48 protein-coding genes (1 of these 48 running past the window's edge) are annotated in these 57,671 nt (G+C 66.0%); 22 read left to right on the top strand and 26 right to left on the bottom strand.

Annotated features, from left to right (window positions below; translation table 11 throughout):
* A protein-coding gene (locus tag QNN98_RS08770) for an ABC transporter permease (protein WP_227911336.1) crosses the window boundary here: on the top strand, positions 1-491 show its 3' portion. Its footprint begins 253 nt before the window's first position; the window shows 491 of its 744 coding nt (coding positions 254-744); its start codon lies beyond the left edge, outside the window; the stop codon is at positions 489-491.
* A gap of 5 nt (positions 492-496) precedes the next feature.
* Positions 497-1,486, top strand: coding sequence for a COX15/CtaA family protein (locus QNN98_RS08765; protein WP_283996840.1), 990 nt, complete (start codon positions 497-499; stop codon positions 1,484-1,486).
* 589 nt (positions 1,487-2,075) lie between these two features.
* Here the strand turns inward: QNN98_RS08765 and QNN98_RS08760 are convergent.
* On the bottom strand, positions 2,076-2,972 hold the full coding sequence (locus QNN98_RS08760) for a heme o synthase (RefSeq protein ID WP_227911582.1): 897 nt from the start codon (positions 2,970-2,972) through the stop codon (positions 2,076-2,078).
* A gap of 562 nt (positions 2,973-3,534) precedes the next feature.
* Between QNN98_RS08760 and tkt the strand changes: the two genes are divergently transcribed.
* Genes tkt through pgl form a run of 6 tightly spaced genes read left to right on the top strand, consistent with a single transcriptional unit; the run spans position 3,535 to position 11,803 of the window.
* Complete coding sequence (gene tkt, locus QNN98_RS08755) at positions 3,535-5,724, top strand: transketolase (RefSeq protein WP_283996839.1); 2,190 nt, start codon at positions 3,535-3,537, stop codon at positions 5,722-5,724.
* Positions 5,725-5,746: 22 nt separating this feature from the next.
* Positions 5,747-6,862, top strand: a complete 1,116-nt coding sequence (gene tal, locus QNN98_RS08750) for a transaldolase (RefSeq protein WP_229959147.1) — start codon at positions 5,747-5,749, stop codon at positions 6,860-6,862.
* Positions 6,863-6,867: 5 nt separating this feature from the next.
* A complete protein-coding gene (locus QNN98_RS08745; protein WP_283996838.1) occupies positions 6,868-8,496 on the top strand; it encodes a phosphoglucose isomerase-related protein in 1,629 nt (542 codons plus the stop codon).
* Positions 8,497-10,041, top strand: a complete 1,545-nt coding sequence (zwf, locus tag QNN98_RS08740) for a glucose-6-phosphate dehydrogenase (protein WP_283996837.1) — start codon at positions 8,497-8,499, stop codon at positions 10,039-10,041.
* Positions 10,038-10,973, top strand: a complete 936-nt coding sequence (locus QNN98_RS08735) for a glucose-6-phosphate dehydrogenase assembly protein OpcA (RefSeq protein WP_227911330.1) — start codon at positions 10,038-10,040, stop codon at positions 10,971-10,973. Before zwf ends, QNN98_RS08735 begins: the two co-directional genes overlap by 4 nt.
* On the top strand, positions 10,970-11,803 hold the full coding sequence (gene pgl / locus QNN98_RS08730; protein WP_227926319.1) for a 6-phosphogluconolactonase: 834 nt from the start codon (positions 10,970-10,972) through the stop codon (positions 11,801-11,803). The genes QNN98_RS08735 and pgl overlap by 4 nt, the downstream gene beginning before the upstream one ends.
* Positions 11,804-11,886: 83 nt before the next feature.
* On the opposite strand, the gene secG is transcribed toward pgl, so the two are convergent.
* The 15 genes from secG to QNN98_RS08655 all read right to left on the bottom strand — a co-directional run bounded on the left by secG (position 11,887) and on the right by QNN98_RS08655 (position 30,071).
* Positions 11,887-12,138 (bottom strand): preprotein translocase subunit SecG, encoded by a 252-nt coding sequence (gene secG, locus QNN98_RS08725; protein ID WP_227911328.1) that lies wholly within the window; start codon positions 12,136-12,138, stop codon positions 11,887-11,889.
* A gap of 61 nt (positions 12,139-12,199) precedes the next feature.
* Complete coding sequence (gene tpiA, locus QNN98_RS08720; RefSeq protein ID WP_227911327.1) at positions 12,200-13,015, bottom strand: triose-phosphate isomerase; 816 nt, start codon at positions 13,013-13,015, stop codon at positions 12,200-12,202.
* A gap of 92 nt (positions 13,016-13,107) precedes the next feature.
* Positions 13,108-14,334, bottom strand: a complete 1,227-nt coding sequence (locus QNN98_RS08715; RefSeq protein ID WP_227911326.1) for a phosphoglycerate kinase — start codon at positions 14,332-14,334, stop codon at positions 13,108-13,110.
* A 24-nt stretch (positions 14,335-14,358) separates the two neighbouring features.
* A complete protein-coding gene (gap, locus tag QNN98_RS08710) occupies positions 14,359-15,363 on the bottom strand; it encodes a type I glyceraldehyde-3-phosphate dehydrogenase (RefSeq protein ID WP_227926321.1) in 1,005 nt (334 codons plus the stop codon).
* Positions 15,364-15,604: 241 nt separating this feature from the next.
* A complete protein-coding gene (locus QNN98_RS08705) occupies positions 15,605-16,231 on the bottom strand; it encodes a superoxide dismutase (RefSeq protein WP_227911324.1) in 627 nt (208 codons plus the stop codon).
* Between the two features lie 148 nt (positions 16,232-16,379).
* A complete protein-coding gene (gene whiA / locus QNN98_RS08700; protein ID WP_227911323.1) occupies positions 16,380-17,360 on the bottom strand; it encodes a DNA-binding protein WhiA in 981 nt (326 codons plus the stop codon).
* Between the two features lie 10 nt (positions 17,361-17,370).
* The gene (locus QNN98_RS08695) at positions 17,371-18,393 is read right to left on the bottom strand and encodes a gluconeogenesis factor YvcK family protein (protein ID WP_227911322.1); all 1,023 of its coding nucleotides are present in this window, start codon (positions 18,391-18,393) and stop codon (positions 17,371-17,373) included.
* A complete protein-coding gene (gene rapZ / locus QNN98_RS08690; protein WP_227926322.1) occupies positions 18,393-19,292 on the bottom strand; it encodes an RNase adapter RapZ in 900 nt (299 codons plus the stop codon). Before rapZ ends, QNN98_RS08695 begins: the two co-directional genes overlap by 1 nt.
* A gap of 119 nt (positions 19,293-19,411) precedes the next feature.
* A complete protein-coding gene (gene uvrC, locus QNN98_RS08685) occupies positions 19,412-21,424 on the bottom strand; it encodes an excinuclease ABC subunit UvrC (RefSeq protein ID WP_227911320.1) in 2,013 nt (670 codons plus the stop codon).
* A gap of 95 nt (positions 21,425-21,519) precedes the next feature.
* The gene (locus QNN98_RS08680; protein ID WP_227911319.1) at positions 21,520-22,188 is read right to left on the bottom strand and encodes a lysophospholipid acyltransferase family protein; all 669 of its coding nucleotides are present in this window, start codon (positions 22,186-22,188) and stop codon (positions 21,520-21,522) included.
* Positions 22,175-22,873, bottom strand: a complete 699-nt coding sequence (locus tag QNN98_RS08675) for an HAD hydrolase-like protein (protein ID WP_227926323.1) — start codon at positions 22,871-22,873, stop codon at positions 22,175-22,177. Before QNN98_RS08675 ends, QNN98_RS08680 begins: the two co-directional genes overlap by 14 nt.
* Positions 22,874-22,978: 105 nt before the next feature.
* The gene (uvrA, locus tag QNN98_RS08670; RefSeq protein ID WP_283996836.1) at positions 22,979-25,882 is read right to left on the bottom strand and encodes an excinuclease ABC subunit UvrA; all 2,904 of its coding nucleotides are present in this window, start codon (positions 25,880-25,882) and stop codon (positions 22,979-22,981) included.
* Between the two features lie 80 nt (positions 25,883-25,962).
* Positions 25,963-26,373, bottom strand: coding sequence for a GntR family transcriptional regulator (locus tag QNN98_RS08665; RefSeq protein WP_283996835.1), 411 nt, complete (start codon positions 26,371-26,373; stop codon positions 25,963-25,965).
* A gap of 9 nt (positions 26,374-26,382) precedes the next feature.
* Positions 26,383-28,329 carry an ABC transporter ATP-binding protein gene (locus QNN98_RS08660; RefSeq protein WP_227926593.1) on the bottom strand — a complete coding sequence of 649 codons (1,947 nt, stop codon included), beginning with the start codon at positions 28,327-28,329 and terminating at the stop codon, positions 26,383-26,385.
* Between the two features lie 8 nt (positions 28,330-28,337).
* Positions 28,338-30,071: an ABC transporter ATP-binding protein gene (locus tag QNN98_RS08655; protein WP_283996834.1), complete on the bottom strand. Its 1,734-nt coding sequence runs from the start codon at positions 30,069-30,071 to the stop codon at positions 28,338-28,340.
* Between the two features lie 85 nt (positions 30,072-30,156).
* Here QNN98_RS08655 and QNN98_RS08650 point away from each other — a divergent pair, with 85 nt between their 5' ends.
* The gene (locus QNN98_RS08650; RefSeq protein WP_227926326.1) at positions 30,157-30,795 is read left to right on the top strand and encodes an MBL fold metallo-hydrolase; all 639 of its coding nucleotides are present in this window, start codon (positions 30,157-30,159) and stop codon (positions 30,793-30,795) included.
* 6 nt (positions 30,796-30,801) lie between these two features.
* Here the strand turns inward: QNN98_RS08650 and QNN98_RS08645 are convergent, their stop codons facing one another.
* A complete protein-coding gene (locus tag QNN98_RS08645; protein ID WP_229959162.1) occupies positions 30,802-31,614 on the bottom strand; it encodes a trans-aconitate 2-methyltransferase in 813 nt (270 codons plus the stop codon).
* 68 nt (positions 31,615-31,682) lie between these two features.
* On the opposite strand from QNN98_RS08645, the gene QNN98_RS08640 reads away from it, so the two are divergent.
* From QNN98_RS08640 to QNN98_RS08630, 3 genes are read left to right on the top strand one after another with little or no spacing between them, the layout of a single operon-like run.
* The gene (locus QNN98_RS08640; protein WP_227926594.1) at positions 31,683-34,223 is read left to right on the top strand and encodes a DEAD/DEAH box helicase; all 2,541 of its coding nucleotides are present in this window, start codon (positions 31,683-31,685) and stop codon (positions 34,221-34,223) included.
* A 10-nt stretch (positions 34,224-34,233) separates the two neighbouring features.
* Positions 34,234-34,710 (top strand): GNAT family N-acetyltransferase, encoded by a 477-nt coding sequence (locus tag QNN98_RS08635; protein ID WP_227926328.1) that lies wholly within the window; start codon positions 34,234-34,236, stop codon positions 34,708-34,710.
* Positions 34,707-36,014 (top strand): alpha/beta fold hydrolase, encoded by a 1,308-nt coding sequence (locus QNN98_RS08630; protein ID WP_283996833.1) that lies wholly within the window; start codon positions 34,707-34,709, stop codon positions 36,012-36,014. Before QNN98_RS08635 ends, QNN98_RS08630 begins: the two co-directional genes overlap by 4 nt.
* 34 nt (positions 36,015-36,048) lie before the next feature.
* Here QNN98_RS08630 and QNN98_RS08625 read toward each other — a convergent pair whose 3' ends face one another.
* Together QNN98_RS08625 and QNN98_RS08620 are read right to left on the bottom strand one after the other, a co-directional pair.
* Positions 36,049-36,240 carry a hypothetical protein gene (locus QNN98_RS08625; protein WP_227911310.1) on the bottom strand — a complete coding sequence of 64 codons (192 nt, stop codon included), beginning with the start codon at positions 36,238-36,240 and terminating at the stop codon, positions 36,049-36,051.
* On the bottom strand, positions 36,209-36,661 hold the full coding sequence (locus QNN98_RS08620; protein ID WP_227926330.1) for a hypothetical protein: 453 nt from the start codon (positions 36,659-36,661) through the stop codon (positions 36,209-36,211). The genes QNN98_RS08625 and QNN98_RS08620 overlap by 32 nt, the downstream gene beginning before the upstream one ends.
* A 25-nt stretch (positions 36,662-36,686) precedes the next feature.
* Here QNN98_RS08620 and QNN98_RS08615 point away from each other — a divergent pair, with 25 nt between their 5' ends.
* Positions 36,687-37,859, top strand: coding sequence for a polysaccharide pyruvyl transferase family protein (locus QNN98_RS08615; protein WP_227926331.1), 1,173 nt, complete (start codon positions 36,687-36,689; stop codon positions 37,857-37,859).
* An 8-nt stretch (positions 37,860-37,867) separates the two neighbouring features.
* On the opposite strand, the gene uvrB is transcribed toward QNN98_RS08615, so the two are convergent.
* Together uvrB and coaE are read right to left on the bottom strand one after the other, a co-directional pair.
* Positions 37,868-39,946, bottom strand: a complete 2,079-nt coding sequence (gene uvrB, locus QNN98_RS08610) for an excinuclease ABC subunit UvrB (protein ID WP_227911307.1) — start codon at positions 39,944-39,946, stop codon at positions 37,868-37,870.
* Positions 39,947-40,005: 59 nt separating this feature from the next.
* Positions 40,006-40,638: a dephospho-CoA kinase gene (coaE, locus tag QNN98_RS08605; protein ID WP_331461520.1), complete on the bottom strand. Its 633-nt coding sequence runs from the start codon at positions 40,636-40,638 to the stop codon at positions 40,006-40,008.
* A gap of 92 nt (positions 40,639-40,730) precedes the next feature.
* Here coaE and QNN98_RS08600 point away from each other — a divergent pair, with 92 nt between their 5' ends.
* Both QNN98_RS08600 and QNN98_RS08595 read left to right on the top strand, forming a co-directional pair.
* A complete protein-coding gene (locus QNN98_RS08600) occupies positions 40,731-41,405 on the top strand; it encodes an IMPACT family protein (protein ID WP_283996832.1) in 675 nt (224 codons plus the stop codon).
* Positions 41,402-42,538 (top strand): class I SAM-dependent methyltransferase, encoded by a 1,137-nt coding sequence (locus QNN98_RS08595; protein ID WP_227926333.1) that lies wholly within the window; start codon positions 41,402-41,404, stop codon positions 42,536-42,538. The genes QNN98_RS08600 and QNN98_RS08595 overlap by 4 nt, the downstream gene beginning before the upstream one ends.
* 32 nt (positions 42,539-42,570) lie before the next feature.
* Here QNN98_RS08595 and QNN98_RS08590 read toward each other — a convergent pair whose 3' ends face one another.
* Positions 42,571-43,095, bottom strand: a complete 525-nt coding sequence (locus tag QNN98_RS08590) for a hypothetical protein (protein ID WP_283996831.1) — start codon at positions 43,093-43,095, stop codon at positions 42,571-42,573.
* 292 nt (positions 43,096-43,387) lie between these two features.
* On the opposite strand from QNN98_RS08590, the gene QNN98_RS08585 reads away from it, so the two are divergent.
* From QNN98_RS08585 to QNN98_RS08565, 5 genes are read left to right on the top strand one after another with little or no spacing between them, the layout of a single operon-like run.
* The gene (locus QNN98_RS08585; protein ID WP_283996830.1) at positions 43,388-44,710 is read left to right on the top strand and encodes an ABC transporter substrate-binding protein; all 1,323 of its coding nucleotides are present in this window, start codon (positions 43,388-43,390) and stop codon (positions 44,708-44,710) included.
* Between the two features lie 58 nt (positions 44,711-44,768).
* Positions 44,769-45,770, top strand: a complete 1,002-nt coding sequence (locus tag QNN98_RS08580; protein ID WP_227911302.1) for a carbohydrate ABC transporter permease — start codon at positions 44,769-44,771, stop codon at positions 45,768-45,770.
* On the top strand, positions 45,767-46,675 hold the full coding sequence (locus QNN98_RS08575; protein ID WP_283996829.1) for a carbohydrate ABC transporter permease: 909 nt from the start codon (positions 45,767-45,769) through the stop codon (positions 46,673-46,675). Before QNN98_RS08580 ends, QNN98_RS08575 begins: the two co-directional genes overlap by 4 nt.
* Positions 46,675-48,111, top strand: coding sequence for a GH1 family beta-glucosidase (locus QNN98_RS08570; protein WP_283996828.1), 1,437 nt, complete (start codon positions 46,675-46,677; stop codon positions 48,109-48,111). The genes QNN98_RS08575 and QNN98_RS08570 overlap by 1 nt, the downstream gene beginning before the upstream one ends.
* A 56-nt stretch (positions 48,112-48,167) precedes the next feature.
* Entirely contained in the window at positions 48,168-49,187 is a 1,020-nt protein-coding gene (locus tag QNN98_RS08565; RefSeq protein WP_502864662.1) for a LacI family DNA-binding transcriptional regulator, read from the top strand.
* A 99-nt stretch (positions 49,188-49,286) separates the two neighbouring features.
* Here QNN98_RS08565 and rpsA read toward each other — a convergent pair whose 3' ends face one another.
* From rpsA to polA, 3 genes are all read right to left on the bottom strand, one after another.
* Positions 49,287-50,759 (bottom strand): 30S ribosomal protein S1, encoded by a 1,473-nt coding sequence (gene rpsA, locus QNN98_RS08560; RefSeq protein WP_227911299.1) that lies wholly within the window; start codon positions 50,757-50,759, stop codon positions 49,287-49,289.
* Positions 50,760-51,036: 277 nt separating this feature from the next.
* Positions 51,037-52,392 carry a GNAT family N-acetyltransferase gene (locus QNN98_RS08555; RefSeq protein ID WP_283996827.1) on the bottom strand — a complete coding sequence of 452 codons (1,356 nt, stop codon included), beginning with the start codon at positions 52,390-52,392 and terminating at the stop codon, positions 51,037-51,039.
* A gap of 35 nt (positions 52,393-52,427) precedes the next feature.
* Positions 52,428-55,238 (bottom strand): DNA polymerase I, encoded by a 2,811-nt coding sequence (polA, locus tag QNN98_RS08550; protein WP_502864660.1) that lies wholly within the window; start codon positions 55,236-55,238, stop codon positions 52,428-52,430.
* A 19-nt stretch (positions 55,239-55,257) separates the two neighbouring features.
* Between polA and QNN98_RS08545 the strand changes: the two genes are divergently transcribed.
* Complete coding sequence (locus QNN98_RS08545; RefSeq protein WP_227926341.1) at positions 55,258-55,746, top strand: hotdog fold thioesterase; 489 nt, start codon at positions 55,258-55,260, stop codon at positions 55,744-55,746.
* Here QNN98_RS08545 and QNN98_RS08540 read toward each other — a convergent pair.
* Positions 55,743-56,321, bottom strand: a complete 579-nt coding sequence (locus tag QNN98_RS08540) for a dihydrofolate reductase family protein (protein ID WP_283996825.1) — start codon at positions 56,319-56,321, stop codon at positions 55,743-55,745. The genes QNN98_RS08545 and QNN98_RS08540 overlap by 4 nt on opposite strands.
* 166 nt (positions 56,322-56,487) lie before the next feature.
* Here QNN98_RS08540 and QNN98_RS08535 point away from each other — a divergent pair, with 166 nt between their 5' ends.
* Positions 56,488-57,564 (top strand): alkene reductase, encoded by a 1,077-nt coding sequence (locus QNN98_RS08535; protein WP_227911578.1) that lies wholly within the window; start codon positions 56,488-56,490, stop codon positions 57,562-57,564.
* Positions 57,565-57,671 lie beyond the last annotated feature (107 nt).

Here is a 57,671-nt window from a genome sequence, read left to right as displayed (position 1 = left end):
GCCGGTACGGGGTGCTGCGCTACCTCTCCACCACCCCGCTGGGCCGGGCCGGACTGATTGCGGGCAAGGTCATTGCCGTTCTCGCCGTGCTGTGCATCCAGGTGGTCCTGGTGTCCGTGGTTGCGCTGCTGCTCGGCTGGCGGCCGGAGCTGGCAGGCCTGGTGCCCGCAGCCTTGCAGCTGGCCCTGGGCGCCGTTGCCTTCACGGCTCTTGGCCTGCTGGTGGCAGGAACCGTGCGACCCGAGGCCACACTGGCCATAACCAACCTGCTGTGGATACTGCTGGCAGCCGCCGGCGGTATCATCATCCCGGTAGGCAACCTGCCCGACCTCCTGCAGCCGTTCATCGAAGTCCTGCCCTCGGCCGCCCTTGGGGACGCCCTGCGGTCCGCGCTGATCGACTCGCAGTTCAATATTTCCGCCACGCTGATCCTTCTGGCGTGGACAATACTGGGCGGCCTGGGTGCTGTCCGCTGGTTCAAATGGAGTTAGCTACCGTGTCATCAACCTCGGCCGGAGTTCCGGCCCGGCAATCCACCGGTCCCCTGCCTGCGGCAGGACGGTTGATCCGCTCCCTCGCCGTGGCCTCGCTGGTGGCCAACATCGTTATTGTGGTGACCGGCGGTGCGGTCCGCCTGACCGCCTCCGGCCTTGGCTGCCCCGAGTGGCCGCTGTGCACCGCTGACTCGCTGGTGACGACGCCGCAAATGGGCGTGCACGGCATCATCGAGTTCGGCAACCGGATGCTGACCTTCGTGCTGACCGCTGTTGCCTTTGCCACCGTGTTCTCCGTCTGGCGGGTCCGGGCCCAGCGCCGCGACCTCTGGTGGCTGTCCATCGGACTGCTCGCCGGCATCCCGGCGCAGGCCGTGGTTGGCGGCATCACCGTGCTCACCGGCCTGAACCCCTGGATTGTGGGCCTGCACTTCATCGTTTCCATGGTGCTGATTGTCGCCGCCGTGGTGTTGGTGAACCGTGCCTGGCTGTCCTCCGGAGACCTGGCCGTCCGTCACGCCCCGCTTGCCGGCAAGACCCTTCGCCCGCTGCTGGGCGCCATGGGCGTCCTTTCCGGCATCACCGTGCTGCTCGGCGTCATGGTCACCGGTTCCGGTCCGCACGCGGGAGACCACGGTGCGGCCCGCAACGGGCTCAACCCGGACCTCATTACCCGCGTCCACGTGGTGCCCGTCTATCTGCTGGTCTTCGCGCTGGCGGTTGCCCTTTACCTGGTCTTCCGCCGCACGGCCGACGCCCGGGTGCGCAATGCGGTGGTGCTGCTGGCCGTCGTCGTCCTGGCCCAGGCCGTGATCGGCTACACACAGCATTTCCTGCACCTGCCGATCGCCCTGGTGGCACTGCACATGCTCGGTGCATGCCTGCTCACTGCTGCGGCTGCGCAGGCGGTCTTTACGGGATATGCCAAGCAGGTCCCCGGCAGCGCCGGTGATGCTGCCGCTCCGGTGTCCGGTGCCCCTGCAGGGCGCTAGGCTGCACTGACTTACCGCTAACGGCCGGGTCCCCTTCGGGGCCCGGCCTTTTTGCTGTGCTGCGGGTTGCGATGGAGGTGCGGCCATCCGGTGAGCAGCTTCCGGGGCTAACGTCCGGGCATAAATCCGTTATCTGCTCGGTCGAGTGTCTGGGTGCAGCACCTGCAGCGTCGGGCCTCGGGCATGGGTACCGAGCTGACGGTGTTGGTGGGCAAGCAGAGCTGATGGGGCCTCGTGCGGGGCGGAAAGCCGCATCTAGTGAGCAGATACCGGGGCTTGCCGGACGGAAACCCACATCGAGTGAGCAGATACCGGGGGTATAGCCCGGGCATAAACCCGTTATCTGCTCAGTCGTCACCCTGCAGGATCCCCCTCCGCACAGTCTCTCCCCCACTGCCTAGGGCTGCCCAAGGCTCCCAACACACCGGTCCCCGGTAAACCCCCACAGGGAGTACGTCGGCACAAAGCGCCCCGGAACCACCACGCCCCCGGAAATCCTCACCACTGGAACAACCTCACCCTGGAATCCCCCGGAACACAGCAGTGGCCGGACCCCCGAAGGGACCCGGCCACGCAGGAACCGTAAAAGCTAGACCAGCGAGCTGCCCACAAACGGGTCCACGGCCAGGGCCAGGAACAGGATGGTGAGGTAGCTGATGGACAGGTGGAAGACCTTCATGGCCGACTTGTCGTCAAGCTCCTCGCGCTGTGCACGGGAATGCAGCTTGTGGGACTCCGCCACGAACCATGCACCGGCCAGCACTGCGGCCACCGTGTAGACCCAGCCGGCTCCACCGGCGGGAACCAGCAGCAGCGAGCAGGCCACCGTGGCGTAGGCGTACAGGACCACCTGGACCGAAACGAGCTTGGCTCCGGCAACGGCGCCGAGCATGGGCACGCTGGCGTTGCGGTAGTCCTCGCCGTACTTCATGGACAGCGGCCAGTAGTGCGGCGGCGTCCACAGGAAGATGATCATAAACAGGATGACTGCGGGCCATTCCACCTTGTTGGTGACGGCAGCCCAGGCAATCAGCACCGGCATGCAGCCGGCCATTCCGCCCCACACGATGTTCTGGGTGGTGCGGCGCTTGAGGATCAGCGTGTAGAAGACCACGTAGAGCAGGATTGCGCCGACGCCGAGCAGGCCGGTCAGCGGATTGGCGCCGAACCAGAGCAGGGCGATGGCCACGATGCCCAGCACCCAGGCGAAGACCAGCGCTTCCCGCGGGGAAACCTCGCCGGTGACCAGCGGACGGTTCTTTGTCCGCTTCATCAGCTTGTCCATGTCGCGGTCGATGTAGCAGTTGAACGCACCGGCGCTGCCGGCCGCCAACGCCCCGCCAACCATGGTGGCCAGGATAAGGCCAAGCGAGGGAAGGCCCCGCTCCGCGAAGATCATGGTGGGCAGGGTGGTTACGAGCAGAAGCTCGATGACGCGTGGTTTGGTGAGCGCCACGTAAGCCCGGGCCTTGCGGCCCGCCGTCATCTTCCCCGTGTAGATAGGGGATTCGGCATGCTGGGTAGTCACGAAGCGATCACTTTATCCAATCTGGAACGAAAAAGTCCGTCCCCATCATAACCTCTATCGGCTGTAGAAATCGAAGCATCAAACGCGCCCGGGCGTATCCGCACACAGGTGGACGGCGCAGCCCCGGCCCGCGGACCCGGGGAGCCCCGGTCCGGACCCTGCCGGAGGCCCGCCGGAGCGGCACGGGGCAGGCAGGAAGCAGCCGTAGAGGATAAGGTTGGAGCGGACCTTTCCCCCGGCAACGCTGCGGCGTGGCGGGAGTGGGCCAATACAAAGAAGCACCCGGTATTTTCGAAGCACCCGCTTTTCGAAGCGTCCGGTATTTTCAGTCTCCGCAACGCAGGTTGCGAAAGGCGGAATCAATTGCTGCCGCAGATGCGGTATCGATTTCCGCCCGCAGTTGGTTGTAGTGGTAAAGGCACCGGAGGCACCCTGTGGGTTCACGGGGACTTCCGGGCATGTCCGGCGCTGTGCGGCGCCGGTTATCTGCACAGAGAGGGGCCCGGTAAACGTGCCACATATGGAAGAGCAAGAACTGACCTGGACCGAAACGGACCGCAAGGCAGTGGACACTGTCCGCGTCCTGGCGGCCGACGCCGTGGAAAAGGTCGGCAACGGCCATCCCGGCACGGCCATGAGCCTGGCCCCTGCCGCGTACCTTCTGTTCCAGAAGGTCATGCGCCACGATCCGTCGGATCCGCACTGGATCGGCCGCGACCGGTTCGTCCTCTCCCCCGGGCACACTTCCCTGACCCTGTACATTGAGCTCTTCCTCGCCGGCTACGGCCTGGAACTCGAAGACCTGAAGTCGCTGCGCACCTGGGGCTCCAAGACCCCCGGCCACCCCGAGTACCGCCACACCGACGGCGTCGAGATCACCACGGGCCCGCTGGGCCAGGGCCTGGCTTCCTCGGTTGGTTTCGCTTTCGCCCAGCGCCGCCTGCGCGGCCTGCTGGACGCCGACGCCGCAGAAGGCACCAGCCCGTTCGACCACACTGTCTGGGTTATCGCGTCCGACGGCGACCTGCAGGAAGGCGTCACCGCCGAAGCCTCCTCGCTGGCCGGGCACCAGGAACTGGGCAACCTGGTCGTGATCTACGACGAGAACCACATCTCCATCGAAGACGACACCGACATTGCCTTCACCGAAGACGTGCTCAAGCGTTACGAAGCGTACGGCTGGCACACCCAGCGCGTGGACTGGACCAAGACCGGCGAATACGTCGAAGACGTCAACGAGCTCTACAACGCCCTGATGGCGGCCAAGGCCGAAACCGGCCGGCCGTCCATCATTTCGCTGCGCACCATCATCGGCTGGCCTGCTCCGAACAAGCAGAACACCGGCAAGATCCACGGCTCCGCCCTGGGCACCGACGAGGTAGCCGCGCTGAAGGAAACACTGGGCTTCGACCCGGCTAAGAGCTTCGACGTCGACCCCGAGGTCCTCGAGCACGCCCGTCAGGCAGTGGCCCGCGGCGCCGAGGAACACAGCAAGTGGAACGAAGGCTTCAAGGCCTGGCAGGAAGCCAACACCGAAGGTTCGGCCCTGCTGGCCCGCCTGGAGAAGGGCGAACTGCCCCAGGGCTGGGAAGCGTCCCTGCCCGTCTTCGAAGCAGGCAAGGACATGTCCACCCGCGCCGCGTCCGGCAAGGTCCTCTCCGCCATCGGCCCGGCCCTGCCCGAACTGTGGGGCGGTTCCGCTGACCTCGCGGAGTCCAACAACACCACAATCGAAGGCTCCCCGTCCTTCATTCCCGCCGGGAAGCAGACCAACGCCTGGGCCGGCAACCCCTACGGCCGGGTGCTGCACTTCGGCATCCGCGAGCATGCAGCCGCGGCGATCGTCAACGGCATCACGATGGACAGCAACACCCGTGCGTTCTCCGGTACGTTCCTGATCTTCAGCGACTACCAGCGCCCGGCCATCCGCCTTGGCGCCCTGATGGGCGTTCCGGCCATCTACGTCTGGACCCACGACTCCATCGGGCTCGGCGAAGACGGACCGACCCACCAGCCGGTGGAACAGCTCGCGTCCCTGCGCGCCATTCCCGGGCTCGACGTCGTGCGTCCGGGCGACGCCAACGAGGTGGCCGTGGCCTGGCGGACCATCCTGGAGAACACCGAGAACCCGGCCGGCATTGTGCTGACCCGGCAGAACATTCCCACCTACGCCCGGGGTGAAGGTGCGGCTACCGCCAACACGTTCGCCTCGGCAGAGGGCGCCGCCCGAGGCGGCTACGTGCTGGCCGAAGCTGTACGCGACGGCTTGGTTGTCACCCCGGACGTCATCCTGGTGGGCACCGGTTCCGAGGTCCAGCTGGCCGTCGAGGCCCGCGAAGCCCTCGCCGCCGAAGGCGTGGCGGCCCGCGTCGTCTCGATGCCCAGCATCGAATGGTTCAACAAGCAGGACCAGGACTACCGCGAGGCCGTGCTGCCCAAGGACATCCGGGCCCGCGTCTCCGTGGAAGCCGGCATCGCCCTGGGCTGGCGCGAGGTTGTCGGCGACGCCGGCCGCAGCGTTTCCCTGGAGCACTTCGGCGCTTCCGCCGACTACAAGACGCTGTACCGCGAATTCGGCATTACGGCCGACGCCGTGGCGCAGGCAGCCCGCGATTCCCTCGCAGCTGTTTCCGGCAGCGGATCCGCCCCGGCCGGCACCACCGGTGCCTCCTCCGGAGCCCAGTCCACCGAGACCGGCGACCAGCAGTAGACCCTTACTAAGGAGTAACACCATGACTTCAACTCCCACCGCCGCGCTCTCCGAAGCCGGCGTCTCCATCTGGCTGGACGACCTTTCCCGCGAACGGATTGTCTCCGGCTCCCTCAAGAAGCTCATCGACGAGAAGAACGTGGTTGGCGTAACCACCAACCCGAGCATCTTCGCGGCCGCCCTGGCCAACGGCGAGTCCTACGCCGCCCAGGTGCAGCAGCTGTCCCGTTCCGGCGCCGACGTCGACAAGTCCGTCTTCGAGATCACCACCGACGACGTCATCCAGGCCTGCGATGTCTTCGCCCCCGTAGCCGAGGCCACGCACGGCGTTGACGGCCGGGTGTCCATTGAGGTTGATCCGCGCCTGTCACGCGACACGCAGGGCACCATCAATGAGGCGAAGGAACTCTTCGACAAGGTTGGCCGCTACAACGTGCTGATCAAGATCCCCGCCACCAAAGAGGGACTGCCCGCGATCACGGCGACCCTGGCTGCCGGCATCAGCGTCAACGTGACGCTGATCTTCTCGCTGGAACGCTACCGCGAGGTCATTAACGCGTACATGCTGGGCATTGAGCAGGCCAAGGAAAACGGCCACGACCTCTCCACCATCCACTCCGTGGCCTCCTTCTTTGTTTCCCGCGTGGACGCCGAGATCGACAAGCGGCTGGACGGCATTGGCACCGACGAAGCCAAGGCACTGAAGGGCAAGGCCGGCCTGGCCAACGCCCGCCTGGCCTACCAAGTGTTCGAGGAGCAGTTCGCTTCCGAACGCTGGCAGGTCCTGTCCGCTGCCGGCGCCAACGCGCAGCGCCCGCTGTGGGCCTCCACCGGTGTCAAGGACCCGGCCCTGCCGGACACCCTGTACGTCACGGGGCTCGTGGCACCGCACACGGTGAACACCATGCCTGAGAAGACGCTGGAAGCCACTGCCGACCACGGCGAAGTCACCGGCAACACGGTATCCGGCACCTACGAAGAGTCCAACGCCGTGCTTGATTCCCTGGACGGCTTGGGCATCTCCTACAACGAGGTTGTGGAGCAGCTGGAAACCGAAGGCCTCGACAAGTTCGTGGCCAGCTGGGGAGAACTGCTGCAGACCGTTCAGACCGCACTGGATACCGCGAAAGAGGCATAGAAGAGATGACCACACTGTCCTTTGAAGCAGCCGGCGCCGCAAGCGAGGCCGTCGACGCCAAGGTTCCCGAACTCGTAGGCGACGAAGTCGCCTCCCGCCTGGTGGCGCAGGATCCCACCCTGTGGGGCCCCGACGCCGAAGCCGAGGCTTCCATCCGCCTCGGCTGGCTCAACCCCGGTGAGAGTTCCCGGCCGCTCCTGGGACAGATTGCGGCGCTGAGGGAAGAGCTTGCCGCCGAGTCGGTGACCCGCGTGGTCCTGGCCGGCATGGGCGGCTCTTCCCTGGCGCCCGAGGTCATCACCCGCACCGCGGGCGTGGACCTGACCGTCCTGGACTCCACCGACCCCGACGTGGTTGCGGCCGCGTTGGGTGAACGGCTGGCCGAAACCGTGATTGTGGTGTCCTCCAAGTCCGGTTCCACCGTGGAGACCGATTCCCAGCGCCGAGTCTTTGAACAGGCCTTCACCGACGCCGGGATCGATGCGAAGTCCCGGATCGTAGTGGTCACCGACCCCGGATCGCCGCTGGACGCCGCGGCCCGCGAAGCCGGCTACCGTGCCGTCTTCAACGCCGACCCCAACGTGGGCGGACGCTACTCCGCCCTCACCGCCTTCGGGCTGGTCCCGTCGGGCCTGGCCGGCGCGGACATTGAGACCCTCCTCGACGACGCCGAAATGACCGCCGAAATCCTGCGGGACGATGCTCCGGACAACATCGGCCTGGAACTCGGTGCCGCCCTTGGCGGAACCGAGCCGTTGCGCAACAAGGTCGTCATAGTGGACGAGGGTTCCGGCCTGGCCGGTTTCCCGGACTGGGCCGAGCAGCTGATCGCCGAATCAACAGGCAAGCTCGGCACAGGTGTGCTGCCGGTCGTCGTCGAGCCCGGTGCTCCGGAGATCACCTCCGGTGCCGCCGACGTGCTGACCGTCCGGATTGTGCCGGTGGATTCCGAGGAACTGCCCGAAGGAGACCAGGTGGTGGTGTCGGGCAGCCTGGGGGCACAAATGATGCTGTGGGAGTTCGCCACCGCCGTGGCCGGACGGCTCCTGAACATCAACCCCTTTGACCAGCCGGACGTGGAGGCTGCCAAGAAGGCAGCCCGCGGCCTGCTTGATGCCACCCCCGAGCCCACCGAACCGGCGTTCATCGACGGTTCCGTCGAGGTCCGCGGCCCCGCCGACCTGCTGGGCACTGCCTCCACCCTGCGCGGCGCCCTCACGGCATTGCTGGGGCAGCTTGGCCCGGACGGCTACCTGAGCATCCAGGCCTACCTGGACCGCGCCAAGCAGTCCGGCCTCGCGGGCATCCGCGCGGACCTGGCGGCGGCTACCGGCCGTCCCGTTACCTTCGGCTGGGGCCCGCGCTTCCTGCACTCCACCGGCCAGTTCCACAAGGGCGGACCGGCACAGGGTGTGTACCTGCAGATCACCGGCCGTCCCGCCGGTGACGTGGCCATCCCCGAGCGGCCCTTCAGCTTCGCTGAACTGGTCAGCGCGCAGGCGGCCGGCGACGCGTCTGTCCTGGCGGACCAGGGCCGGCCCGTGCTGCGGCTGCACCTGCTGAACCGCGATGAAGGTATCCGCGAAATCGAGAACGTCGTGCGGTCCCTGGCTGCAGAAAGTGGTAGCAACTAAATGTCCGCAGAGGAAAAGTCCGGGACGGGCAACCCCCTCCGGGATCCGCGCGACCGGCGGCTGAGCCGCATTGCGGGGCCGTCCTCCCTGGTGATCTTCGGAGTCACCGGCGATCTCGCCCGGAAAAAGCTCATCCCGGCCGTTTACGACCTGGCCAACCGGGGGCTCCTGCCGCCCAGCTTCTCGCTGGTCGGCTTCGGCCGCCGGCCCTGGAGCAACGAGGAATTCGCCGCGCAGGTGAAGGAATCCGTGCAGGCGCACTCGCGCACGGATTTCAACGAGAATGTATGGAAGCAGCTCGCCGAGGGCATCAGGTTCGTTGAAGGCGGCTTCGACAGCGGCGAGGCCTTCGGGAAACTGAAGGAAACCCTGGAGGACCTCGACGCCGAACGCGGCACCCGCGGCAACCATGCTTTCTACCTCTCCGTGCCGCCGAAGTCCTTTGAACAGGTCTGCCAGCAGCTCTCCCGGCACGGGCTGGCCAAAACTTCCCAGGGCAAGTGGCGGCGGGTGGTGATCGAGAAGCCGTTTGGCCACGACCTGGCTTCCGCCCGCGAACTGAACAACGTGGTGGAATCGGTGTTCCCGGCAGACTCGGTGTTCCGGATCGACCACTACCTGGGCAAGGAAACCGTCCAGAACATCCTGGCCCTGCGCTTCGCGAACCAGCTCTTCGAGCCCATCTGGAACGCGAACCATGTGGACCACGTGCAGATCACCATGGCCGAGGACATCGGCATTGGCGGGCGTGCGGGGTATTACGACGGCGTGGGCGCAGCCCGCGACGTCATCCAGAACCACCTCCTGCAGCTGCTGGCCCTCACCGCCATGGAGGAGCCCATCTCCTTTGATGCTGACCACCTGCGCACCGAGAAGGAAAAGGTCCTGGCCGCCGTCCGGCTGCCGAAGGACCTCTCGCACAGCTCCGCCCGCGGCCAGTACACCGGCGGCTGGCAGGGCGGCGAGAAGGTGACGGGCTTCCTGGAGGAAGAGGGCTTCAACCCGGATTCCACCACGGAAACGTTCGCTGCCATCCGGCTGGACATCAACACCCGCCGCTGGGCCGGAGTGCCGTTCTACCTGCGGGCCGGCAAACGGCTGGGCCGGCGGGTCACGGAGATCGCCGTGGTCTTCAAGCGCTCCCCCAACCTGCTCTTCCGTGAACACAGTGAAGACGATTTCGGTCAGAACGCCGTCGTCATCCGTGTCCAGCCGGACGAAGGGGCGACCATCCGGTTCGGTTCGAAGGTGCCGGGCACCCAAATGGAGGTCCGGGATGTGTCCATGGACTTCGGATACGGGCATTCCTTTACGGAATCCAGCCCCGAGGCGTACGAACGCCTGATCCTGGACGTGCTGCTGGGCGAGCCTCCGCTCTTCCCCCGGCACCAGGAAGTGGAGCTGTCCTGGAAGATCGTGGACCCCTTCGAAGAATACTGGGCTACCCTGGACGGCCAGCCGGAGCCATACGCTCCGGGCAGCTGGGGCCCGGAATCCGCTAACGAACTGCTCGCCCGAGACGGAAGGACCTGGAGAAGGCCGTGATTGTAGACCTGCCCAACACCACCACCTCCAAGGTGTCCAAGGAAATTGTCGCCATGCGGGAGCGGGGCGGCGTGGTCACCCTCGGCCGTGTCCTGACCCTGGTGGTGGACACGCAGCCGGACTTCGTGGAAGAGGCCATCGCGGCGGCCAACGAAGCCAGCCGCGAACACCCCTGCCGCATCATTGTGCTGGCTGAGGGCAGCGCCGGCGACGAGACCCGGCTGGATGCTCAGATCCGGGTGGGCGGCGACGCCGGTGCCTCCGAAGTGATTGTCCTGTCCGGGCACGGCGAGCTGGCCGGGGAGAGCGAATCCCTGGTGTCCGCGCTGCTGCTGCCCGACGCCCCCATTGTTGCCTGGTGGCCGCACGGTGTGCCCGAGGATCCGGCGCAGACCCCGCTGGGCTGCATTGCACACCGGCGCATCACTGACGCAGCCACGGAGGACAACCCCAAAAAGGCCCTGCTGCGCCTGGCCGAAACCTATGCGGCCGGCGATACGGACCTGAGCTGGACCCGCCTGACCAACTGGCGGGTGCAGCTTGCCGCGGTGCTGGACAACGCCGGATCATCGCCCGTGCAGGGGGTGGTCGTGGAGGGCGCCTCGGATTCGGCCAGCACCTTCCTGCTGGCCGCCTGGTTGAAGAAGGCACTGAAAGTTCCCGTGCAGATCATCGAAGGCGAAGCCGGGACCGGGATCCACCGTGTGGTGTTCGAGCGTCCCGAGGGAGACGTGGAACTGGCACGCCCGGACCAGGTCACCGCGCACCTGACCCAGCCGGGCCAGCCGGAACAGCAGATTTCCCTGCCGCGCCGGACCCTGCGGGACTGCCTGGCCGAGGAACTGCGCCGGCTGGACCCGGATGAGGTTTTCGGAGAAGTACTTACTGAGGGCCTGGCCGCGTGCCTGGTCCAGGAAGGGGCGACGGCGTGAAGCACTCCCCCAACGGCGTCAGCATCCACCCGGATCCGTCCGCCCTTGTATCGGCGACGGCCGCCCGCCTGCTTACCAAACTGGTGGATGTGCAGAGCCGGCGCGGGGAAGCCACAGTGGTCCTCACCGGAGGCACCGTGGGCATTGCGACGCTGGAAGCCGTAGCTGCCAACCCTGCGCGCACGGCCGTGGACTGGACCCGGGTGAACTTCTGGTGGGGAGACGAACGCTTCCTGCCCGCGGATGACCCCGAGCTGAATTCCTTCCAGGCGCGGCACGCGGTGCTGGAGCCGATGGGTGTCCCGGCGGAGCGCATCCACGCCGTCGCCACCGCCGGCGAGGTTGATACCGTGGAGGACGCCGCCGCGGATTATGCCCGGCGGCTGGCCCTGGCAGCGGAGGAAGAAGACCTGGCGCCTGGCTTTGAGTCCGTTGATCCGCGCCTGCCGCGCTTCGACGTGCTGCTGCTGGGGGTGGGCCCGGACGCCCACATCGCCTCGCTTTTCCCGGAGACGCCGGGAGTGCGGACCGTTGGGCAGACCACGGTGGCGGTACGGGACGCGCCCAAGCCGCCGCCGGAGCGGATCTCGCTGACGTTGGAGGCCATCAACACGGCCTCAGAAGTGTGGCTGGGGGTTGCCGGTGATGACAAGGCCGGCGCCGTGGGCCTTGCCCTGGCCGGCGCCGGGGAGATCCAGGTTCCGGCCGCCGGTGCCCGGGGACGGAACAAAACGCGGTGGCTGATCGACCAGGCCGCCGCTGCCCAGCTTTCGCGGCGCCTGCTGGACTCCGATCAGGAGCACGCCGGCGAGGATGACGACGAAGACTAGCGGCCGGTAACGGCATGCAGCAAAGAAGGCCCCCGGATAATCCGGGGGCCTTCTTTATGTCTTCCCGTGCCCGGGGTACGTGCCTAGGCTTCGCCCGAGAAGCGCTGGAGCAGTCCCAGAGCCACGATAACCAGGCCCCAGGACAGGGCCAGGGCCACGGTGAAACGGTTGAGGTTCTTTTCGGCAACACCGGAGGAGCCGAGGCTGCTGGTCATGCCGCCGCCGAACATGTCCGACATACCGCCGCCGCGGCCTTTGTGCAGCAGGATAAGCAGCGTCAGCAGCAGGCTCGTGATGGCAAGAAGCACCAGCAGGATGATCTTCAGAATTTCCACTTACGGCCTTTCGGGTGACTCATGGATTGGGGACGCCGCTGCGGCGTCCTTCAGCTGCAGTTCAGTCAGTCACCAGATGTTGTTCGAACCTGACAATATTAGCAAATTCGCCTACATCCAAACTGGCACCGCCCACCAGCACGCCGTCCACGTCGCGTTCGCCCAGAATGCTTGCAGCGTTTGCGGCCTTGACCGAGCCGCCGTAAAGCAGGCGGGTCTTGGCGGCTGTCGCGTCGTCGTACAGATCGGCGATTTCGGCGCGGATGGCGGCGCACATTTCCTGTGCATCATCCGGTCCGGCTACTTCGCCGGTGCCGATGGCCCAGATGGGTTCGTACGCGATGACCAGGGTGGAGACCTGCTCGGCGTCCAGTCCGGCGAGGTCGGCGCGGACCTGCTCCAGGGTGTGCATCACGTGGTCTCCGGCCTGGCGGACCTCAAGGCCCTCCCCCACGCAGAGGACGGGTACAAGGTTGTTGCGGTAGGCAGCCTTCAGCTTTTCATTCAGCAGCTCGTCGGTTTCGCCGTGCACTGCACGGCGTTCGCTGTGGCCCACCAGGACGTAGCTGCAGCCGAGCTTGGAGAGGAACTGTCCGGAGATGTCGCCCGTGTAGGCGCCCGAATCCTTCGGGGAAAGATCCTGGGCTCCGTATTCCACCTTCAGCTTGTCGCCGGCCACCAGGGTCTGCGTGCTGCGCAGGTCGGTGAACGGAGGGAACACGACCACCTCCACGCGGCCGTAGTCGTGGCGGGCGTCGCTGAGGGTCCAGGCCAGCTTCTGCAGCAGGGTGATGCCCTGGACGTGGTCCATGTTCATCTTCCAGTTGCCGGCGATCAGGGGTGTGCGGTCGAACTTGCCGTTCGTGGAGGTTGTCATGGTTGCTCCGGTTTCTTGCTTAATGGTTCTTGGGACAGGACATGCAGATGCGGGTCCGCAGCTGTTGAGGGCCGCGGACCCGCACCGGGAAACTACTGGTCCAGGACGGTGAGGCCCGGCAGGGCCTTGCCTTCCAGATATTCGAGGCTGGCGCCGCCGCCGGTGGAGATGTGCCCGAAGTCGGCTTCCGAGAACCCGAGCTTGCGCACTGCCGCCGCCGAATCGCCGCCGCCGACCACGCTGAAGCCCGAGGAGTCCTTCAGCGCCTGTGCTACGGCGCGGGTGCCATTGGCGAAGGCCTCGAACTCGAACACGCCCATGGGGCCGTTCCAGAAGATGGTCCGGCCCTTGCCGATATGTTCGGCAAACGCGTCCGCGGAATCCGGACCGATGTCCAGGCCGATGCCGGCGGCACCGAAGCGGCTGCTCTCCATCGCGTCCGCAGGAACGGTCTGGACGTCGGCATCGGCAGCGAACTTGTCCGCCACCACAATGTCGGTGGGCAGGACGAACTCGCAGCCCACTTCCTTTGCCCGGCTGAGGTAGCCCTTCACATTTTCGATCTGGTCTGCCTCAAGCAGGGAGGCGCCCACGTTGTATCCCTGTGCGGCCAGGAACGTGAACACCATTCCACCTCCCACCAGCAGGTAGTCGGCGCGGTCCATCAGGTTTTCGATCACTGCCAGCTTGTCCGAAACCTTCGAACCGCCCAGCACCACCACGTAGGGCTTTTCCGGGTTTTCGGTGAGGCGCTTGAGCACCTGGACCTCGGTATGGACCAGGTCGCCCTCGTAGGCCGGCAGGACTTCGGCGATGTCGTAGACGCTGGCGTGCTTGCGGTGCACTGCACCGAAGGCATCATCCACGTACGCTCCGTTGCCGCCGGTCAGCGCCGCCAGGTCACGGGCAAGTGCCTGCCGCTCGGCGTCGTCCTTGGAGGTCTCACGCGGGTCGAACCGGATGTTCTGCAGCACCAGCACGGAACCTGAAGCCAGCGAACCGGCCAGCCCGCTTGCGCTGCCGCCGACCACGTCCTCGGCGAACTCCACCGAAAACGGTGCGAGCTCGTCGAGGCGGTCGACGGCGGGACGCAGCGAGTACTTCTCGTCCGGCTGCCCCTTGGGACGGCCGAGGTGGGCCATCACAATGACCTTGGCACCGTGCTCCACCAGAACCTGGAGAGTGGGGATGGAGGCACGGATGCGGCCGTCGTCGGTGACCCGGCCGTCGTCCAGCGGAACATTCAGATCCGATCGGACGAGCACGTACCTGTCCTCGACGCCGTCGCTGATCAGGTCGGAGAGAGTTTTGACAGTCATGTCTACCTTTGCGTACTCGGTTGGTTAAAGCTTGGAGGCAACGAGCGTGGTGAGGTCCACCAGTCGGTTGGAGTAGCCCCACTCGTTGTCGTACCAGCCAACAACCTTTACTTCGTTGCCCATTACGCGGGTCAGGCCAGAGTCGAAGATGCAGGAGGCCGGGTCGGTGACGATGTCGGAGGACACAATCGGCTCGTCGGTGTAGCGCAGGATCCCGGCCAGCGGACCGCTGGCTGCCGTCTTGTAGACATCGTTGATTTCATCCACGGAGGCTTCCCGGCCCACGGTGACCGTGAGGTCGGTGACCGAACCGGTGGGGACCGGAACACGCAGGGCGAAGCCGTCCAGCTTGCCGTCCAGTTCCGGCAGGACCAGGCCGATAGCCTTGGCTGCTCCGGTGGAGGTGGGAACAATGTTCAGGGCTGCGGCACGTGCCCGGCGCAGGTCCCGGTGCGGGCCGTCCTGCAGGTTCTGGTCTGCAGTGTAGGCGTGCACGGTGGTCATCAGGCCGCGCTCGATGCCGAAGGCTTCGTGCAGGACCTTGGCCAGCGGGCCGAGGCAGTTCGTGGTGCAGGAGGCATTGGAAATGATGTTGTGGCTGGCGGGGTTGTAGTCGCCGTCGTTGACGCCCATCACGATGGTGATGTCCGAGCCTTTGCCCGGAGCGGAGATCAGGACCTTTTTCGCACCCGCATCAAGGTGCTTCTTGGCGTCTTCGGCCTTGGTGAAGAACCCGGTGGACTCGATGACGATGTCTACGCCGAGGTCTTTCCAGGGAAGGTTGGAGGGATCGCGTTCGGCAAGGACCTTGATGGTCTTGCCTCCCACCACAATGTTGCCTTCACGCACTTCGAGGTCAGCGCCCAGCCGACCGGTCACGGAGTCGTACTTCAGGAGGTGGGCGAGGGTTTCGGGGCTGGTCAGGTCGTTGACGGCGACAATGTCGAGGTCTGCGTTCTGCTCCAGGGCGGCTCGGAAGTAGTTGCGGCCGATACGTCCGAATCCGTTGATTCCAACACGAGTAGTCACTTTTCTGTCTCCTTGATAGGGGGTCAATTGAGAACTGTGTGACCTCGGGTATGAAGCCACCGGACTGACTGCGGCCTGACACGTTCCGCTGGGGAAAGCTTTCCGGCAGTGCCGGCGGAACGGGGCCGTGGCCCCGTCCTGTCGGCGTTGCCGGCTGGACGGGGACCTACGGATTTATCTTACGCGTCACAGTCCCCGTAGGGACCGGGGCACCCGCACAATTGTGCGGCACAGGCGGCGACTAGGCGGGAACGATCAGCGACTTCGCACCGGTGCGGGCGGCGTCGAAACGTGCGGCGACGTCGGCCCAGTTGACGATGTTCCACCATGCCTTGACGTAGTCGCCCTTCACGTTGGCGTAGTCGAGGTAGTAGGAGTGCTCCCACATATCCAGCATCAGCAGCGGGATGGTTCCGACGGGAACGTTGCCCTGCTGATCGTAGAGCTGCTCGATAACGAGGTTCTTGCCCAGCGGTTCGTAGGCCAGGATGGACCAGCCGGAGCCCTGGATGGAGTTGGCCACGGCAGTGAACTGGCCGCGGAAGCCGTCGAAGGAGCCGAAGAACTCGTCAATGGCTGCCGCCAGCTCGCCTTCGGGCTTGTCGCCGCCGTCCGGGGACATGTTGTTCCAGAAAATGCTGTGGTTGGTGTGGCCGCCCAGGTGGAAGGCCAGGTCCTTGGAGAGCTTGCCGATGGTACCGAACTCGCCCTTGTCGCGTGCTTCGGCCATCTGGGCAAGGGCAGTGTTCGCGCCGGCTACGTACGTGGCATGGTGCTTGTCGTGGTGCAGCTCCATGATGCGTGCGGAAATGTGCGGTTCCAGGGCTGCGTAGTCGTACGGCAGTTCCGGCAGTGTGTATTCGTTCACGAAAATCCTCCGTTGAAGTGTCGGATCAAAGATCCGGACGGAATTCCCATCCGGAAATTCTTCGTGCCGCCCCAAAAGGCAGCAGACTTAGTCCATCCTATGCAATTACGCCATCCAGCCAACATTGGGCTGCCGGGCCGGGACGGCGCTATTCGTCCAACATTTCCGGAGTGACACTGGATTCGGTACCCGGAATGCCCAATTCCGCCGCACGTTTGTCCGCCATGGCCAGCAAACGGCGGATTCTCCCCGCAATGGCGTCCTTGGTCATGGGCGGGTCGGCCAGGTGCCCGAGCTCGTCCAGGCTGGCCTGCTTATGCGCAACGCGCAATTCACCCGCGTAGCGCAGGTGCTCGGGCACGTCCTCGCCGAGGATCTCCAGGGCTCGTTCCACGCGTGCGCCGGCAGCAACGGCGGCCTGCGCGGAACGGCGGAGGTTCGCGTCGTCGAAATTCGCCAGGCGGTTGGCGGTCGCCCGCACTTCCTTGCGCATGCGGCGCTCTTCCCAGACCATCAGCGCGTCGTGGGCGCCCATCCGGGTCAGCAGGGCGGCAATGGTGTCGCCGTCGCGGATCACTACCCGGTCAACGCCGCGCACCTCGCGCGCCTTGGCGGCGATGCCGATCCGGCGTGCGGAGCCCACCAGGGCCAGGGCCGCCTCGGGCCCGGGGCAGGTGACCTCCAGGGAGGACGAGCGTCCGGGCTCGGTGAGCGAACCGTGGGCGAGGAACGCTCCGCGCCAGACAGCCTCGGCGTCGGCGGCAGAACCGTTGACCACCACGGAGGGCAGGCCGCGGACGGGCCGTCCCCGGGCATCCAGCAGGCCGGTCTGCCGCGCCAGGGACTCCCCGTCGCGGACCACACGCACCACATAGCGGTTCCCGCGGCGCAGTCCCCCGCCGGACACCACAATGATGTCGCTGGCGTGCCCGTAGACCTCGGCAATGGCCGAGCGGAGCCGGCGGGCCGTGGACGCGAGGTCCACCTCGGCCTCAATGACGATGCGCCCGGAAATAATGTGCAGCCCGCCGGCAAAACGCAGCATTGCCGACACTTCGGCCTTTCGGACCGAGGACTTCTTCACGTCCAGCCGTGACAGTTCCTCTTTTACAGCTGCGGTCAACGCCACAAATACACTCCTAGTTCTCCCCAAAAATATCGTGGAAGGCGGTTGCGAGGCGGAGCGGATCATGGATCGGACGCCCCGTCGCTGCCCCCACCTTACCGAAGACGGCTCGGCCGCCCATTTGGGCGACAGCGTCCTCGAAGGCCGCGCGGTCACCCACCACCGACGGATCCGCCAGCACCGCGTCCACTTTGAACTCCGGTGCGTAGCGCCGGATTACGGCGAGGTGGTCCACCGCGCTCATGCCTGCAGTTTCAGTGGTTTCGTTGCTGAGATTCATGGTCAGGCACCGCTTGGCTGCCGTGGCGCACAGTGCGTCGCGCATCTGCGGCAGCATCAGGTGAGGCAGGACCGAGGTGTACCAGGACCCCGGCCCCAGAATCACCCAGTCGGCGCCCTCAATGGCGTCCAGGGCAGCCGGACAGGCCGGCGCGTCGGTGGGCAGCAGCCGTACGTCCGTCACATTGGTGCGGGCCCCTGCAGCTGCCAGCCGGGCCTGGCCGCTGACGGTTTCCACCCGGTCCCCGTCCGGCGTGCGGCGGATCACGTCGCCCTCAATGGTCAGCGGCATAGTGGACATCGGCAGGACCTGTCCGCGGGCACCGAGCAGCGCTCCGGCCCACTGCAGTCCGGCCACCGGATCCCCCAGCAGCTCCCAGAGCGTGACGATCAGCAGGTTGCCCAGCGCATGGTCGTCCAGGGAGCCGTCCACCCCGGGCTGGGAGCGGAAACGGTGCTGCATCACGTCGCGCCAGGTCCGGCCCCAGTCGGTGTCATCGCAGAGCGCAGCCAGCGCCATGCGCAGGTCGCCGGGCGGGAGGACGCCGAGCTCGCGGCGCAGCCGGCCGGAGGAACCGCCGTCGTCGGCCACCGTCACGACGGCGGTGAGGTCGGTGGTCAGCAGGCGCAGTGCGGAAAGCGAAGCGGAAAGGCCGTGGCCGCCTCCCAGCGCGACTACCGATCCGGGACCGCCACCGCTCCCCCGGCCGGCCTTGCCCTCCGGAATCAGGGGCAGCGGGCCGGTGAGAAAGGACATTATTCGCGCCCCAGATCCCGGTGGTGCGAGCTGACCGTGACCCGGGGCAGCTGGGCAAGGCGCTTGGCCAGTTCCTCGGTGACCGCCACGGAACGGTGCTTACCGCCCGTGCAGCCCACGGCGATGGTTGCGTAGTGCTTGTTCTCTCGGCGGTAGCCGTCAATCACGGGCTCCAGCGCCTCGACGTAGCGGTCCAGGAATTCAGCGGTGCCCTTGGCCTGCAGCACGTAGTCCCGGACGTCGTCGTCCAGCCCGGTGTGCGGGCGCAGCTGCGGGACCCAGTGCGGGTTGGGAATGAAGCGGACATCGGCCACGTAGTTGGCGTCAACGGGGAGCCCGTATTTGAAGCCGAAGCTCATGATGTTCAGGCGCAGCACAATGGGGCCGGACTCGGTGAAAAGCTCGGTCACCGTGGTGGCCAGGGCATGGACGTTCAGCTTGGAGGTGTCCACCACGACGTCGGAGGAATCGCGCAGTTCCTGCACTACCTCGCGTTCGGCGGCGATGCCGTCCAGGATACTGCCGTCCCCCTGCAGCGGGTGCGGACGGCGGCCCTGCTCAAACCGGCGGACCAGGGTGGCGTCGTCGGCGTCCAGGAACAGCAGGCGGTAGGTTACCCCGGCGGTGCGCAGGTTGCGCAGCGCTTCGCGGATGTCCTGGAACAGTTCCTTGCTCCGGACGTCGATGACGACGGCGAGCTTGGGAATGGACTGCGGCATCCGGGAAACGAGTTCGGTGAGGGTACCCAGCATGAGCGGCGGCAGGTTCTCCACCACGTACCAGCCGTGGTCTTCCAACGCATTGGCGGCCGTGCTCCGTCCGGCACCGGACATGCCCGTGACCACGAGCAGTTCCGATTCCTCAGGCTTGACTATGGTCAAGCCGTCCTCTTGCGTCATTGCTGTGATCCCATCCTGTTTACCCTGTTGCCCGGTTGCGCCGGCGCTGGTGCAGCGGAAACCGTATGCGGCATCCTCCGACACGCCGTAGTGACGACACGCCGGTTTTCCAAGACTAACTAAGTTTCCAGGATTTCGCCGGTGGTCATATTGACCGCCGGAGCCCCCGCCATATCTTTATCGGCCAACCGGCTGCGCAGGTTAGCGGCCATGGCGGGACCGATGCCGGGAACCTGGCGCAGTTCCTCCTCCGTGGCCGCACGCAGTTTCTTCACGGAACCGAACTGCTTGAGCAGTGCCTGGCGTTTGGCCGGGCCGAGTCCGGGTACTTCGTCCAGCAGCGAAGCGGTCATGGATTTGCCGCGCTTCTGCCGGTGGAAGGTGATGGCAAAGCGGTGCGCCTCGTCGCGGATGCGCTGCAGCAGGAACAGGGCTTCGGAAGCACGCGGCAGGATCACCGGGAAGTCGCTGTCCGGCACCCATACTTCCTCCAGGCGCTTGGCGAGCCCCACCACCTGCACGTCCGTGATGCCCAGATCGTCCAGGGCCTTGGAGGCCGCGGCAACCTGGGGCTGCCCGCCGTCCACCACCACCAGGTTCGGCGGGTAGGCGAACTTGGCCTTTGGCGCCGGGGTCAGCGTGTCGGTCAGGGGCCGGACGTCGGCGTCGGGGCCGCCGGCGCGCTCGTCGGGCAGGTCCGTCGGGGCGTCGGGATCGGCGGCAGGGTCCGCATTCTCGGCCAGGTAGTTGCGGAAGCGGCGCGAAATAACGTCATACATGGACGCCGTGTCGTCCCGGGCAGCGTCGCCGGTGATGGAGAACTTGCGGTAGTCCGATTTCTTCGGCAGGCCGTCTTCAGCCACCACCATGGAGGCCACCACGTTGGTGCCGGAAACGTGGGAGATGTCGTAGCACTCGATGCGCAGCGGCGGGGAGGCCAGGTCCAGGGCCTCCTGCAGTTCCTGCAGGGCAGCCGAACGGGTGGTAATGTCCCCGGCCCTGCGGCTTTTGTGCAGGCGCAGTGCATCCGATGCGTTCCGGGCCACGGTTTCCATCAGCGCTTTTTTGTCGCCGCGCATGGGCACCCGGATGTCTACGCGGGCTCCGCGCAGCCCGTACAGCCATTCGGCAAGTTCTTCGGCGTTGGGCGGCAGCACGGGAACCAGCACCTGGCGCGGGATCCGGTCCGTAGAGTTTGCCGAGCCGTAGACCTGCTGGATCAGGTGTTCCACCAGGTCCGCGGTGTCGTTGTCCTCCACCTTTTCCACAACCCAGCCGCGCTGGCCGCGGATGCGTCCGCCGCGGACGTGGAAAACCTGGGCCGAGGCTTCCAGCTCGTCTTCTTCCAGGGCGAAGATGTCCGCGTCGGTGTCTTCGCTCAGGACTACGTTGTTGCGCTCGAAGACCTTCCGCAGGGCGGAGATGTCATCGCGGAGCCGGGCGGCGGATTCATAGTCCAGTTCGGCGACGGCTGCCTGCATCTCCTTTTCCAGGCCGGAGATGAAGCGTTTGCCCTCCCCCGCCATGAAGTCGCACAGTTCAGCGGCCAGCTGGCGGTGGTCCTCGGGGCTGATCCGTCCCACGCAGGGTGCGGAGCACTTGTCGATGTAGCCCAGCAGGCACGGCCGGCCGGTGCGCTCGGCCCGCTTGAACACTCCGCTGCTGCAGGTGCGGACCGGGAAGACGCGCAACAGCGTGTCGAGGGTTTCGCGGATGGCCTTGGCCGGATAGAACGGGCCGAAGTAGCGGGTGTCCTTGCGCCGGTCCCCCCGCATGACCTGCGCCCGCGGGTACTTCTCTCCCATGGTGACGGCCAGGTAGGGGTAGGACTTGTCGTCCCGGAACATGATGTTGAACCGGGGATTGAATTCCTTGATCCAGGTGTACTCGAGCTGCAGCGCTTCGAGCTCGGTGCCCACCACCGTCCACTCCACGCTGGCCGCGGTATGCACCATGGCACGCGTTTTGGGCATCAGCCCGCGCGGATTGGCGAAATAGGAGTTCAGGCGGGAGCGGAGGTTCTTGGCCTTGCCCACGTAAATGACTCGGCCGTGTTCATCCCGGAAACGGTAGACGCCCGGGGCGGTGGGGATCTCCCCTGTTTTCGGCCGGTAAGTTGCTGGATCTGCCACTTTTCCATCCTACGTTCGCCCGCGGGTGCGGCCGGACGACGCCGTGCGGTTTCGCCCGGCGCTGAACCCCGGGCGCCCTGGTGCGTGACCCCGCCTTACCCCTCGGGGCGGTTCCGGTTATAACTCTCGGAGCGTTCCTGGCCGCTCAGCTCGGCGATGGCGTCCATGACGCGGTCCGTGGCCTGGCGCCGGGCGGGCAGGGCGTGGTCCGGCCCCGTCTTTTGGAAGTACAGGGGCGGTCCCACCTTGAGGGTGAAGTGCCCGGGCTTGACGGTTTTCTTGCCCGCTGGCTGCAGGTTTTCCGTGCCGATCAGGCCCACGGGCACCACCGGGGCGCCGGAGGTCAGTGCCAGCCAGCCCACGCCGGTGCGGCCGCGGTACAGCAGTCCGTCGCGGGAACGGGTGCCTTCGGGATAGATCCCCACACCCCCGCCCTCCTCGAGGATGTCCAGCAGCGTCTTCAGCGCCGCAACGCTGGCAGCCTGCTGGTCCCGCTGCACCGGGATGGAACCGACACCCTCGAAGAAGCTCTTCATGGCGTAGCCCTTCAGCCCGGTGCCGGTGAAGTATTCGGCCTTGGCGAAGAATCCGACGCGCCGCGGCAGCAGCGCCTGCACCAGCACGCTGTCCAGGAAGGACAAGTGATTGCAGGCGACGATAAAGGGCCCAGTGGCGGGAACGTTCTCCAGGCCGGTGATGGTTGGCCGGCACAGCCCGCCCACGAATGCGCGGATACCTGTCCTGGTGAGGTTATACAGCGCCATGGAGTGCCGATCCGTTCCGTGCGTACCGCAGCACCGTATCCACCAGGTCATCAGCGGTGGCAACGACGGCGGCTGCACCTGCTTCTTCCAGCTCTCCTGCCGCTGCGAATCCCCAGGAGACGCCAATGCAGTCCAGGCCGTTGGCGGAGGCGCCCTCGACGTCGTGCCTTCGGTCGCCGATCATCACGGCGCGGTCATAGGAACCCTTGTGCCGGTCCAGGGCGGCGCGGATGATGCTGCGCTTGCCGTCCAGGGCGGCGGCGGCCTGCTCATCGGCAGGTGAGCCGTGCACGGACGCAAACAGGTCCGCAAGCTGCTGGACGCCGAGGAGTTCCGCGGCCAGCGGCTCGGGCTTCTGGGTGGCTACGGCAACCGTGTGGTTCTCCCGGAGGCGTTCGACAGCTGCTCGGATGCCGGGGTACGGACGGCTCTGTGCCATTCCGGACTCCCGGTAGCCGGCGCGGTAGCGTCCGATGACCTCGTCCAGCAGGTCGGCGGGAACCCCGGCAATGTCCCGCAGTGAGGTCACCAGAGCAGGACCGACCATGCGCTGCAGGTCCGCCCCTGAAGGCACCGGCAGGCCGCAGGCGGCAAGTGCGGCACTGATGCCGCCGGTGATGGCGCCCGCCGGGTCAACCAGCGTTCCATCCAAATCAAAAAGAACCAAGAGCCGGGGAGAAGTCACGGCCCAAGTTTGGCATACCAAAGCGGGCTAACGCGAAAAGGTATACCGGCGCAGGAATATGTCGGACCGCGACATATTCCTGCGCCGGCGTGCAGCCGGTGTGCCTTACGGGTTGAGGATCGCCGCCAGGAACGTGGCGGTGTGGCTGCCTTCGACCTTGGCCACCTTCTCCGGGGTGCCCGAGGCGACCACCTTGCCGCCGCCGGTGCCGCCGTCGGGACCCATATCGATGATCCAGTCGGCACTCTTGATCACGTCGAGGTTGTGCTCGATGGTCACCACCGTGTTGCCCTTGTCCACCAAGCCCTGCAGCACTTCCAGGAGCTTCCGGACGTCTTCGAAGTGCAGGCCCGTAGTGGGCTCGTCCAGCACGTAGATGCTGCGGCCGTTGGAACGCTTCTGCAGCTCGCTGGCCAGCTTCACACGCTGCGCCTCGCCGCCGGACAGCGTGGTGGCCGGCTGGCCCAGCCGGACATAGCCCAGGCCCACGTCCACCAGGGTGTTCAGGTGCCGGGAAATAGGCCCGAAGGCGGCGAAGAACTCCGCGGCTTCCTCGATAGGCATGTCCAGGACCTCGGCAATGTTCTTGCCCTTGTAGTGGACCTCCATGGTCTCCCGGTTGAACCGGGCGCCGTGGCATACCTCGCAGGGTACGTAAACGTCCGGCAGGAAGTTCATTTCGATCTTCAGGGTGCCGTCGCCGTGGCAGGCCTCGCAGCGCCCGCCCTTCACGTTGAAGGAGAACCGGCCCGGAAGGTAGCCGCGCACCTTCGCCTCGTTGGTCTCGGCGAAGAGCTTGCGGATGTGGTCCCAGACGCCGGTGTAGGTGGCCGGGTTGGAGCGCGGCGTGCGGCCGATGGGGCTCTGGTCCACATGGATAACCTTGTCCAGCTGCTCCAGGCCCTCCACCCGGGTGTGCCGGCCGGCCACATGCTTGGCGCCGTTGAGCTTGTTGGCCATGGTCTTGTACAGGATGTCGTTGATCAGGGTGGACTTGCCCGAACCGCTGACACCGGTCACTGCGGTGAACACGCCCAGGGGAATGTCCACGTTCAGGTTCTGCAGGTTGTTTTCCCGCGCCCCGACAATCTTCAGCTGGCGGGTCTTGTCCACCTTGCGCCGCTTGGCCGGGATCTCGATCTTCTTCCGGCCGGAGAGGTAGGCGCCGGTAATGGAACGCTCGTTCGTGAGCAGGTCCGCCAGCGAGCCGGAATGCACAATCTCGCCGCCGCGCTCCCCTGCCCCCGGGCCGACGTCGACAATCCAGTCCGCTTCCTGGATGGTGTCTTCGTCGTGTTCCACCACGATCAGGGTGTTGCCCAGGCTGCGCAGGCGGCTCAGGGTTTCGATCAACCGCCGGTTGTCCTTCTGGTGCAGGCCGATGGACGGTTCATCCAGCACGTACAGCACGCCCACGAGGCCGGAGCCGATCTGCGTGGCCAGGCGGATGCGCTGGGCTTCGCCGCCGGACAGGGTTGCTGCCGGCCGGTTCAGGCTCAGGTATTCCAGCCCGACGTCGAGCAGGAAGGTCAGGCGGGCCTGGATTTCCTTCAGTACGTTGCTGGCAATCTGTGCTTCACGGCCGGTGAGCGTGAGCGTTCCGAGGAAGTCGGCGGCCTCGCGCAGCGGCAGGGCGCTGATCTCGGCAATGTTGCGGCCGTTGATCAGCACCGACAGGGACGCCGGGTTCAGGCGCGCGCCGCCGCACTCGGGGCAGGCGATTTCGCGCATGTACTCTTCGTACCGGTCGCGGGCATGGTCGGATTCGGTTTCCTGGTGCTTGCGGTGGATGTACTGGATGACGCCTTCGAAGCCGGTGCTGTACTTGCGTTCACGGCCGAAGCGGTTCCGGTACTGGACCACCACCTTATGGTCCTTGCCGTTGAGCACGGCCTCGCGGACCTTGGCCGGCAGCTTCTTCCACGGCGTGTCCATGGAGAAGCCCATGTCCTTGGCCAAGCCGTCGAGCAGCCGGTTCCAGTACTCGGTGGTGGCGGTGCCCAGGGACCAGGGCGCGATGGCGCCTTCGGCCAGGGACTTGGACGGGTCCGGGATGATCAGGTCCTCGTCCACCTCCAGCCGCGAGCCGATGCCGGTGCAGACCGGGCATGCACCGAAGGGGTTGTTGAAGGAGAAGGAGCGCGGCTCGATCTCGTCGATGGCCAGCGGGTGCTCGTTGGGGCAGGCCAGGTTTTCGGAGAAGGTGCGGGTACGGTCCTCGCTGTCCTCGGGACGGTCCACGAAGTCCACCACCACGCGGCCGTCGGCCAGGCCGAGGGCGGTTTCCACGGAGTCGGTCAGCCGCTGCCGGATGCCTTCCTTGGCAACGAGACGGTCCACCACCACTTCGATGTTGTGCTTGATCTGCTTGCCCAGCTTGGGCGGGTCGGAGAGCTGGATCTGCTTGCCGTCCACGCGGGCGCGGGAGTAGCCCTTGGCGGCGAGTTCCTTGAACAGGTCCACGAACTCGCCCTTGCGGCCGCGGACCACGGGCGCGAGGACCTGGTAGCGGGTGCCCTCTTCCAGTTCCAGGAGCTGGTCCACGATGGCCTGCGGGGTCTGGCGGCTGACGGGTTCGCCGCAGACGGGGCAGAACGGCCGGCCCACACGGGCCCAGAGCAGGCGCATGTAGTCGTGGATCTCGGTGATGGTGCCCACCGTGGAGCGCGGGTTCTTGCTGGTGGACTTCTGGTCGATGGAAACCGCGGGCGAGAGGCCCTCGATGAAGTCGACGTCAGGCTTGTCCACCTGGCCCAGGAACATGCGCGCGTAGGCGGAGAGTGACTCGACGTAGCGCCGCTGCCCCTCCGCGAAGATGGTGTCGAACGCCAGCGAGGACTTGCCCGAGCCGGAGAGGCCGGTGAAGACGATCATGGCGTCCCGCGGCAGGTCCAGGTCAACGTTTTGGAGGTTGTGCTCGCGCGCACCTTTCACTACCAGGCGGGAAAGGTCATTGGCAGTATGCGGCGCAAACGTGGTGTCCGCCGTCGTAAGAGTCGATTTAGGCACGTTTTCCACTCTAGTTCAAACGCTGATTCGAAAACGTATTCGAGGTGCGGTGTTTCGCCGCAGGCGAAGCGCTGGCCGCCCTATTGCAGGGCTGCACGCAGGAAGGACACGGCTTCGTCAGGGGACACCCCGTTGGCGCGGACGGCATCAGCGTAGGTGCGCGCCGCCTCGGCCACCCTGGTCCGGCCGGCATCACTGCCGGCGGCGATCACTGTGCCGGCGCGGGAGCGGGTGGTGACCACCTGCGCCTGTTCCAGTTCCCGGTAGGCGCGGGCCACGGTGTTCACGGCCAGGCCAAGGTAGCCGGCCAGGGCGCGGACCGGGGGCAGCCGGGTCCCGACGGCGAGGCGCCCCTCGTTTGCCGCGTCCAGGATCTGCAGGCGGAGCTGTTCATACGGCGGCACCGAACTGGCGGCATCAATGCGGATCCACTTGAGCACCCCGGCGTCGCTGCCGGCAGAGGTGCGCTGTGGGCTGGGATCAGAAGTCATGGTGCCATGCTAGTGCCCGGAAGGGTCGGCAGGTGCCGGAAGCCCCTGCTCCTGGGCGTCCGCCTGCCCGGCAAACTGGGAGCGGTACAGCTCGGAGTAGAACCCCTCCGCGGCCAGCAGTGCGTCATGCGTGCCCTGCTCCACGATCCGCCCGTCCCGCACCACCAGGATCACGTCCGCGTCGCGGATGGTGGACAGCCGGTGCGCAATGACGAAGCTGGTCCGGTCCTGCCGCAGGGCGTTCATGGCCAGGCGGATGGAAATCTCGGTGCGGGTGTCCACGGAGCTGGTGGCCTCGTCCAGGATCAGGATGGACGGGTCCGACAGCCAGGCCCGGGCGATGGTCAGCAGCTGCCGCTGGCCCTGGCTGAGCGTGCCGCCGTCGTAGCCGAGCACTGTGTCATACCCCTCCGGCAGGGACCGGACAAAGTGGTCAACGTGCGTAGCTGCCGCCGCGGCCCTGATGTCCTTCTCGGTAGCGTCCGGAGCGCCGTAGGCGAGGTTCTCCCGTACCGTGCCCTCGAAGAGCCACGCGTCCTGGAGCACCATGCCCATGGTGCTGCGCAGCTCCTCGCGGCGCAGCCGGGCAATGTCGGTTCCGTCGACGGTGATCCGCCCGGCGTCGACGTCGTAGAAACGCATCAGCAGGTTCACCAAGGTGGTTTTTCCCGCTCCCGTGGGACCGACAATGGCCACGGTCTGCCCCGGCTCCGCCGTGAACGACAGGTCCCGGATAAGCGGGGCCTCCGGGCTGTAGCTGAAGGAGACGTCCTCGAAGGCCACCCGGCCGCGCACGTTGTGCAGGTGTTCCGGCTGCACCGGATCCGGTTCCTGCTCCTTGGCGTCCAGCAGGGCGAACACCCGTTCAGCGGAGGCGACGCCGGACTGCAGCATGTTGATCAGCCCGCCCAGCTGCCCCAGCGGCTGGCTGAACTGCCGGCTGTACTGGACAAAGGCCTGCACTCCTCCGATGGACAGCTGGCCGTTGGCCACCTGCAGTCCGCCCACCACGGCAACGGCGACGTAGTTCAGGTTCGAAATGAACATCATGGCCGGCATGATGATCCCGGATACGAACTGGGCCCGGAACGCGGAGCGGAACAGCCGGTTGTTCGCCGGGGCAAAGCCCTCAATCACCCGCTTCTGCTGGCCGAAGGCCTTCACCACGTCCTGCCCGGTGAACATTTCCTCGATGTAGCCGTTGACCTCTCCGGTGGACTTCCACTGGGTCTTGAACTCCGCCTGCGAGCGCCGCGCGATAAGCACCGTCACCAGTGCGGAAACCGGCACCGTGATCACGGCGACCAGGGCCAGCAGCGGGGAGATGGAGATCATCATCGCCAGCACGCCGATGATGGTCAGCACCGAGGTGATGATCTGGGTCAGGCTCTGGGAGAGGGTCTGCGCCAGGTTGTCGATGTCATTGGTGACCCGGCTCAGTACGTCTCCGCGTGACTGCTGCTGGAAATGGGACATGGGCAGGCGGAACAGCTTCCCGTCCACGTCGCGGCGCAGCCGGTACATGGCGTTCTGCACAATCCGCGCCGTCACCCGGGCCTGGAACCAGCCGAACACGAAAGCGGCCAGGTAGATGGCCAGCACGCCCAGCAGGATCCCGCCCAGCCGGCCGAAGTCCAGCCCCTGCCCGGGCACCACATCCATGGCGGCGAGCATGTCGGCCAGTTTCCCCTCCCCCGCATCCCGGAGCGCCTGTACCTGTGCGTCCTTGCTCGTCCCCGCCGGAAGCCCCTGCCCGATGAACCCGTCGAAGATGACGTTGGTGGCCTCGCCCAGGATCCGGGGCGCGGAGACGGCGAGCGCCACGGAGACGACGGCAGAAAGCAGCACCGCAGCCACCCGCAGCCGGTCCGGGGCCATCAGTCCCATCAGCCGCCGGACGCTGCCGGCGAAGTTCTCCGGCTTGGCGGCGGCTCCTGCGCCCGGGCGTCCCCGCATGGGCCCGCTCACGCTACTTCCTCCGCGGTGAGCTGCGAGGCAACGATCTCCCGGTACGTTGCCGTGGATTCCATCAGTTCGGCATGCGTTCCCTGTCCGACAAGCCGGCCTTCGTCCAGGACCACGATCCGCGCTGCGTCGGTAATGGTGTTCACGCGCTGGGCCACCACAATCACGGTGGCATTGCGGGTCTGCGGTTTCAGTGCTGCCCGCAGCCGTGCGTCGGTGGCGAAGTCCAGCGCGGAGAAGCTGTCATCGAACAGGTAGATGGACGGGCGCACCACCAGGGCGCGGGCTATGGCCAGCCGTTGGCGCTGGCCTCCGGAGAAGTTCGCGCCGCCCTGCTCCACGGGATGCTCCAGCCCGCCCTCCCCGGCACGGACAAACCCGTCGGCCTGCGCCGTCTCCAGTGCAGCCCACAGCTCCTCGTCGGTGGCCTCGGGTTTGCCGAAGCGGAGGTTGGAGGCGATGGTGCCGCTGAAGAGGTAGGCGCGCTGCGGCACCAGGCCTATTCCGGCACGCAGCGATGACAGTGTCACTCCCGCTATGTCCTGCCCGTCCACCGTAATGCGCCCGGAGGTGGCGTCCAGCAGCCGGGGCACCAGGTTCAGCAGCGTGGTCTTCCCGGCACCCGTGGACCCGATGATCGCCGTGGTCTGTCCGGGCAGCGCCTCGAAGCTGATGTTGAACAGCACGGGATCCTCGGCACCCGGGTAGCTGTAGCCGACGTCGGTGAAGGTGAGCCGGCCGCCGTCGTACGCCAGCGTGCCAGCACCCGGGGCGTCGCTGACGCTGGTGCGGGTATCCAGGACCTCATAGATCCGTTCCGCACAGACGGCAGCGCGGGGCAGCATCATGATCATGAACATGGACATCATGACCGCCATCAGGATCTGCATGATGTAGGCAATGAAGGCCGTCAGCGCACCGATCTGCATCTGCCCGGCGTCAATCCGGAACGCGCCGAACCAGATCACCGCAACAGTGGCCAGGTTCGCCACCAGCATGGCCGCGGGAAACAGCAGGGCCAGCAGCTGGCTGACGCGCAGCTGGGTGCCGGTGAGGTCGGCATTGGCGCCGGCGAACCGCTGTTCCTCGGAACGCTCGCGGATAAACGCCCGGATCACCGCAATGCCCATGATCTGCTCGCGCAGCACGGAGTTCACCCTGTCAATCTGCTTCTGCGCCCGCCGGAACAGCGGCACCAGGCGGCGCAGCACCAATCCGATCACCACAAACAGGGCCGGCAGGATCAGCAGCAGGATCCCGGAGAGCGGAATGTCCTGGTTCAGGGCCAGCAGCACGCCGCCCACCCCCATGATCGGGGCCGAAACCATCATGGTGAACGTCATCAGCAGGGTCATCTGCACCTGCTGCACGTCATTGGTGGTCCGGGTAATCAGCGACGGCGGACCGAACAGGCCCACCTCGCGGGAAGAGAACGTCTCCACGTTGGTGAAAAGCTGCGACCGGATGTTCCGCCCGGCGCTCATGGCCACCCGGGAGGCCAGATAGGTGGCGGCAACCGAACACACCACCTGCCCGGCCGTGACCGCGAGCATCCAGCCGCCGACGTCGAGGATCACCCCGGTATCTCCGGTGACGACGCCGCGGTCAATGATGTCTGCATTCAGTGTGGGAAGGTACAGCGTGGCCGCGGTCTGCAGCAGCTGCAGGAGAACGACGGCGGCGACCGCGCCTCTATAGGGGGCGAGGTTCTGCCGGACCAGCCTCAGGAGCATCCTTGCAACTTACGCCCGTTCGCGGGCGTAAGACAATAGCGCCACGGGCCGGGTTCGGAAGCCCCTGCCCGGCTAGACTTGCCGGATGGAAGATCTGCAGAACATCACCATCCGCAGCGTGTCCGTGGGCACCATGGACAACAACGTGTACCTGCTCACCGACAAGGAGTCCGGTGCCCAGGTGCTCATTGACGCGGCGGACGACTTCCCCGCGATCCGGCGCCTGCTGGGCGAGGGGGCTGCCGATGCCCAAGCCCCCGCGCGGCTTGGAACGGTCATCACCACACACAGCCACTGGGACCATGTGCGGGCCCTGGCAGAGACCGTAGCGGAGACGGGGTCACGTACCGCAGCCGGCACGGAAGACATTCCGGACATCGAGGTTCCCACGCTGCTGCCGCTGGAACACGGCGATACCGTGCCCTTCGGCGGAGCCGAACTCGAGGCGATCAAGCTGCGCGGACACACACCCGGCTCCGTGGCACTGCTCTACCGGGACCCGTCCGGCCCTGCGCACCTCTTCACCGGGGATTCGCTGTTTCCGGGCGGACTGGGCAATACCCAGAAGGATCCGGAGCGGTTTGCGTCCCTGTACCGCGACGTATTCGAACGTGTGTTCGAATACTTGCCGGATGACACCGTGGTGCACCCCGGGCACGGGGCGGCCACCACCCTGGGTGCGGAGCGCCCGCACCTGCAGGAATGGAAGGAACGCGGCTGGTAAAACCGGCTACCGGCCGCGCGGAAAGCTTCCGCCCGAGGCCTGGCCCTGCTTCCGCCCGACCATAAACAGCCGGCGGAACGGGAACACCGTTCCCCACCCTTCCGACGGATAGGCCTCTTCCAGCAATTCGGCGTACTCCGCCTCGAACTGGAAAAAGTCCGCTTCGGACAGGGCATTGATGACCGGCCGCAGCGCGGTCCCGCGCACCCAGTCCAATACCGGGTCCGTTCCGTACAGGACCTGCTGGTAGGTGGTTTCCCATACATCGGCCGCAAAGCCGGCCTCGGTCAGCAATGCCAGGTAATCCTCCGGTTCATCCACGGCATCACTGTGGCGCAGCACCCCCTGCAGCTTGCCGGCCCACTCGGCGCTCGCCGCCAGTTCCCGCAGCAGCACATGGGAGGGTGCATTAAAGTTGCCCGGTACCTGCACGGCCAGCCAGGCGCCGTCGTCGAGCGCCATTGCCCAGCGCTGCAGCAGGTCCTGGTGTCCCGGCACCCACTGCAGGGCGGCGTTGGACACAACGACGCCGGTGCCGGGGGCCGGCTCCCAGTCCTCGATCCGGCCGTGCACGAAGTCCAGGTTCGGCGGCACGTCCTCCAGCCCCCGGGCGGCTTCGATCATGTCGCGGGAGGAATCCACGCCCGTGACCTGCGCCCCGGGCCAACGGGCAGCGAGCGCCGCGGTCAGGGCGCCGGTGCCGCAGCCCAAATCCACCACCCGCCGGGGTGAGGATGCCGCTATCCGGGCGGTGAGGTCGAAGAATGGCCGGTCCCGGTGCGAGGAGAACTGTGTGTACTTGTCCGGATCCCATTTCATGCCGCCGAGCCTAGCCGCTGCTGAGACCGTAAAACGGGATCGGCGCGGCCCGATAGTCTGGTATGGACATGAAACTTCTTGAGCAGCTGCCCTCCCCGGATTCCGCCACCCGCACCGTTGACCCCGACGAGACCTACACGTCCTTCCTGGAGTGGGTCGAGAGCCGGGGAATGTCGCTGTACCCCGCCCAGGACGAAGCTGTCATGGAGCTGGTGACCGGCAACAACGTCATCCTGGCCACCCCCACCGGGTCCGGTAAGTCGATGGTGGCCATTGCCGCGCACTTCTATGCCATGGCCCAAGACGAGCGCAGCTATTACACCGCCCCCATCAAGGCCCTGGTATCGGAGAAGTTCTTCGCGCTGTGCGAGATCTTCGGGGCGGAGAACGTGGGCATGGTCACCGGCGATTCCTCGGTGAACAAGGACGCGCCCATCATCTGCTGCACTGCGGAGATCCTGGCCAACATTGCCCTGCGCGAAGGCCCGGACGCGGACCTGGGCACCGTCATCATGGACGAGTTCCACTTCTACTCGGATCCGCAGCGCGGCTGGGCCTGGCAGGTGCCGCTGCTGGAGCTGCCGCAGGCGCAGTTCCTGCTGATGTCCGCCACCCTGGGCGACATGACCCGCATCGCCAACGAACTGAGCGAGCTGACCAACCGCGACACGGTGACGGTCTCCTCCGTGCAGCGGCCCATCCCGCTGCACTACTACTACGTGGAAACGCCCGTGCAGGAATCACTCGAGGAACTGCTGGCCACCAAGCAGGTCCCGGTGTACGTGGTGCACTTCTCTCAGATCGAGGCCATTGACCGGGCGCAGGCGCTGATGAGCATCAACGTCTGCACCCGGGAGGAAAAGGACCGGATCGCGGAGCTGATTGCCGGGTTCCGGTTTGCCCCCGGATTCGGCAAGACGCTGAACCGGCTGGTGCGGCACGGGATCGGCGTGCACCACGCCGGCATGCTGCCCAAATACCGCCGCCTGGTTGAACAGCTGGCGCAGGCCGGATTGCTCAAGGTCATCTGCGGCACCGACACCCTGGGTGTGGGCATCAACGTGCCCATCCGCACGGTGCTGATCACGGCGCTGTCCAAGTATGACGGCACCCGCACCCGGCCGCTGAAGGTCCGCGAGTTCCACCAGATTGCCGGACGCGCCGGGCGGGCCGGCTATGACACGGCCGGCACCGTGGTGGTCCAGGCACCGGACCACGTGATCGAAAACGCCAAGGCCATGGCCAAGGCGCACGCGAAGTTCGGCGACGACCAGAAGAAGCTGCGCCAGGTGGTGAAGAAGAAACCGCAGGCCGGTTTTGTGTCCTGGGGCAAGCCGACCTTCGAGAAACTGGTGGACGGCACCCCGGAGCCGCTGACCTCCAGCTTCAACATCACCCACTCCATGCTGCTGAACCTGCTGGAGCGTCCGGGTGACCCGTTTGCCGCGGCGAAAAAGCTGCTCACGCACAACCACGAGACGCGTTCCTCGCAGCTGGCGCTGATGAAGAAGGCTTTGAGCATCTACCGCGAGCTGAAGACCGCCGGCATTGTCGAAGTGCTGCCCGAGCCCGACGCCGACGGGCGCACGGTTCGGCTGAAGGTCCACCTGCAGCCGAACTTTGCCCTGAACCAGCCGCTGTCCCCGTTCGCCATGGCCTCCCTGGAGATCCTGGACCCGGACAGTCCGTCCTACGCGCTCGACGTGGTGTCCGTGATCGAAGCCATCATGGAAAAGCCCCGCCAGGTGCTCTCCGCCCAGGAGAAGAAGGCCCGCGGCGAGGCAATCGCGGCCATGAAATCCCAGGGCATCGAGTACGACGAGCGGATGGCCCTGCTCGAAGAGGTCACCTACGCCCAGCCGCTGGCTGAGCTGCTGGAACAGTCCTTCGAGGTCTACCGGTCCGGCGCCCCCTGGCTGGGCGAGTTCGAGCTCAGCCCCAAGTCGATTGTCCGGGACATGTACGAACGCGCCATGAGTTTCGGCGAGTACGTGGCCTTCTACTCCCTGGCGCGCTCCGAGGGTGTGCTGCTGCGCTACCTCTCGGACACCTACAAGGCACTGCTGCACACCGTTCCCCCGGAGCGGCTGCGGGAGGATCTGGAGGACATCATCGAGTGGCTGGGCGAACTGGTCCGGCAGACCGATTCCTCGCTGCTGGACGAATGGGAGGAACTGACCTCCGGCGTCGATCCGGCCGCCACGGATGAACCCGTCCTGCCGCCTGCCCCGGACCGGCTCACCTCCAATGTGCGGGCCTTCCGGGTGATGGTGCGCAACGAAATGTTCTCCCGGGTGAAGCTGTTTGCCGACGAGGATGACCGCGCCCTGGGCGAGCTCGACGGCGACGCCGGCTGGGACGCCGACCGCTGGGCCCAGGTGCTGGACGCCTACTTCGAGGAACACGACGACATCGACGACGGCCCCGACGGCCGCGGCCCGGACCTGCTGATCATCACGGAAGTTCCCGGCAAGTGGAACGTGCGGCAGATCTTCAAGGATCCGGCGGGCCACCTTGACTGGGGCATCACCGCGGAGGTGGACCTGGCGGCGTCGGACGAAGCAGGCAGCCCGGTCATCAGGGTGATCTCCGCCGGACGGCTGGATTAGGCTGGACCCCATGCAGATCCGCCCCGCACGCAAAGAAGATGTCCCCGTCATCCTGGAACTGATCCATGACCTGGCGATCTATGAAAAAGAGCCGCACGCCGTGAAAAACACGGCCGAGGCGCTGGAAAAGAACCTTTTCGGGGACCATCCGGCAATTTTCGCCCACGTGGCGGTGGACCAGGGTGCAGTGCAGGGTTTCGCCCTGTGGTTCCTGAACTATTCCACATGGGAAGGTGTGCACGGCATTTACCTTGAGGACCTCTATGTGCGTCCGGAGGCCCGCGCCAAGGGCATGGGCAAGGCACTGCTGCGCACCCTGGCGAACATCGCCGTGGAACGCGGTTATGCACGGGTGGAATGGTGCGTGCTGAACTGGAACGAACCCTCCATCCGGTTCTACAAGTCCCTGGGGGCCCTGCCGCAGGATGAGTGGACCACGTTCCGGCTCACCGGCGAGGCGCTGGCCTCCTTCGGTGGTGCCGAATGAACGCGCCCGTCCCCCACGCGGCGTCGCGCACCTACCGGGTCCGCGGCATGAACGTGACCGATCACCGGTTCACCGTGCCGCTGGACCACTCGGTGTCCGACGGCGAAACCATCACCGTGTTCGCGCGCGAATATTCCGACGCCGGGCAGCGCCCGGCCATGGTGCAGGAACTGCCCTGGCTGCTGTACCTGCAGGGCGGACCCGGCGGAAAGGGCAACCGGCTGCTGCAGTTTGGCGGCTGGACGAAGGCCGCTTCCAAACACTTCCGCATCCTGATGCTGGACCAGCGGGGCACCGGTCTTTCCACCCCGGCGGACCGGCAGACCCTGGCCCTGCGCGGCGATGCCGCAGCCCGGGCTGCGTACCTGACGCATTTCCGGGCCGATTCCATCGTTGCCGACGCCGAGCTGATCCGGCAGGCGCTGAGCTCGGGACCGTGGACCACCTACGGACAGAGCTACGGCGGCTTCTGCACGCTCACGTACCTGTCCTTTGCGCCCGAAGGGCTCCGCGAATCCCTGATCACCGGCGGACTGGCACCGCTGTCCGGTCCCGCTGACCGGGTCTACGACGCGACCTTCCGCCGGGTGGCTGCCCGCAACGCCGAATACTTTGCCCGCTATCCCGAAGACCGCGAGCTGACCACACGGATTGCCCGGCACCTGGACGCCGTCCCCGAGTTCCTGCCTTCCGGGGAACGGCTCAGCGTGCAGCGCTTCCAGATGGCCGGTTCCTACCTGGGCGGCAACACCCGGGTGGACGGGCTGCATCACCTGCTGGAGGAAGCCTTTGTGCCGGCACCCGGAGGCGAACGGCTCTCCGACACCTTCCTGGAGACTGTGCACGGGCTGGTCAGCCGCGCTTCGAACCCGCTCTACGCGGTGATGCATGAATCGATCTACGGGCAGGGATCCGCCACGGACTGGGCGGCGTGGCGGGTGCTGAAGTCCTTCCCGGAGTTTGAGCCCACCGCCGAAGCGCCGTTGTTCACCGGTGAAATGGTCTACCCCTGGTACTTCGACGAGGATCCGGCGCTGGTGCCCCTGAAACAGACCGCGGAACTGCTGGCCCGCAAAGCGGACTGGGGGCCGCTGTACGACACCGGCCGGCTGGCCCGCAACACCGTGCCCGTGGCCGCTGCGGTGTACACGGATGACATCTACGTGGACCGGGATATCTCGCTGGAGACGGCCGCCGCCGTCCAGGGCCTAAAGGTCTGGGAGAGCGCCGACTACCACCACGACGGCATTGCCGACGACGGCGAGGCCATCTTCGACCGGCTGCTGGGCATGGTGCGCGGCTAAAAAATAAGCGGCGGGTAACCGGGGGGCAACCGGGTTAGAGCGGGCGGTCCGCCAGTTTCCGGACCCAGTCCGGGGTGGTCTTGCCGAGCTTGCGGTCCGTGGTCAGCCGCAGCCGGGCGGCCCTGATCTGCACGCGTTCCTGGTCCCGCCCCTGCTCCGTATTATGGCCGGCGGACTCGGAGCGGCCGGGAGTCTTATTTCCCTGTGACAGTGCTGCCGTAGTCATGGTCAGCCTCCTTAGTTCCGGGTGTGCTCGCTAGTTCATTCTCACTCATCCGGGCTTCCGCGTCCACGACTGCCGTCAGCGGGCGCGCCCAGGCGATGCTGATGATGGCGGTTTCCTCCTCCCCGGCCAGGTCGCTCTGGGCCAGCAGGTCCAGCACTCCCAGCCCGGTCTCCTGCCGCCGGGGATCTTCGGACATGGACGCCTCGATGGCCCACTGGGCGCGGTTCCACCATTCTGAACGCTGGTCCGCCTTCCGGCGCTGCTCCAGTGTTTTCCAGCCGATGATGAAGGTCAGGATGGCCGCAGCCAGCACGGCCAGCGGTCCCAGGGCTCCGAGGATCTCCCACCACGGGGCGTCGACGACGGCGGCCGGCTCGGGCGCGGCGGGCACCGGTGTCGGGAGGAGCGCGGACGAGACCATGCACCCAAGCCTAGCGTGCAACCTCATGAGTATGCTGGTCGGCGGCACGGCTGGGGATTACGCTGGGGAGATGGATCCGCGGCCCTACTACTGGGTTTCCACGGCCGGGCATCCGAACTTCGGGGACGAGTTCATCACCGCCTCGTGGCTCCGTTATCTGGCCCAGGCCTCGCCGGATAACGAGGTGTGGCTGGACTGTCCCGAGCCCGGCCTGGCCAGTGTGCTGTTCGAGGGCCTGCACCCCCGGTTGCGGGTCACCAACACGTTGTGGCGGGCGGTGCGCGAGGCGGCGGATCACGGGGAAGACGTCGCCGGACACGTCGTCCGGCTGGTGCGGGAGCAGGGATCACCGCGCTATGACCTCGGTTTGCTCAAGCTGCGCGAGGTCCAGTCCCTGCACCTGCTCGGCGGCGGTTTCATCAACGGTATCTGGCCGCAGCATGCCGCCTTGCTGGACGGGATGCGGGCGGTGCACGGACTGACCGGGGCCCGCCTGTATGCCACCGGGCAGGGACTGATGCCCCTGCCCGGTCCGCCTGCGGAGGCACGGAAACTGTTTCGGGATTTTGCCCACGCCAGTGTCCGTGATGCCGAGAGTGCCGCGGCATCTTCGGCTCGGCTGGGGCTGGACGACGCTTTCCTGGGTGCCGAGGCGGTCAGCGCGCGGGGCAACGGCCCGCCCGGAATATATGTCTGTATCCAGAGCGACCTGGCGGACCGGGCCACTTTCGAGGCTGCGGTCGCACAGGCCCGGGCCCTGATTGGCTATGCCGGCCGGTTCGGTCGCGCCTACTATCTGGAAGCCATCCCCGGCGTCGACCACCCGGCGTACCGGCAGCTGGCCGACCTGATCCCGCAGGACCGGTTTATTCCGTTTGCCGGGGTCTGGACCGGCGGGCTGCCGGTTGGGCCGGACCAGCTATGGATCACCACGAGGTTCCATTTCCATCTGCTGGCCGCGGCAGCCGGGGCGCGGGGTGTGGCGTTGGTTTCCCGCAGGGGCTATTACGACGTCAAGCACGCCTCTCTGGCCGCCCTCGGGAGCGGCTGGACCCTTCTGGCGCCGGATGCAACTCCGGGCCGCAGGTCCATCCCGTGGAAAAGGGGTTCGCTGCACCGGCGCCTGCCGGCATTGGCTGCCCGGAAACACGCCGAAGCCTCGGCCCTGTACGGGGACGGGCCCCTGCCCGGGCAGTAAGCGCATACCTACGCGTGCCCGGCGGACTGCATCTGCCGCAGTTCCTTCTTCAGGTCCCCGACCTCGTCGCGCAGGCGCGCGGCCAGCTCGAACTGAAGCTCCGCTGCGGCGGCATGCATCTGCTCGGTCATGGAGGCAATCAGCTCGGTCAGGTCTTCCGCCGGGGCAGCGGCCAGACCGTCCTTGCGCACACCCTTGCCCTTTCCCTTGGACTTCTTCTTCGCTGCCTCTTCCAGGAGGGCCTTGGTGTCGGCGTCCTCGCGGGCCAGCTGGTCCGTGATGTCCGCGATTTTCTTGCGCAGCGGCTGCGGGTCCACACCGTGCTTCTTGTTGTAGGCAATCTGGATGTCGCGGCGCCTGTTGGTCTCATCAATGGCATGCGCCATGGAATCGGTAATCCGGTCCGCGTACATGTGCACCTCGCCCGAGACGTTACGGGCGGCACGCCCGATGGTCTGGATGAGCGACGTGGAGGAACGCAGGAAGCCTTCCTTGTCGGCGTCCAGGATGCTCACAAGCGAGACCTCGGGCAGGTCCAAGCCTTCGCGCAGCAGGTTGATGCCCACCAGCACGTCGAAGGTGCCCATCCGCAGTTCGCGGAGCAGCTCCACGCGGCGCAGCGTGTCGACGTCGGAGTGCAGGTATTCCACCTTGATCCCGTGCTCCAGCAGGTATCCGGTCAGGTCTTCGGCCATCCGCTTGGTCAGCGTGGTCACCAGGACGCGTTCGTTCCGTTCGGTGCGGGTGCGGATCTCCCCCAGCAGATCGTCGATCTGGCCCTTGCTGGGCTTGACCACCACCTGCGGGTCCACCAGGCCGGTGGGGCGGATAATCTGTTCCACAAAACCGTCGGCCTTGGACAGCTCGTACTTGCCGGGCGTGGCCGACATGTACACGGTCTGGCCGATGCGCTCGAGGAACTCGTCCCACTTCAGCGGCCGGTTGTCCATGGCGGAGGGCAGCCTGAAGCCGTGGTCCACCAGGGTCCGCTTCCGGGACATGTCGCCTTCATACATGGCACCGATCTGCGGGATGGTGACGTGGGATTCATCCACCACCAGCAGGAAGTCGTCCGGGAAGTAGTCCAGCAGGCAGTGCGGGGCGGTGCCCGGGCCGCGGCCGTCGATGTGCCGGGAGTAGTTTTCGATGCCGTTGCAGAAACCCATCTGCTGCATCATTTCCAGGTCATAGGTGGTCCGCATGCGCAGCCGCTGGGCTTCGACCAGCTTGTTCTGGGACTCCAGTTCCTTCAGCCGCACCTGCAGTTCATCTTCGATGCGCCGGATGGCGCGGTGCATGCGGTCCTCGCCGGCCACATAGTGCGAGGCGGGGAAGACATACATCTCATCCTCTTCGCGGATGACATTGCCGGTGAGCGGATGCAGGGTGTGGATGCTCTCCACCTCGTCGCCGAAGAACTCGATCCGCAGCGCGGTCTCTTCGTACATGGGAATGATCTCCACGGTGTCTCCGCGCACGCGGAAGGTCCCGCGGTGGAAATCCATGTCGTTGCGCACGTACTGCATGGACACGAATTTGCGCAGCAGGTCATCGCGGTTCATCTGCTGGCCGCGGCGCAGCGTCACCATGCCCTCGATGTACTCTTCGGGGGTGCCCAGGCCGTAAATGCAGGACACCGTGGCCACCACAATCACGTCGCGGCGGGTCAGCAGCGCGTTGGTGGCCGAGTGCCGCAGCCGTTCCACTTCCTCGTTGATGGAGGAGTCCTTCTCGATGAAGGTATCCGTCTGCGGAACGTACGCTTCGGGCTGGTAGTAGTCGTAGTAGGAGACGAAATACTCCACGGCGTTGTTGGGCAGCAGTTCCCGGAATTCGTTGGCCAGCTGTGCCGCCAGGGTCTTGTTCTGCACCATCACCAGCGTGGGCCGCTGGACCTGCTCCACCAGCCACGCCGCCGTGGCACTCTTACCGGTGCCGGTGGCACCCAGGAGGACTACGTCCTTCTCGCCGGCGTTGATCCGCTCGGCGAGTTCCTTAATGGCGGCGGGCTGGTCACCGGCGGGTTTATATTCACTGACGACCTCGAAAGGCGCCACAACTCTCTTGATGTCCTGCGCAAGACTCATGCCTACAAAAATACTCCGCTGCGCGGACAGCCACTGTCCGCTTTGCTACGGGCTGAACCTCAGGCGCCGGCAGCGCCGCGTTCTCCGGAAACGTTCCGGTTCAGCGGCACCAGGCGCGTATCCCACAGCGCACGCACCGCGGCCACCAGCTCGTCGGGGCCGCCGGTATTGTGCAGGACGACGTCGGCAGCAGCGGCCCGCTCTTCGGCGGTGGCCTGGGCGGCGATCCGGGCCCGTGCAGCTTCGGGAGCCATTCCGCGGTCGCGCACCATCCGCTCCAGCCGGACGTCTTCGGGAGCCTCCACCACCAGCACGAAATCGAAGTTCCCGGCCTGCCCGGTTTCCACGAGCAGCGGTATGTCCTGCACCAGGATTCCGTCCTCCGGCGCCCGAGCCGCAAGCTCGGCGGCCCGGGCGCGCACCAGCGGATGGACGATCCCGTTCAGCACTGCCCGCCGCTTCTCGTCGCCGAACACAACGGCGGCCAGGGCGGGTCGGTCCAGGCTGCCGTCCGCGGCCAGGACCTGCGGACCAAACGCGTCCACCACCGCGGCCAGCCCTGCCGTGCCGGGTTCCACCACTTCGCGGGCCAACGCGTCCGCGTCGATCAGCACTGCACCGCATTCCTCGAGGGTGCGGGCCACCAGGGATTTTCCGGCGGCAATTCCGCCGGTGAGTCCAACCTTAAGCATGTCCACCAGCGTAGTCCTCCGGCACTGGCCCTCCCGTCAGCGCCGCCCGTCACGCCGTCGGCGCCCGCAGATGCGGCCACTAGAATGTAGGAGTGAGTGACATCGACGCGGCGGCGGTGCGCTACACCACCATCGCCGGGGAACACCGCTCCGAACTGGACGTCAAGCGCTCACGCTTCATCACCGTGCTGCAGCGCACCGAAACCGAGGAAGAGGCCCGCGCGCTGGTAGCCGGGCTTCGCCGGGAATTCCATGACGCGCGGCACCACTGCAGTGCGTTCGTCCTTGGCCCCACCCGTACCGTCCAGCGCTCCAATGACGACGGCGAGCCCTCCGGAACGGCGGGCATCCCGATGCTGGAGGCCCTGACGAAACGGGAAACCTTCGGCGGTGCCACCGATCTAAGCGACATCACCGCGGTGACCGTGCGGTACTTCGGCGGCATCCTGCTAGGTGCCGGCGGCTTGGTGCGCGCCTATTCGGAGTCCGTCTCCTCCGCGCTGGCAGCCGCTCCCCTGCTCCGCCGAAGGCGCATGCAGCTTTACGCCGTCCCGGCGTCCCACGCCGATGCCGGCCGGCTGGAGAACGAACTGCGCAGTGCCGGTATCAGTGTTACCGGCACGGACTACGGCGCCGCCGGCGCCAGCATCACCGTGGCGGTGCCGGATGTACCCGGCACCGCCGAAGAATTCCGCGACCGCCTGGCAGCCCTTACCGCCGGCGGCAGCACCCCTGAACCGCTGAGAACAGAATGGATCGATCTGTGACGCACGCCCCCGACGGCTTCGACTTTGAGGCGCTCCGGCGATACCCCGACGTCGAGGCCGGGAACCTGCAGGCGCATGACGCAGCTGACCGGCTGCTGCTGGACACCGCATCGGACCGGCTGCAGGCGGGCGGCGTCGTCGTCATCGGCGACTCCTACGGTGCACTCACCCTGGGCGCGGCGGCCGGTTACGGTGTACGGGAAATCCGCGTGCACCAGGACCCGTACTCCGGCGAACTGGCCCTGCAGCGCAATGCGGACGCAGCCGGACTCGGGGGGACGTTCAGCTCCCTGCCCCTTGGACCCGAACTGCTGACCGGTGCCCGCACCGTCCTGCTGCGCCTGCCGCGGTCCCTGGACGCACTGGAGGAGATTGCCGCGCTGATTGCCCGGCATGCCGATCCGCGGGTGGTGGTGTACGCCGGCGGCCGGCTCAAGCACATGACCACGGCCATGAATACGGTGTTCAGCCGCTGGTTCGGCTCTGTCACCGCCGGATTGGCACGGCAGAAATCGCGCGTCCTCACGGTGTCGGCACCGCTGGATCCGCTCCCGGCCAACCGGTTCCCGCTGGCCGGGCAGCACGACGTTGGCCTCCCGGCACCGCTTGAACTGCGCGCCTACGGGGCGGCATTTGCCGGAGCGTCGCTGGACATCGGCACCCGTTTCCTTCTGCCGCACCTCAGCGGCGCCCGGGACGCGTCCGCAGCCATCGATCTGGGGTGCGGCACCGGCGCCATTGCGGCTTACCTGGCCCTGTCACGCCCGTCCCTGCAGGTCATCGCGACCGACCAATCCGCAGCCGCCGTCGCTTCTGCAGTGCAGACCATGGCCGCGAATGGGGTGGCAGATCGGGTGCAGGTATACCGGGACGATGCCCTCAGCACCCGGCCGGATGCGTCGGCGGAACTGGTGGTGCTCAACCCGCCGTTCCACATCGGCGCCAGCGTACACGCCGGCATCGCGCTCAAGCTTTTTGCCGACGCCGGCCGGGTCCTGGCTCCCGGCGGGGAACTGTGGACGGTGTGGAACAGCCACCTCACCTACAAGGCCGCGCTGAACCGCTTGGTGGGACCTACCCGCGAGGTGGCGCGCAACCCCAAGTTCACGGTCACTGTGAGCACCCGGCGCTAGCCGAGCCGTGATAGGCGCCGCTGTACCACCTGCTAGGTGTCTCCTCCTGAAAAGAAAGAGCCGGTCATCGGAAAGACCATTTCCGGGCCCAGCCAGAAAAGAAACACCAGAAGCCACGCCAGCAGGAGCGCACAGAACCAGGACAGTGCCGCGACGGGATGCTTTCGGCGGAGTACGCCGTAGCCAGCCCAGGCGAGGCCCAGGGCCACAAGGGGTCCGGGGCAAAGCAGGACGAGGATCAGTTCGTACTTCTCACGCACCCCCGGCGGATAAGAGGACTGTTGGGTCATCCCCAGGCCGATGAAGATAGGGAACGCAACCAACGCGCTATAACACGCGAGCAGGATGATGAGCACTGAGCCGCCGCTGAGTATCTTCTTTTTGCCTGCTGACCCGCGCGGATTCTCCGGCTGATGCCACGGCGGAGGGTAATAGCCCTGCGGCGGGTAATAGCCCTGCGGCGGGAGGTTCCCCTGCGCCGGCGGTGGCCAATAGCCCTGCGGCGGGTACGGCTGCTGCGGCGGCTGATAGCCCTGCGGCGGGTCTTGTTCCGGCATTGGTCCCCCTGATCGGCGTCGGCGGCACCAGCGTAACCCGGGCGCGCCGGGCTCACCGGCGCCGACACAGCGCAAACGGTCCCTCAGCGACGCGCGAGAGAGCGCTCTCTTGACAGTGCCTTGCGTCACACTTAGGCTCTGACGAAGATCAGAGAGCGCTCTCTCACAGGCACGTTCGCGCCGGGCAGCTCTCGAAATCCACAACCAGTCCCATCTCAGCGGATCAGCCCCGGCTCAGCTCACGGCACGGTCCACTTATTTACCGGCTAGACCCACACACAAAGGAGTGACCGTGAAGAAGAACTTTAAACACCGGGCAGGAGCAGTGGCAGGCGCCGCCGTCCTGGCCCTGCTTGCCGCAGGCTGCGGCGGCGGCGACAAGGACAGCCAGGCAGGGACCGCCGAGGACCCCATCGAACTGTCCGTCACCACTTTCGGCACCTTCGGCTACGACGACCTCTACGCGGAGTACGAAGAGGCCAACCCGGGCATCAAGATCACCCACAACAACATTGACCGCGGCGCCAACGCCCAGACCGACCTCTTCACGAAACTCGCTGCCGGTTCCGGTGTCAGCGATGTGGTGGCCATCGAGGAAGGCTGGCTCGGAGCCGTCATGGAAGTCTCGGACCAGTTCGTGGACCTGAACGAGTACGGTGCCGAGGACATCAAGGACAACTGGGTCGACTGGAAGTTCGAGCAGGGCACCGATGCTGACGGCCGCGTTATCGGCTACGGCACGGATATCGGTCCGCAGGGGCTGTGCTACAACGGCAAGCTCTTCGAAGCCGCCGGCCTGCCCAGCGACCGGGAAGCTGTTGCCGAACTGTTCGGCGGCGACGACGCCACTTGGGACCGTTACTTCGAACTGGGCAACCAGTACCACGAGAAGACCGGCAAGGCCTGGTACGACCAGTCCGGCTTCGTCTGGAACTCGATGGTGAACCAGATGGAAGAGGGCTACTACACGGCTGACGGCGAGCTGAACATCGAGGACAACGCGGCCATGAAGGAACAGTTCATGCAGCTGGCAGCGGGAACCGAAGCCGGTCTCTCCGCCAATGAAAAGAAGTGGGACTGGGGCACGGGCCGGGCTTTCACCGACGGTTCCTTCGCCACCTTCGTCTGCCCGGGATGGATGCTCGGCACCATCCAGGAACAGCTGGAATCTGCAGGCGGCAGCGAGAACTCCGGCTGGGACTTTGCTGATGTCTTCCCCGGCGGCGCCTCGAACTGGGGCGGTGCATTCCTCTCCGTTCCCGAAACCTCCGAGCACAAGGAAGAAGCAGCAGCCCTGGCTGCCTGGCTCACCGCCCCGGAACAGCAGGTCAAGCAGTCCGCAGCGGCAAACAACTTCCCCAGCACCCTTGAAGCACAGAAGCAGCTTGCCGAGGAAGCCAAACCCAATACCGTCTTCAACAACGCGCCGACCGGAGCCATCCTGGCCTCGCGTGCAGAAGGCGTAAAGGCCCAGTTCAAGGGCCCGGATGACTCCGTCATCCAGGAGAAGGTGTTCGGTGCCGCACTGACCCAGCTCGATTCGGGCAGCCTGGACGGCGAAGGCTCCTGGAATGAAGCAGTCAAGCTACTGAACGAGCTGGTCGTCAAGGACTAGCACACCCGTCGGGGCCTCCGGGAAACCGGAGGCCCCCGCATGGACTGTGAGAATCAACATGACCGTAACCGTAAAGCCACCCGCGCCGGCAGCGCCGGCACCCAAGCCCGAACTGTCCTTCCGGCAGCGTCTCAATGTGTGGGACTTCAAAGTTTCCCCCTACCTGTACATTTCCCCCTTCTTCCTGCTCTTCGCACTGGTGGGCCTGTTCCCGCTCATCTACACGTTTTTTGTGTCCCTCTACGACTGGCACCTGCTGAAGGGCCAGGGCGACTTCGTCGGTTTGGGAAACTTTGCCGACGTCCTGGGTGACCGTTTCTTCTGGAACTCGCTCTTCAATACGCTGAGCATCTTCCTTCTCTCCGCCATCCCCCAGCTTGCCGGGGCACTGCTGATTGCAGCCGTACTGGATCAGAACATCCGCGCCAAGACCTTCTGGCGGATGAGTGTGCTGGTGCCGTACGTTGTGACCCCCGTGGCCGTTGCGCTGATCTTCACGAACATGTTCGGCGAAGAACACGGACTGATCAACAGCATCCTGGGCAACTTCGGGATCGATCCGATCCAGTGGCGCACGGAAACCTTCCCCAGCCACGTCGCGGTGGCGAGCATGGTCAACTGGCGGTGGACCGGCTACAACGCGCTGATCCTGCTGGCCGCCATGCAGTCGGTACCGCGCGAAATCTACGAATCCGCAGCCTTGGACGGTGCGGGCGCCGTCCGCCGGTTCTTCAGCATTACGCTGCCCAGCATCCGGCCCACCATGATCTTCGTGGTGATCACCTCCACCATCGGCGGGCTGCAGATCTTCACGGAGCCGCGCCTGCTGGATCCGACGTACGCCGGCGGCGCCCAACGGCAGTTCCAGACAACTGTGCTGTACCTCTGGGAGATGGCTTTCCAGCGCCAGGACTTCGGAAGGGCCTCGGCCATCGCCTGGCTCCTGTTCCTCCTGATTGTCGTATTCGGAGTCGTCAACCTGGCCCTGTCCAGGCGCATAGCCTCCTCGGACAGCCGGCGGTCCCGCCGTCGTGCGGCACTGAAAGGGAAGAACAAGTGAGTGTCATTGAACGCAAAGCCCCCGCCCCGGGGCGCGGAAGCGTCCCTCCCAGGAGGAAGCAGGCCCTGCGGAACAGGATCTTCGGGAACGGGCTCCGCCCCGGTTTCCTGACGTACGGCCTGCTGCTGGCCTTCTTCGTCGGCTCGGCCTATCCCCTGTGGTGGTCTGCAGTAGTAGGCAGCCGCTCCAACGAGGCGCTGGGCCTGACGTACCCGCCGTTGCTGCCGGGCGGTAACTTCTGGGCGAACGTGGGCGAGGTGCTGGACACCATCCCGTTTTGGACGGCACTGTGGAACAGCATCCTGATTTCCAGCATCATCACCGTTTCCGTGGTCATCTTCTCCACGCTGGCGGGCTACGCGTTCGCCAAGCTGCGTTTCCGCGGCAACGGTGTGCTGATGGTGGCGGTTGTGGCCACCATGGCCATTCCCACCCAGCTTGGCATCATCCCGTTGTTCATGGTGATGCGGGAGTTGGGCTGGACCGGTGAAATCGGCGCCGTAATCGTGCCGACGCTGGTCACGGCCTTCGGCGTATTCTTTATGCGCCAATATCTCGTGGACGTCATTCCCGACGAACTCATCGAATCCGCCCGTATGGACGGGGCCAATATGATCAGGACGTTCTGGCACGTCGCGCTGCCCGCGGCCCGTCCGGCCATGGCAATCCTCAGCCTTTTTACGTTTATGTCCGCGTGGACCGACTTCCTGTGGCCGCTGCTGGTCCTGGATGCAAGCAATCCCACGCTCCAAACCGCGCTCAGCCAGCTGCAGTCCTCACGGTACGTGGACTACTCGGTAGTCCTCAGCGGCGCGGTGCTGTCCACCATCCCCCTGCTCATCCTCTTTGTGCTGGCAGGCAAACAACTTATATCCGGAATTATGCAGGGAGCAGTGAAGGGTTAATGACTAACAACACCCCGGAATGGAACAACTTCCCGGCCGGCTTCATCTGGGGATCCGCCACCGCGGCCGCACAGGTTGAAGGCGCAGCGCGGGAGGACGGCAAGGAAGACTCCATTTGGGACGCCTTTGCCGCAGTACCCGGCAACGTACGCAACGGAGACACCCCGGCAGTTGCCGTGGACCACTACCACCGGATGCCGCAGGACGTGGCCCTGATGAAGGACTTGGGACTGGACTCCTACCGGTTTTCCACCAGCTGGGCGAGGGTTCGGCCGGGCGGCCGGGACCTCAACCGCAAGGGACTGGATTTCTACTCTCGTCTGGTGGACGAACTCTTGGAAGCCGGGATCCTTCCTTGGCTCACCCTCTACCACTGGGACCTCCCCCAGGCCCTGGAGGAGGCCGGCGGGTGGACCAATCGCGACACCGCATACCGGTTCGTGGAGTATGCACAGGATGTCTACTCCGCGCTGGGCGACCGGGTGGAGCACTGGACAACGTTTAATGAACCGTTCTGCTCGTCGCTGCTCGGTTACGGGTCCGGGGCGCACGCTCCCGGCCGGCAGGAGCCGCGTGCAGCGGTTGCCGCCGTCCACCACCAGCACCTGGCTCACGGCATGGCGGTGAACGAACTCCGCCGCCTGGGCGCGGAGCAGATCGGCATCACGCTGAACCTGAGCAACTCCATCCCCCGTGACCCGGCGGACCCCATAGACCTCGAGGCGGCGCGCCAGTTCGACTCCCTGCAGAACCGGATTTTCCTAGATCCGATCCTGCGCGGAGCATATCCGGAGGATTCCCTCCGCGACCTGGCGCCTTATGGCCTCCAAGAGGTCATCCAGCCCGGCGACATGGAAACCATTGGCGCCCGCATCGACTTCCTGGGCGTGAACCACTACCACGATGACCAAATCAGCGGACACCCCGATACCAGCGGATCCGACGGGCACGGCGGGGGTGCAGGACGGCCGACGGCGTCTCCGTGGGTTGGGGCCGAACACATCACCTTCCCCAGCCGCGGCCTGCCGCGCACGGGGATGGACTGGGAGGTGAACCCGGACGGGCTGCGCAAGCTGCTCCTTCGGCTGGGCGAGGAGTACCCGGACCTGCCCCCGTTGTACATCACCGAGAACGGTGCCGCGTACGAGGACGAGGTTGCCGAAGACGGCAGTGTCCCGGATGCTGAGCGCACGCGCTTCATCCTCGACCACATCCGCGCCGTGGGAGAGGCCATCTCCGCCGGTGCCGATGTGCGCGGCTACTTTGTATGGTCCCTGCTGGATAATTTCGAGTGGTCCTGGGGCTACAGCAAACGCTTCGGCATTGTCCGCGTGGATTACGACACGCAGGAGCGGACGGTGAAGGACAGCGGACATGCCTACCGCGGCCTCATCGCCGGGACCCGGAGCGCCGCAGGGGCAGCGACAGCCGTGTGAGGTCCCGTAAGCTGGCATCAGCCGGGCACCCCGGCCCAAGGCGCAGGGAGATATAAGTGAAAGCTGAGTCCGGCCAGGTCCGTTCCGCCCCGACCCTCGAAATGGTCGCGGCCCTGGCCGGAGTCTCCCGTGCCACAGTGTCACGCGTGGTCAACGGTTCATCCTCCGTTGACCCGCACCTCGTCACGTCGGTGGAGCAGGCAGTGAAGGTCCTGAACTATGTGCCGAACCGTGCTGCCAGGACCCTCGCCAGCCGACGCACCTACACTGTGACCCTGCTGGTCCCGGAGTCCACCTCCAAGGTCTTCGCGGATCCCTTCTTCGCGGCCGTGGTGGAAGGCGTTGCACGTTACCTGAACACCACCGAGTACATGCTCAACATGGTGACGTCCTCTGAGTCCAATCCGGAGAAAACCCGGCGGTACCTGCTGGGCGGAAACGTGGACGGGGTCCTGGTGGTGTCACACCACACCGGGGATCATTCCTGGACGCATTTGAACGGCTCCCTGCCGCTGGTCTTCGCGGGCCGTCCCCTGCTGGACTCCGCCGAGGCCTACTTCGTCGAGGTGGACAACGAGGAAGGGGCGGCTACAGCCACCAAGCGGCTGATTAGTGCCGGCAGGCGCAGTATTGCAACCATTGCCGGCCCGCAGGACATGCATCCGGGCGTGGACCGGCTGGCGGGCTGGCGTACTGCCGTGCAGCGTGCCGGCCTCAGCGACCTCCTGGTGGAAGCCGGTGACTTTACCGTGGCCTCGGGGGCCGCCGCCATGCGCCGGCTGCTGGACCGCGGGCAGCCGCTGGACGGCGTTTTCGCCGCCAATGACCAGATGGCAGCCGGTGCTTACACGGTGCTCAAGGAACGCGGGCTGCGGATCCCCGACGACGTCGCCGTCGTCGGATTTGATGATGACTACTACGCCACCAGCGTGGCCCCGGCGCTGACCACCATCCACCACCCGATCTCGCTGCTGGGCGAGAAGATGGCGGAGATCCTGGTGGACCTGATCGAAGGGCGTCCGGCGGAACGCGTCACGCGGCTGCCCACGTCCCTTGTGGTCCGGGAATCCGCCTAGCGCCACTGGAACGGCATCCACACAAAAGCGGGCCCCCACTTTCGTGGGGGCCCGCTTTTGGTTTACTGCATCCGGCTCACCGAAGCGGCCTGGCCGGAATTAGTTGCCCGTGAGCTTCTCGCGCAGTGCAGCCAGGGCTTCGTCGGAAGCCAGCGTGCCGGCACCCGTCTCGGCAACGGCCGGTTCGGAGGAGTAGCTGGTGGTGCCGGAATCGTGGGATTCCGATGCAGCAGCGATGTCCTCGGAGTTGTGCTGGGCGACCTGCTTCTTGTGGGCTTCCCAACGGGCCTGGGCGTCAGCGTACTGCTGCTCCCAAGCGGCACGCTGGGTCTCGTAGCCTTCGAGCCATTCGTTGGACTCGGGGTCGAAGCCCTCCGGGTACTTGTAGTTGCCGGCTTCGTCGTACTCTGCAGCCATACCGTACAGAGCCGGATCGAACTCGGTGCCCTCGGGGTCGACGCCCTCGTTGGCCTGCTTGAGGGACAGCGAGATGCGGCGGCGCTCAAGGTCGATGTCGATGACCTTGACGAACAGTTCGTCACCAACGGAGACAACCTGCTCGGCGAGCTCCACGTGGCGCACTGCCAGCTCGGAGATGTGGACCAGGCCTTCGATGCCGTCTTCGACGCGGACGAACGCACCGAACGGAACCAGCTTGGTGACCTTACCCGGAACAACCTGGCCGAGGGCGTGGGTGCGGGCGAAGGTCTGCCACGGATCTTCCTGCGTAGCCTTCAGCGACAGGGAGACACGCTCGCGGTCGAGGTCAACTTCCAGAACCTCAACGGTGACTTCCTGGCCAACTTCGACAACCTCGGAGGGGTGGTCGATGTGCTTCCAGGACAGCTCGGAGACGTGAACCAGGCCGTCGACGCCGCCCAGGTCCACGAATGCACCGAAGTTGACGATGGAGGAAACAACGCCCGGACGAACCTGGCCCTTTTCCAGCTTGTTGAGGAACGTGGAGCGAACCTCGGACTGGGTCTGCTCGAGCCATGCGCGGCGGGACAGAACAACGTTGTTGCGGTTCTTGTCCAGCTCGATGATCTTGGCTTCGATCTGCTGGCCGATGTACGGAGCCAGGTCGCGGACACGACGCATCTCCACGAGGGATGCCGGCAGGAAGCCGCGCAGCCCGATGTCGAGGATAAGACCACCCTTGACAACCTCGATGACGGTACCGGTAACGACGCCGTCTTCTTCCTTGACCTTCTCGATGTCGCCCCAGGCGCGCTCGTACTGTGCGCGCTTCTTGGACAGGATCAGACGGCCTTCTTTGTCTTCCTTGGTGAGCACCAGGGCTTCGACCTGATCGCCAACGGAGACAACGTCTCCGGGATCAACGTCGTGCTTGATGGAAAGCTCGCGGGAAGGAATGACACCCTCGGTCTTGTAACCGATGTCGAGCAGGACCTCGTCGCGGTCAACCTTGACAACGGTACCTTCGACGAGATCGCCGTCGTTGAAGTACTTGATCGTTGCGTCAATCGCGGCGAGGAAGTCCTCGGCAGTACCGATGTCGTTGATGGCGACCTGCGGGGTACCGGACTTCTCGTTGGTGGTGATGGTCATGTAGTTGGGACTCCGATGTGGAAGTTGTTTTGTATTCCGGACTGGTTTCCACTAACCGGCGGGGTAACCCGCAGGCAGATACTGGCCCAAGTGAAAGACGAAGGCACGTAAATGCCTGCGACGAACAGCTTGTTTGCCCGGAGATGGACAGGATGGGTAATAACTCGCGCTATTACGCGCCCGATCAGTCTAGCCGGACCCGCCAACGCAGGTCAAAGGGGATTGCCCGGTGACCTGGAGAAAAACACCCGGATCCGGCGCGCGGGGACCCGGGGGCCTAGAAATGCGTGCTGCAGTAGGGCGCCGGTCCTGCCGTGAACAGTGAGTCCAGAAGGGACAGCGCATCATCCTGAGCCCGCACTCCCCCGGCGGCTGCCAAGGTCCGGGCACTCACCGCCCCCAGGTAGAGCGAGCCCAGGGCCGCAACCGTCAGTTCCGCCCGCAGCGTGCCGGCGTCCTCTCCCGGTTCGGCCGGAGCGCATGTCCCGACGCCGTCACGCACCTTCAGCAGGAAGGTCCCGTCCGCCAGGCCCATCGGATCCGTGACGTGGAGCACCACCGCGCCGTCGCCGAAATAGCCGCGCGCGGCCAGGGCGGCCGGAGCGTCCAGGATCCGCAGCCACAGGACGTCCTCGATGTTCTTTACGGTGTAGCGGCGCCGATCCGCGAGCATCCAGGGCAGCGGATCCTCCACCGGAGCTTCGGCATACGTCAACCGGTCCACCAGGTCGATGGACCCCAGGTAACGCCACAGTTCGCGGTACGCCTCGTCACTGGACGCCACCAGGTCGATGACCTTCATGGTGTGCGGTTCGTTTCGCCAGCCCAGCGACTTGTAGGCCGCGTAGCCGTCCGGGACCCCCTCTGCGTTGAAGCGCAGGACACTCCGCACCGCCCGGTCCGGTTCCGTGTTTTCCCCGTTCCATTTCCCGGCCGCACGCATGGCGTACGCATGCTGCCGGCCCAGGGCACCGAAGGTACGCTCCAGATGGGCCCGGAAAAGTTCCGGCGCCAACGCCAGGATCTTGTCAGGGTCGGCAACGGCAATGCTGCCCCTCGGCGGCGCACTGAACTCCAGGCCACCCCTGGTGTCCAGCTCTACTCGGGCGGTGGAAGTGGCGGCGCCGAACCCGAACCGTCCATAGATGGTTGCCTCCGACGCCGTGAGGGCCGCCAGCGCCAAGCCGGCCGCTTTGGCCCGCGCAAGGTCCGAGGTAATCATCTGCCGCAGGATCCCGCGGCGCCGGTGCGTGGGACGCACGGTGACCGCCGTAACCAAATGAGCGGGAAGCAGCTCCCGTCCGCCTACGTTCAGGTCGTTGACCATGGTGCCGTAGGTGGCCACTGGCACCGCCGGATCCCAGGCATACTCCGGCATATCGTCGTCGTATACCGCGGTCAGGATCCGCCCGTCCCGCAGGTAACCGTCCACCTGGGCCGGGAAGCGTTCCGGGATGCTGCGGTCCTCGTGGAAGCCAAGGTTAACGGCGTCGAACCACCGAACCGTCCGCTCATCGGCCTTGCGATGGTCCGCGGCGTCGTAACCTGCCGGGAACGAAGCGAACCGCAGCCCGACCGTGCCGTTGACCGCGCCGTTGTTCGTGCCGTTGTTCGTGCCGTTGTCCGTTCCCATGCTTCCCCCTGTGTTGAAGCGGCGGCGCCGCGTACTCAGTGGCCGGCTTCGTGCCAGCTGACGCCCTGACCAACCGAGACATCCAGCGGCACAGACAGGTCCGCCGCCGCGCCCATCTGCGCGCGGACCAGCTTTTCCACCGTGTCCCGCTCGCCGGGAGCGACTTCGAGGACCAGTTCATCATGGACCTGCAGCAGCATCCGGGATTTGAGTCCCTGTGCCTTCAGCTCTGCATCCACGCCCAGCATGGCCTTCTTGATGATGTCCGCCGCGGACCCCTGGATGGGGGCGTTCAGCGCGGCACGCTCAGCCATTTCGCGCAGCTGCCGGTTGTCGCTGGAAAGGTCCGGCAGGTAGCGTCGGCGCCCCTCGATGGTGGAGGTGAAGCCGTCCTTGCGGGCCTGCTCGACGACGCCGCGCAGGTAGTCGCGCACGGCGCCGAAGCGTTCGAAGTAGTCCCGGATCAGGGTCCGGGCTTCATCGACGGGGATGGCCAGCTGCTTGGACAGGCCGAAGGAGCTCAGGCCGTAGACCAGGCCGTAAGACATGGCCTTGACCTTGGAACGCATGGCGCTGGTTACTTCTTCGGGGGCCACGTTGAACACATGCGAGCCTACAAAGCGGTGCAGGTCCTCGCCGGCACGGAAGGCGGAAATCAGCCCTTCGTCACCGGAAAGGTGGGCCATGATCCGCATTTCGATCTGCGAGTAGTCGGCGGTAAGCAGTTCGTCGTAGCCGTTGCCCACCACGAACACCTCGCGGATGCGGCGGCCCTCCTCCGAGCGGATCGGAATGTTCTGCAGGTTCGGGTTCACCGAGGACAGGCGTCCGGTGGCCGCCACCGTCTGGGCGTACGTGGTGTGGATGCGGCCGTCGTCGGCAACGGCTTTGCGCAGTCCCTCCACGGTGGAGCGCAGCTTGGACGCGTCCCGGAAGGCCAGCAGCTGTTCAAGGAACGGGTGCCCGGTCTTGACGATCAGGTCCGTCAGCGCGTCTGCGTCGGTGGAGTAGCCGGTCTTGATCTTCTTGGTCTTCGGCAGGCCGAGTTCATCAAAGAGGACCGCCTGCAGCTGCTTGGGCGAACCGAGGTTGATTTCCTTGCCGATGATCCGGAAGGCCTCGTCGCTGGCGTGCGTGATGGTGGCGCTGAAATCATCCAGCAGCCGGTCCAGCTTCTCGGAGGACACGGCAATACCGGCCAGTTCCATTTCCGCCAGCACCTCGGACAGCGGCAGCTCCAGTCCGCCCAGCAGCTGGTTGGCTCCGCGCTCCACGAGCTGGCCGGCGAAGTGCTCGCTCAGGCGCAGTGCCGCGAAGGCCTTGGATACGGCAGGGGTGGCTGCATCTTCATCGCCCAGGGACAGTTCCAACTGGTTGCTCGCTGCTGCCGCCGGAACAATATTCATTTTCAGGTGGTACTGGGCCAGGTCCGCCAGTTCGTAGCTGCGGCGGTCCGGCTGGATCAGGTAGCCGGAAATGGCGGTGTCATCCACTTCCCCGGCCAGGTGCAGCCCGCGGGCGGCCAGGGACTTGTAGGCCTCCTTGAAATCGTGCACCACCTTGGGAGCATCCAGGTTCGCCAGCCATGCTGCGAGCACCTGCTCGGCCTCGGCGTCGAGCCCGGTCAGCGGCACATAGGCCGCGGAGGCGTCGGTCACCAGGGCGATGCCGACGACGTCGCGGGACGCGGCCGCTCCTTCGGTCACAAGCTGCACGGCGGTGCGGGCCTGGTTGGTGGCCCGCAGCCAGTCCTGCAGGGCACCGGCGTCCGTCAGGACACTGTGTTCGGGGGCAGCCACATCGGCATGGGTGCTGGCCTCGCCCTCCTCTTCCCCGTAAACGTCGAAGAGCCGCTTGCGCAGCGCGTTGAACTGCAGGGCGTCGAAGAGTTCCTCGATGGCCTCCCGGTCCGGGCGCCGGGCCGCCATCGCGTCGAGCTCCACGGGCAGGTCCAGGTCCCGCAGCAGCCGGTTCAGGCGCCGGTTCCGCTTAACGTCTTCGATGTTCTCGCGCAGGGAATCGCCAACCTTGCCCTTGATGGCGTCCAGATTCTCGAGGATCCCCTCGAGGCCGCCGTAGAGCTTAATCCACTTCGCCGCCGTTTTGGGTCCCACACCGGGAACGCCCGGCAGGTTGTCCGCGGTCTCGCCCACCAGCGCGGCAAGGTCGGAGTACTTGTCCGGCGGCACCAGGTACTTCGCTTCGACCGCCGCGGCATCCATCCGGGGCAGATCGGATACACCCTTCTTGGGGTAGAACACGGTGACATGGTCATCCACCAGCTGGAAGGCATCGCGGTCACCGGAGACCACCATCACGTCCCAGTCCTGCGCCGACGCCTTGGTGGCGAGGGTTGCCAGGACGTCGTCCGCTTCGTAGCCGTCCATGGAAAGGGTAGGAATGCACATGGCCTCCATGACCTTGATAATCAGGTCAATCTGCCCGTGGAACTCCTCGGGCGTCTTGTTCCGGCCGCCCTTGTACTCGGTGTACTCCTCCGAGCGGAACGTCGGCGTGTCCAGGTCAAAGGCCACCGCTACGTGGGTGGGCTTCTCTTCTTTGATCAGGTTGATCAACATGGACGTGAATCCGTACACCGCGTTGGTGTGCTGGCCCGTGTCAGTGGAGAAGTTCTCGGCCGGGAGGGCGTAGAAGGCCCGGAAAGCCATGGAGTGACCGTCAATCACCAGCAACCGGTTGTGTCCCCCGGCATTCACGTTCCCGAGCTGAACCGCTGCAGTGCCGGCGTCCGTGCCGTTGCTTTCGGTGCTGCTATCATCGGTGCCGCTGTTTTCGGTGTCGCTGTTGCTAAGGGGGGTGCCGGCCAGTTTGGTAGATTCACTCACAAATGCAAGCCTAGTTGCCATGAGCGAGATTTTCACGCCGGGCCCGGGGGGCCCCGCGGCACACACGAACCCGCACCGGCAGGAACTCCTGGACGCAGGTGTCCCGGAGGAGCTGCACGACTGGCTTGCCGCGCACGGTGTCGGACGGCTCGTGGTGAAGATGGGCATCCGGTTCCTGGAAATGGCGCCGGACCGCCTGGTCGCCACCATGCCGGTGGAAGGCAACGAACAGGTGGCCGGAATCCTGCACGGCGGAGCGCACCTGGTCCTCGCTGAGACCCTTGGTTCCTTTGGTGCCGGAATGCACGCAGGCCCGGGCCGGCACGCGGTGGGTATTGAAATAGGGGCCACGCATCACCGGTCCGTCTCCTCGGGGCTGGTCACCGGTACGGCCACCGCGCTGCACCTGGGCAATACCCTCACCACGCATGAAGTAGTGATGACGGATGAGCAGGGCCGGCGCCTGTCCACCGCCCGGATCACCAACATGATCCGCGAGACCCGCTAGGCACCCGGCAGGAACGAGTAGTGCAGGCGCATGCTGCCGTCCGCGGAAGGCTCTGACCGGAGCAGGCGGACCTGCTGATTCGCCGCGGCCGGCAGCAGCGCCTGCCCTGAGCCCAGCAGCAGCGGGTGCAGTGTCAGGTGCAGCTCGTCCAACAGGCCTTCCCGGAGGTACTGGGCGGCAAGGATTGTTCCGCGCAGCCACACGTCGGCGTCGTTCGCGGAATCGGCAATGTCTGCGGCGAACTCACTGACGGGGCCGCGCACGAACATCACGTCAGCGCCGTTTATGCCGGGAAACTCATGGTGGGTATAGACCCACACCGGCGCCTGCGGGCAGTCCCATGCCGCAGGCCCGTGTTCCTGGACCTGGCGCAGCAGCCGCGCGTAGGTGCCTGCGCCCATCACCACGGCTCCCGCGGCGGATGGCACTTCGGTTCCGGCGGCTTCCGTCGGATGCGGGGAAAAGGGGTCGAAGCCTGCGGCCAGGTAATCGGCGGAGTTGAACCCCGCCGGGTTGTGTCCGGCGGCGTCAAAGCCGTCGAGTGAGGCCGAGGCGTAGTACACGGTCCGGACCATCTGGCAATGCTAACCAGGCCGGGATGCGCGGCGGAAGACAGCCCTGCGGAATACGGGCGCCCGCTTCGGGGTTGCCGCCTATGGATTGGAATTGCCGCTGCCACCCCAAGAGGCGTGCGCAGCGGCGCACTATAGGAAGAGTTGCGTTTTGAACCTGTTTTCCCCGATGACTGCCGGCAGCCTGGAGCTGTCCAACCGCCTGGTGATGGCACCGCTGACCCGCCAGCGCGCCGGCCGGGACGGTATCCCCGGACCCATGATGGTTGAGCATTACCGGCAGCGCGCCTCACTGGGCCTGATTGTCAGCGAAGGCACCTACCCCAGCCGTGAAGGCCAGGGTTTCCCGGGCCAGCCGGGGCTGGTGGACCCGGAGCAGTTGGACGGCTGGCGGAAGGTCACCGACGCGGTGCACGACGCCGGCGGGCGGATCGTTGCGCAGGTCATGCACGCCGGCCGCGTAAGCCACACCAACACCACCGGCGGGCTGGAACTGGTTGCCCCCAGCGCCATCGCGGTGGACGGACTGTCCCACACTTATGACGGCAAGCAGCAGTACGAGGTGCCGCGGGCACTGGAAACCGAAGAGTTGGCGGAAGTGACCGCCGGCTTCGTACGCGCTTCGCGTGCGGCAGTTGACGCGGGCTTTGACGGAGTCGAACTGCACGGGGCCAACGGCTACCTGCTGCACGAGTTCCTCTCCCCCGCCTCCAACCAGCGCACCGACGGTTACGGCGGCAGCCCGGAGAACCGGGCACGGTTTGTCATCGAGACGGTTTCCGCCGTGGCCGCCGAAATCGGGGCAGACCGCGTGGGCCTGCGCCTGTCCCCCGAACACAATGTCCAGGGGGCGCTCGAGACAGATCCGGCGGACGTGCTGGCCACCCACGGCGCCCTGCTGGACGCCATTGCACCGCTGGGCCTTGCCTACCTCAGCATCCTGCACCGTGACCCTGCCGGAGAGCTGGTGCAGGCCCTTCGTGCACGCTTCGGCGGGCCGGTGTTCCTCAACTCCGGCTTCGGCGTCATCACCACCCGTGACGAAGCGATCGCCATGGTTGCCGACGGACTCGCAGACGCCGTCGTGGTCGGCCGCCCGGCCATCGCCAATCCCGACCTGGTGCGCCGCTGGCAGGAGGGGCTGCCCCTGAACACCCCTGACGCCACGACGTTCTACTCGTTCGGCCCGGAGGGCTACACCGACTACCCCTTCTACTCCGGGGGCGACGCCGCGTCGCAGAACTGACGTCGCAGAACTGACGTTTCGGGACCCAAACCGGGCCCGGCAACGCAGAAGGCCGGCAGGATCAACAAAAAACACCCGCCGCGGGGGGTGGTTCGGTGGTTTGTGTT

It is taken from the genome of Arthrobacter sp. zg-Y1143 (genome assembly GCF_030125565.1).
Taxonomy (GTDB): domain Bacteria; phylum Actinomycetota; class Actinomycetes; order Actinomycetales; family Micrococcaceae; genus Arthrobacter_B.
The sequence above is the reverse complement of the archived record's forward strand: the minus strand, read 5'-3'. Positions and strand labels throughout refer to the sequence as shown.

Excerpts from the sequence above, each read along its gene's own strand:
- coaE (WP_331461520.1), bottom strand. The coding sequence starts at position 40,638 with ATGCTTAAGGTTGGACTCACCGGCGGAATTGCCGCCGGAAAATCCCTG.
- QNN98_RS08660 (WP_227926593.1), bottom strand. The coding sequence starts at position 28,329 with ATGCGGGGACGCCCGGGCGCAGGAGCCGCCGCCAAGCCGGAGAACTTC.
- QNN98_RS08635 (WP_227926328.1), top strand. The coding sequence starts at position 34,234 with ATGCAGATCCGCCCCGCACGCAAAGAAGATGTCCCCGTCATCCTGGAA.
- QNN98_RS08615 (WP_227926331.1), top strand. The coding sequence starts at position 36,687 with ATGAGTATGCTGGTCGGCGGCACGGCTGGGGATTACGCTGGGGAGATG.
- QNN98_RS08680 (WP_227911319.1), bottom strand. The coding sequence starts at position 22,188 with ATGGCGCTGTATAACCTCACCAGGACAGGTATCCGCGCATTCGTGGGC.
- QNN98_RS08620 (WP_227926330.1), bottom strand. The coding sequence starts at position 36,661 with ATGGTCTCGTCCGCGCTCCTCCCGACACCGGTGCCCGCCGCGCCCGAG.
- uvrB (WP_227911307.1), bottom strand. The coding sequence starts at position 39,946 with ATGAGTCTTGCGCAGGACATCAAGAGAGTTGTGGCGCCTTTCGAGGTC.
- QNN98_RS08640 (WP_227926594.1), top strand. The coding sequence starts at position 31,683 with ATGAAACTTCTTGAGCAGCTGCCCTCCCCGGATTCCGCCACCCGCACC.
- QNN98_RS08580 (WP_227911302.1), top strand. The coding sequence starts at position 44,769 with ATGACCGTAACCGTAAAGCCACCCGCGCCGGCAGCGCCGGCACCCAAG.
- QNN98_RS08590 (WP_283996831.1), bottom strand. The coding sequence starts at position 43,095 with ATGCCGGAACAAGACCCGCCGCAGGGCTATCAGCCGCCGCAGCAGCCG.
- QNN98_RS08645 (WP_229959162.1), bottom strand. The coding sequence starts at position 31,614 with ATGAAATGGGATCCGGACAAGTACACACAGTTCTCCTCGCACCGGGAC.
- QNN98_RS08745 (WP_283996838.1), top strand. The coding sequence starts at position 6,868 with ATGACCACACTGTCCTTTGAAGCAGCCGGCGCCGCAAGCGAGGCCGTC.
- tpiA (WP_227911327.1), bottom strand. The coding sequence starts at position 13,015 with ATGACAACCTCCACGAACGGCAAGTTCGACCGCACACCCCTGATCGCC.
- QNN98_RS08650 (WP_227926326.1), top strand. The coding sequence starts at position 30,157 with ATGGAAGATCTGCAGAACATCACCATCCGCAGCGTGTCCGTGGGCACC.
- QNN98_RS08570 (WP_283996828.1), top strand. The coding sequence starts at position 46,675 with ATGACTAACAACACCCCGGAATGGAACAACTTCCCGGCCGGCTTCATC.
- tkt (WP_283996839.1), top strand. The coding sequence starts at position 3,535 with ATGGAAGAGCAAGAACTGACCTGGACCGAAACGGACCGCAAGGCAGTG.
- rapZ (WP_227926322.1), bottom strand. The coding sequence starts at position 19,292 with ATGACGCAAGAGGACGGCTTGACCATAGTCAAGCCTGAGGAATCGGAA.
- QNN98_RS08715 (WP_227911326.1), bottom strand. The coding sequence starts at position 14,334 with ATGACTGTCAAAACTCTCTCCGACCTGATCAGCGACGGCGTCGAGGAC.
- QNN98_RS08545 (WP_227926341.1), top strand. The coding sequence starts at position 55,258 with ATGAGCGAGATTTTCACGCCGGGCCCGGGGGGCCCCGCGGCACACACG.
- QNN98_RS08665 (WP_283996835.1), bottom strand. The coding sequence starts at position 26,373 with ATGACTTCTGATCCCAGCCCACAGCGCACCTCTGCCGGCAGCGACGCC.
- QNN98_RS08555 (WP_283996827.1), bottom strand. The coding sequence starts at position 52,392 with ATGGGAACGGACAACGGCACGAACAACGGCACGAACAACGGCGCGGTC.
- zwf (WP_283996837.1), top strand. The coding sequence starts at position 8,497 with ATGTCCGCAGAGGAAAAGTCCGGGACGGGCAACCCCCTCCGGGATCCG.
- QNN98_RS08540 (WP_283996825.1), bottom strand. The coding sequence starts at position 56,321 with ATGGTCCGGACCGTGTACTACGCCTCGGCCTCACTCGACGGCTTTGAC.
- QNN98_RS08535 (WP_227911578.1), top strand. The coding sequence starts at position 56,488 with ATGACTGCCGGCAGCCTGGAGCTGTCCAACCGCCTGGTGATGGCACCG.
- QNN98_RS08630 (WP_283996833.1), top strand. The coding sequence starts at position 34,707 with ATGAACGCGCCCGTCCCCCACGCGGCGTCGCGCACCTACCGGGTCCGC.
- rpsA (WP_227911299.1), bottom strand. The coding sequence starts at position 50,759 with ATGACCATCACCACCAACGAGAAGTCCGGTACCCCGCAGGTCGCCATC.
- QNN98_RS08760 (WP_227911582.1), bottom strand. The coding sequence starts at position 2,972 with ATGACGGCGGGCCGCAAGGCCCGGGCTTACGTGGCGCTCACCAAACCA.
- QNN98_RS08625 (WP_227911310.1), bottom strand. The coding sequence starts at position 36,240 with ATGACTACGGCAGCACTGTCACAGGGAAATAAGACTCCCGGCCGCTCC.
- QNN98_RS08655 (WP_283996834.1), bottom strand. The coding sequence starts at position 30,071 with ATGCTCCTGAGGCTGGTCCGGCAGAACCTCGCCCCCTATAGAGGCGCG.
- tal (WP_229959147.1), top strand. The coding sequence starts at position 5,747 with ATGACTTCAACTCCCACCGCCGCGCTCTCCGAAGCCGGCGTCTCCATC.
- QNN98_RS08695 (WP_227911322.1), bottom strand. The coding sequence starts at position 18,393 with ATGTCCTTTCTCACCGGCCCGCTGCCCCTGATTCCGGAGGGCAAGGCC.